Source organism: Agrobacterium sp. (genome assembly GCF_059499945.1).
In genome coordinates this window covers 843896-899864 of sequence record NZ_JCABZP010000014.1, presented here as the reverse complement: position 1 = coordinate 899864, position 55969 = coordinate 843896, and the positions used below count along the sequence as shown (strand labels likewise).

The following is a 55969-nucleotide window of genomic DNA, read 5'->3' as shown; positions in this document are numbered from 1 at the left end:
CACGCCATGGCGAGCGAGACGGCGAAGCTGAGGAAGGTGACGATGATGGCGTAGTCGAACTCGATCAATCTGCCGCCATCCATCAGGCTGTCGATGGCGTTGATGAGCGCATAGATGGCTGCGCCCATCAACAGCGTGCCGTTGAGGCCGAGCACCATCGGCTCCAGGTGCCAGAAACCCATGGTGAAACGCTCCACCAGTCGGCCGCCCGGCCTTGGCGCTGCGGAGGCGGCGATCAGCCGCGCGACCAGCAGCGCCAGCACCGTCATGAAAGCGTCGGTCAGCGCATAGACACCATCGAAAACCACCGCGAAGGAGCCGGAGAACAGGCCCGCGCCGATACCGAAGAGCGCCAGGAGAACCGTGACGGCAATGGAGAATTTCAGCAGGGATTGTTCTGTCATGACGTGTATTTTTCCTTCAAAACCGGGCGCCACCTTCATAGAGGATTTTCGCCATTCTTCGAATCGCGAAAACGCTCTAACTCTTTGTTTTGTCGCATTTCCGGACGGAAAACCGGGGTCCACTTTTCCTGGAAATGCTCTATAAACAGCACATAGCGCACTCACAAGACAGGATAAAACCCATGGATTTCGGCATTTCCGGCAAACGCGCCCTCGTTCTCGCCTCCTCTCGTGGCCTTGGGCTGGGCATTGCGACGGCGCTGGCGAAAGAAGGCGCGCATGTCCTTCTCGTCGGCAGAAGCGGCGATAAGCTGGAGGCAAACTGCAAGGCGATCAATGCGCTCGGCAAGGGCAAGGCCGACTGGGTCTGGGGCGATCTTGCCGATGACAATTTCGTCGCCGCCATGGTTCAGGCGGTCAAGGACAAGCTCGGCGGCATCGATATTCTCGTCAACAATACCGGCGGTCCGACCCCGGGCCTTGCGCAGGAGATGACGGTCGAAAAGCTCGATACCTTCTTCCAGTCCATGGTGCTGCGCGTCATCACGCTCACCAATGCGCTTCTGCCTGAGATGAAAGAGCAGGGTTTCGGCCGCATCCTCACCGTCGCCTCGTCAGGCGTGTTTGAGCCGATCGCCAATCTTGCGCTTTCCAACACGCTGCGCGGCGCGCTGGTCGGCTGGAGCAAGACGCTGTCCAGCGAAGTAGCCTCCTTCGGCATCACCTCCAACCTGCTCCTGCCCGGCCGTATCCATACCGACCGCATCGATGAGCTTGACGGCGCCAACGCCAAGCGTCTCGGCAAGAGCGTCGAGGAAATCCGAGAGGCCTCCGTCAAGAGCATCCCGGCCGGCCGCCTCGGCACGGTGGAGGAATTCGCCGCCGCCGGCGCTTTCCTCTGCTCGGTTCCGGCAAGCTACATCACCGGCACGATGCTGAGAGTGGATGGCGGCGCGGCGAAGTCGAACTAAGGCCGAATAGATACGAATCCCGTCAGGAGGCCGCTCCGTAAATCACGTAACGGTTCCGGCCGGTATTCTTGGCCTCGTAGAGGGCGGTGTCGGCGCGGCGCAGGACATCGCTCGCGCTCTCGCCTGGATTTGCAAAGGCAATGCCCGCCGAGCAGCTATAGCGGAAATCCGGCACGTCGCTCAGCGGCGATGCCGCGGTCAAAGACAACAGCAGTTTCTGCATGATGATCTCCGCGCTCAACATGCGCGAACCGCCGAAAACGAGCAGGAACTCCTCGCCGCCGATCCGCCCGACCAGATCGTCGCGGGCGACCGCAGCGGAAAGCCGGGCGGCGAAGTCTTTCAGAACCAGATCGCCGCAGGCATGGCCAAAGCGGTCGTTCACCGACTTGAAGTGGTCTATATCAATGATGATGACGGCAAGCGCCTCGGCCTTGTTGGGGCCGAGCCGGTGATTGAGAATATCCATGACGTAGCGGCGGTTGCCGAGACCGGTCAGCTCGTCGCTCAGGGCGGATTTCAACGCCCTGTCCCGCTCCTGGCGAAGATCGCGCAGTTCAACGCCGAGTTCGGAAATATCGGTGACGACGCACAACATCCAGCCACCCGGCAGCGTCGTCTCGGTCGTCAGCATCCAGCGCCCGTCATTGAGGCCGGTCTCGATGGTGCGGAAGGGCAGCTTGCCGCGCCTCGTTCTCGCGGAGCGTAGCCACAGTTCGAAATCGGAGGTCTCGATGGCCGTGCCGGCGGAGTTGCGGTAACCGCTGCGCATGAGATCAACCCATGTCGGAAACTCGTCCGGGCCGAGGCCGAGCGCGGTGCGGAATGCCGTGTTGGCGAAACGCAGTTCATCGCCGCCGTCGAAAAGCGCATAACCCTGCTGCGACGCCTCCATCAGGTCCATGAGATGGCGGTTGAAGCTGTCCGCATCGCCGCGAACGCGGGCGTTTCGCGCCGGCGACACGTCTTCGAGGGTGGAACGGGCCGGCTTTCGGGACATCGGGGCTCCGTCTGCAAACACAACAAATACAAAAATAAATCTGCTCTTTAACGCTATATTTCAGCCTTATACTCGCTTTATGCGAAAAAATATTTAATGCGGGCGGCAGGGCGGCCTTCCACCCATGGCGATTACTTCATGCAAATTTCACAATAAACCCGGGTGCGGGTGCTTGCCATTCCGTCGGCCCTGTGCAATCAACCGCCCTCCTCTGACATCGGGGTGCCAAAGGCATCCCTTATTTTCGCGCTGGGCCGCCTTTCAGGCCGGGCGGGTTTTTCTATCGGCAACAAGGATATGGCGATGACGCAAAAGCGGGCTCTCGGCCTCGATTTCGGCACGACCAACACGGTCATGGCTCTTTCCGACGGCGGCGGCGAAAGCCGTTCCATGCGCTTCACCAGCAGCGCAGGCACGGATGACAGCATGCGCACCGCGCTCTCCTTCATGAAGGATGCCGGCCTGGGTGCGGCCGCCCTGCATGTGGAAGCGGGCCATGCCGCCATCCGCCAGTTCATCGACAATGCCGGCGACTGCCGTTTCCTGCAGTCGATCAAGACATTTGCGGCCTCGCCGCTGTTTCAGGGCACGCTGATCTTCGCCAAGCGCCAGAGCTTCGAGGATCTGATGGACGTGTTCCTGCGCAAGCTGAAGACCTATGCGGGTGAGGAATGGCCAGGTGACGTTTCCACCGTCATCGCCGGCCGGCCGGTGCGTTTCGCCGGCAGCAATCCGGATGAGACGCTGGCGCTTGCCCGTTACAACGAGGCGCTCACCCGGGCAGGTTTCCCTGATATCCATTATGTCTATGAGCCGGTGGCGGCGGCCTATTATTTCGCCCAGAGCCTGAAGAAGGACGCCAATGTGCTGGTGGCGGATTTCGGCGGCGGCACCACGGACTATTCGCTGATCCGTTTCGAAACCCATGCCGGCAAGCTTTCCGCCACCCCCATCGGCCATTCCGGCGTCGGCGTGGCAGGCGACCATTTCGATTTCCGCATGATCGACAATCTGGTCTCGCCCGAGATCGGCAAGGGCAGCAAGTTCAAAAGCTTCGACAAGGTGCTGGATGTACCCTCGGGTTATTACGTGAATTTCGGCCGCTGGAACCAGCTGTCGATCTTCAAGACCTCGAAGGAATTCACCGCGCTGAAATCGCTGGTGCGCTCGGCGCTGGAGCCGGAAAAACTCGAACTCTTCATCGATCTGGTCGACCACGACGAGGGCTACCCGCTCTATCAGGCGATTTCCGCCACCAAGATGGCGCTGTCTTCTGCGGAAGAAGCGGAGTTCAACTTCTCACCGCTCGGCAAGGCCGGCCGCAAGATGGTGAAGCGCAGCGATTTCAACAACTGGATCGCTGACGACCTTGCCAAGATAGAAGAAGCGCTCGACGAGGTTCTGGAAAAGACGAAGGTTGCGCCCGAGGCGATCGACAAGGTGTTCCTGACCGGCGGCACCTCCTTCGTGCCGGCGGTGCGCGAGCTTTTCACCCGCCGTTTCGACGCCGACCGCATCGAAAGCGGCGGCGAGCTGCTCTCGATTGCCCATGGTCTCGCCATGATCGGCGAAAGCGGCGATATTCAGCGCTGGACAGCGTGATTTACGGGTTCCCCGGGCGGGGAACATGGGGTAATTTCCGCCCATGATCGCCGCTCACGACCTCTCCCCGGCCGAACTCGCCGCCCTCCTGCATTTCCATGCGGATGCGGGCGTGGACTGGATGCTGGAAGAGACCCCGGTCGACCGTTTCGCTGAATTCGCCGCCGCCCGCCCTGCCCGATCCGCGCCGGCACAGGATGCGGTGACATCGGCACGCCAGACTGAAAGGCCGGCGGATCGCCGTGCCGACGCACCTCAGCGGCAGGCGGCAACGCGCAGCGCCCCGGCGCGTGGCGCGCCAGCCGCGCCCGCTCTTCAGCAGAATGTCGCCATGCCCGACGAGCAGGCCGTGGCGGCGGCGCGTTTTGCGGCGGAAAGCGCGAGATCGCTTGCCGAGCTGAAAACCGCACTTGAGGGTTTCAGCGGCTGCAACCTCAAGAACAGCGCGCGCAATACGATTTTCACCGCAGGTGATGCCGCCTCCGCCATCATGGTCATCGGCCCGATGCCTGACGCGGATGACGACCGCGAGGGCCTTCCCTTCGCCGGCAAGACCGGGCTTTTGCTCGACCGCATGCTGGCGGCCATCGGGCTTGAGCGCAGCACCATCATGCTCGGCAATGTCGTGCCCTGGCGGCCGCCGGGCAACCGCCCGCCGACGCAGGCCGAGATGGATATCTGCCGCCCCTTCATCGAGCGACAGATCGCGCTTGCCGAGCCGAAACACCTGTTGCTTCTTGGCAACTTCACCGCACGTTTCTTCTTTGGCGGCACCGGCACCATCCATACGCTGCGTGGACAGTGGCGTGATGTCGCAGCCGGACACCTGGTTTTGCCGGCTCTCGCAAGCCTGCACCCACAGGAACTGTTGAACGCGCCAGCGAGTAAGTCATTGGCATGGCAGGATTTATTGGCTTTTCAGGCAAAGATCACCCAAGGCTGACTGCCTCATTCCTACTCAATGTAAATGAATTATGAAAAAAGCCATGCGCATTACGCATAACAGCGGCGCATTTGGCCGGCTTGCCGAATCCATGCTGCGCTGCGATATAGCGATCATGTCTTGGGAGGAATTCGGTTTAAGGAACCAAGGCAATGACCACTCGCTTCCGTCCGGTACATTCCGGCTTTGAAACGCTCCGCCTGGCGGGCCTCGGCCCTCGCTCCAGTCAGGGCTACCATCGTTTCGGCGCAGCCGCAAACGAACAGATGACCGCACGCGCTGCCATGCAGCAGGTCCGCGTGACGCGTCCCTCGGCAGTCTTCGCGGATTTCCGCGAGCGCTGAGAAGCACTCAGGCCAGTCTAGCACTGGCCCATAGATATGATTGCGCGCTGGCGTCTTTCTTCGGGAAGGCGCCTTTTGCTTTTGCGTGTTTTCACGATTATAGACCTCCGTCATGCCGGACCCGATCCGGCATCCAGCCAGCCCAAGTCCTTGGGCTGAAAGGAGTCTTTCCAACACGCAGACGCGTGTCGACTGGATTCCGGCTCATGGCCGGAATGACGGACACACAAAACGGCCAGCGTATAGCGGCCGAGGAAACATCCCTCACCCCTGCGGCGTCGAAGCCTTGCGCGCCGCCCGTCTCGCCAATCCCAGCTGATGTTCGCGGAAAATGATGAAGATACCGGCGAGGATCACGATCGCCGTACCGATCAGCATTGTCACCGTCGGAATATCTCCAAACAGAATGTAGGACACCGCGATGCCGAAGACGATGGAGCTGTATTCGAAGGGCGCGATAACGGAGACTTCCGCATGGCGGTAACTCTCCGTCAGGAAGATTTGCGCGACGCCGCCGCAGATGCCGCTGGTGATCAAGAGCATCGCCTGCGTCACGCTCAGCGAATTCCAGCCGAAGGGCACGCTGATGAGCGATAACAAAGTGGCGGTGAGCGAAAAATAGAGCACGATGGTCGGCGTCTTTTCCGTTTCCACCAATTGCCGCACCTGGATCATGGCCAGACCGCCCAGCGCCGCGCCGCATAGCACGGCAATGGCCCCCAGCCCCTCACCCGCGGCAAAGCCGCCCTCACTCAGAAGCGTCATCTTCGGCCACAGAATCACCAGCACGCCCATCATGCCGACAAACACCGCACTCCAGCGATAGATGCGCACCTTTTCATGCAGGATGAAGGCGGCGAAAACGACGGCGAGAAGCGGCGAGGCATAACCGATGGCGATGAATTCCGGCAGCGGCAGCATGGTCAGCCCATAAAAACCGCAGGCCATCGAGAGGATGCCCAGAAAACCGCGCTTGAAATGGCCGAGGAGATTGTTGGTGTGCAGCGCGCTCGCCAGCGCATGCAGCCAGGCGAGATAAACGACGATCGGGATGATGGCGAAGGCGGAACGGAAGAAGGTGATCTGGCCGGCCGGCACGTCACCTGCGGCCTTGATGCAGGTCTGCATGACAAGAAAAAAGCCGACCGAAATCAGCTTCATGCTAATCCCGCGAAAGGGATTCATCGGTTCGGCGTTCATTGGCAGTTACTCATATCGGCTGCGCAAACACGCCATCGGGAGATTTTCATGCGGGAGAGGACGACGCAGGGGAAGTGGATGTCCCAAGGCTAGAGCATTCTTCCGGGGCTTTACAACAAAAAATGTTATTCACTCATGAATTCCGTTGATCTGGCTGGGGTTCGTTATCATGGGCTCAGGGAACGATCGCAGACGAAAAGCGACGCGTGCTAAAATTTGAAGAAAATAAAATATAATTTCAGCAATCGTTCAACATTTGCTGCCATGGTCCACGGGTCCGGCGGCGGGAGGATTGTCTGCATGGCCGGCAAAGCTTTCCATCGCGGGACAGAACGTCCTCCGACGCGCACATGAACGTGACGAATACTCTACCCATTTTACATCCGGGACTTATGGCGACATGATGCCGGGAAGACCACGCCAAGTTATTCAGGGACAGTCATGCGAACAGACACGGGCCAGATCGTTCACCTGGCAGATTACCGCCCCACCGATTTCGTTCTGGAGCGGGTGGATCTCACCTTCGAACTCGACCCCAAGAATACCAAGGTCGAAGCCCGTTTGATCTTTCACCGGCGCGAAGGCGCTGAGCGGCAGGCGCCGCTCGTCCTTGATGGCGACGAGCTGAAGCTCTCCGGCCTGCTGCTCGACCAGGTGGAGCTTCCCGCCGGCCAATATGAGGCGACGCCCGACAGCCTGACCATCCGCGATTTGCCGGCCGAATCTCCCTTCGAGATCTGCGTCACCAATTACATCAATCCGCAGATCAATACGCAGCTGATGGGGCTTTACCGCACCAATGGCGTTTATTGCACGCAATGCGAGGCGGAAGGTTTCCGCCGTATCACCTATTTCCCCGACCGGCCGGATGTTCTGGCGCCCTATACGGTGACGATCATCGCGGCGAAGGAAGGCAATCCGCTGCTGCTCTCGAACGGCAATTTCCTCGGCGGCGGCAATTACGATGAAGGCCGTCACTTCGCAGCCTGGTTCGATCCACATCCGAAACCCAGCTATCTCTTCGCGCTTGTCGCCGGCGATCTCGGCGTGGTGGAAGATACCTTCACCACCATGTCCGGCCGCGAAGTGGCGCTGAAGATTTATGTCGAGCACGGCAAAGAGCCGCGCGCGGCCTACGCCATGGATGCGCTGAAACGTTCGATGAAATGGGACGAAGAGCGTTTCGGCCGCGAATACGATCTCGATATCTTCATGATCGTCGCCGTGTCCGATTTCAACATGGGCGCGATGGAGAACAAGGGTCTCAACGTCTTCAACGACAAATTCGTACTGGCCGACCCGGAAACCGCCTCCGATGCTGACTACGCCAATATCGAGCGTATCATCGCCCATGAATATTTCCACAACTGGACGGGCAACCGCATTACCTGCCGCGACTGGTTCCAGCTCTGCCTGAAAGAAGGCCTGACGGTCTATCGCGATCAGGAATTTTCCGCCGACATGCGCTCGCGGCCGGTCAAGCGCATCGCCGATGTGCGCCACCTGAAATCGGAGCAGTTTCCCGAGGATTCCGGCCCGCTGGCGCACCCACCGCGCCCGGATACCTATCGCGAAATCAACAATTTCTACACAACGACCGTTTATGAAAAAGGTGCCGAAGTCACGAGGATGATCGCCACGATCCTCGGCGCTGATGATTTCAAGAAGGGCATGGACCTCTATTTCGAGCGCCATGACGGCGAAGCCGCAACCGTCGAGGATTTCGTCAAGAGCTTCGCCGATGCGAGCGGCCGCGACCTCTCGCAATTTTCGCTCTGGTACACGGAAGCGGGCACACCGCTCGTCTCCGTCTCATCGGCTTATGATGCGGGCAATGCCACCTTCAGACTGACGCTGGAACAGACCGTGGCGCCGACGCCCGGCCAGCCGGTGAAGCAGCCGCGCCATATTCCGCTGTCGCTGGCGCTGATCCTCGACAATGGCCAGATCGCCGAACCGCAAGCCGTCGAAGGCGGCGAGTATCGCAATGGCGTGCTGCATCTGAACGAACGCAACCAAACCTTCTCCTTCACCGGCATCTCGTCGAGGCCGGTGCTGTCTATCAACCGCAGCTTCGCGGCACCGATCAATCTGGATTTCGAGCAGAATGCGGCCGATCTGGTGCAGATCGCCCGGCACGAGACTGACATGTTCGCCCGTTTCCAGGCGCTGACCGATCTCGCCCTGCCGGCGCTGATTGCCGCCACCAAGGCGGTGCACAAGGGCGAAGAAATACAGACGGATGCGGCTCTCTCCGCCACGCTCATCGAAATCATCGGCAACGACGCGCTTGAGCCGGCATTCCGGGCGCAGGCGCTCGCCTTGCCGAGCGAAACGGATATCGCCCGCGAACTCGGCGGCAACACCGATCCCGATGCCATCCACAAGGCGCGCAATGCCACGATCAAGGCGATTGCCACGTCCGGCCTAGAAACGCTGCGGCAGCTTGCCGATAGTGCTGCCGATGGCGAGGCTTACAGCCCCGACGCCGACAGCGCCGGACGCCGTTCGCTGCGCAATGGCGCCCTGAGCTTCCTCGCCTTTGCCGAGGGAACACCGGAGCGGGCGGCGAAGGCCTTTGCCGACGCCACCAACATGACCGATCTCGCCCATGCGCTCAGCGTCCTGACCCAGCGTTTCCCGGAAAGCACGGAAACAAAGGAAGCGCTTGCCGCCTTCGAAAAACGCTTTGCCGACAATGCACTCGTTCTCGACAAATGGTTCTCGTTGCAGGCAGCCATTCCGGGCGAAGGCGCGCTGGAGCGTATCAAGGGGCTGATGAAATCGAAACATTTCATCGCCACCAATCCGAACCGGGTGCGCTCGCTGGTCGGCACGCTTGCCTTCTCCAACCCCACCGGCTTCCACCGAGCCGATGGCGCGGCCTATCGTTTCCTTGCGGAACAGATCATCGCCATCGACAAGCGCAATCCGCAGCTGGCCGCCCGCATTTTGACCTCCATGCGCTCCTGGCGATCGCTGGAGGCAAGCCGTGCCGAACATGCGAAAGCCGCGCTTTCAACCATTGCCGAGGCGAAGGACCTGTCGACGGATGTAAGCGACATCGTCGGGCGTATCCTCAAGGGCTGATCGTCCGCCGAAGCTCCACCATTCTGATCCATGCCGCGACGCCGTCTTGATTTCCATCAAGGCGGCGTCGCGCATTGCGCAGCATCTTTGTGTGCGAAGGGCCGACGTTGGCTCGGGATCAGATGGGAACTTCAGATGACGGACATGTCCAGAACCAGCGCCTCGTTTCAACGCTTCATGACCGACGCCCCGGCTCACAAGGCGGCATGGCTTCAGGCCGTGCAGGGCCTGGGCGCGGCCTCCACACTCGATGTGAAGACGCAGAGCCTGATCTATATCGGTATTCTGGCCGCCCTGCGTCTGGAAAGCGGCATCGCTTTTCATGTGACGGAAGCCAAGGCGCACGGCGCAAGCCGGGAGGATATCATCAGCGCGGTGCTGACCGGTCTTCCCGCCGCCGGCAATGGCGTGATCAGCGCGCTTGGCCCTGCTCTCGATGCCTTCGATGGAGGCTGAAACCCGTTCCACGCGGCATCTCGAAACCGCCGGAATTGAAGTGCCGCTCACTGTTTTTCTTCATGAATCCCGCTTTTCCCGAAGCGGGAGCAGATTGTCCCGAAAAAATACGGAGTCGGTTCAAGGGGTTAAAATTCTTTTAACTTTTGCCTCTGGACACGGCGAATCGCATTTGATTCATTAGAGATATTCGAGCGGCGGCGCTTCGAATCACTGGGGACATCTAAAAGGCGGGACAATGACGAACGTGCGGCGGGCGACTGCGGGCGATGAGCGGCCGTATGCCAAATTTTCTGATCTTGCGGCCTGGGGCGAAAGGCTTTCCAGCGACCTGATGGGTTTGATGAATGGCTCCGACCGCCCGGCGCCGCAGGTCGAAACCCTGCTGAAACGTCTGATCCCCATTCTCATTCTCGCCTTCCTCGTTGTTGTCGCTGCCTCGCGCATGCTTGGCATCGTTGCCGAATACAGCCGCATGGAAGAGGCCGCCCGCCACTCCACGGCGCTGACGGCGCTGACGGCGAAAGCGGCCCTTATTAACAACGGTATCGTTTTCACCGCGCAGGACCGGACCCGCGCCGAGGCGAGCCTCGTCGCCGCATTGCCGTCGGGCAGCCTTGCCGATGGCACGATGGTGCTGCTGTCAGGCAGCAATGGCCGCATCTTCGCGGGCGCCGGCAAGGAGGCGATGCTTTATATCGGCACCTCACTGCCCGCCCTGCTTCCAGAAATCGCCATCGTGCAGCGTTTCCCCGGCTCGCCCGGCACCATCGAGACCAACATCGATGGCCAGCAGCATTATGCGACGATGATCCCCTTCGGTGATGACGGCGCCATGGTGATCGCGGCGCGTTCGCTGCAGCCGATCCGCTCCTTCTGGCGCAGCGAAATCGCCATGAACGTCACGCTGTTTGCCGGCATCTCCTCCATCCTGCTCGTTGTGCTCTACGCCTATTACATGCAGGTGAAGCGCGCCCGCGACGCCGACGACATCTTCGCCGAATCCAACCTGCGGGTGGAGACGGCGCTGTCGCGCGGGCGCTGTGGCCTCTGGGATTTCGATCTTTCCAGCCGGCGCATGTTCTGGTCCGGTTCGCTTTACGAAATTCTTGGGCTTCCGCCGAAGGCAGCACCGCTCTCCTTTTCCGATGCGGCCCGCATGATGCATTCCGAAGACGGCAATCTCTACGAGCTTGCCCGCGCCGTCGGCTGCGGCAACCTGCGCCAGATCGACCAGATTTTCCGCATGCGCCATTCCAAGGGTCATTATGTCTGGCTGCGCGCCCGCGCCCAGGTCATCCGCACCAATAACGGCCCGCGCGTCATCGGCATCGCCATGGACGTCACCGAACAGCACCGCCTCGCCCAGCGTTATGCCGAGGCGGACCAGCGCCTTGCCGACGCCATCGAATCCACCTCGGAAGCCTTCGTGCTGTGGGACAAGAACGATCGCCTCGTGATGTGCAACACCCACTACCAGAAGGCCTATGGCCTGCCTGACAGCGTGCTGGTGGCCGGCACGGAAAAAAGTACGGTCCATGCCGCAGCAGCCCGCCCCGTGGTTGAACGCCGCGTTGCCGATCCGGACCAATCCGGCCTGTCGCGCACCATGGAAGTGCAGCTTGCCGATGACCGCTGGCTGCAGATCAACGAGCGCCGCACCCGTGACGGCGGCCTCGTCTCCGTCGGCACCGATATCACCCTTCTGAAGCGCCATCAGGAACGGCTGCGCGATTCCGAACGCCGGCTGATGGCAACGATCGGCGACCTCTCCGCCTCGCAGCACAAGCTGGAACGGCAGAAGACGGAACTTTCCGACGCCAACGCCAATTATCTCGCCGAAAAAGAGCGTGCGCAGGCCGCCAACCGGGCGAAATCCGAATTCCTCGCCAATATGAGCCACGAGCTGCGCACGCCGCTCAACGCCATCCTCGGCTTTTCCGAAATCTTGCAAAACGAGATGTTCGGGCCGGTCGGCTCGCCGAAATATTCCGAATATGCCCGCGATATCCATGACAGCGGCAAACACCTGCTCAACGTCATCAACGATATTCTCGACATGTCGAAGATTGAAGCGGGCCATATGCGCATCAACCGCGAGACGATCGATCTTGCGCCGCTGATCGAGGAGACGCTGCGGCTGACCGCCATTCAGGCCCAGCAGAAGAACATCACCGTGCAGCAGAAGGTCTGCGCCGGGCTGACCATGCAGGGCGACCGCCGCGCCATGAAGCAGATCATGCTCAACCTGCTCTCCAACGCGGTCAAATTCACCGGCGACGGCGGCCGTATCGCGCTGCGCACCCATGTGCATGAGGCCGCGATGATCCTCACCATCGCCGATACCGGCATCGGCATCCCCGCGCAGGCGCTCAACAAGATCGGCCAGCCTTTCGAGCAGGTGCAGAGCCAATATGCCAAGAGCCAGGGCGGTTCCGGGCTTGGGCTGGCGATTTCCCGCTCACTGGTGAAGCTGCATGGCGGGACGATGAAGATACGCTCATGTGAGGGTCGCGGCACGGTGGTGACGATCATTATTCCGCATACGGCGGGCGTGTGTGGGACGGTGCATTGAAGCTTGGTGTGTTTCGCGCGCGCCCATTTGCGCTGGAGGGTGCGGTTTACCCCCCTCTACCCTGCCGGGCATCTCCCCCTCAAGGGGGGGAGATCGATGCGCGTCGCTCTTCAGCCCATCTTTAACGTTGCGAATGAGCGAGCGTTAGCTCCCAGCTGATCTCCCTCCTTGAGGGGGAGATGCCCGGCAGGGCAGAGGGGCGTATCGCCCCACCCACCGAGATCAGCCGCCATTCTTCACCACCGCCACAAACGCCTTGCGCACTGCTTTCGCCAGCCGCTTCACCTCTCCCTCAAGCGTTGAGATATCCGGGCAATCCCCCGCCCGGCACACGAGGTCGATCAGGCCCGCCGGCGCCTCTTTCGGATTGAACGTCCCATCAATGCACAGCCGCACGATCTGCGAGATTTCGGTATAAAGCCCCATTGCCGCCATGCAGTCATCGAAAGCCTGCGGCTCCATGACAGGCGCGGCGAGCGCCTGAAACGCCTCGGCCGTATTGCGACCCGGTTCGTGCGCAGCAAGCCCTTTCACCGGCCCAACCAGCGCCAGATATTGGGCGATGAATTCGAGGTCGATCAGGCCACCGTTGATGAGCTTGAAGTCCCAGTTGTTTTCCGGCGGTTTTTCCTGCTCGATGAGGTTGCGCATGTCCAGCACGTCGACGGAAACCTTGGCCGCATCGCGCTTTTGCGAAAGGATGGAAGCGATGATGCGGCGCGCATCTTCCATCAGCGAGGCATCGCCGCAAATCAGGCGGGCGCGGGAGAGCGCCATGTGTTCCCAGGTCCAGGCTTCCTCGCGCTGGTATTTCTCGAAAGCGGAGATGCGCGTCGCCACCGGCCCCTTGTTGCCGGAAGGGCGAAGCCGCATGTCGACCTCGTAAAGCACGCCTTCCGCCGTCGGGGCCGACAAGGCAGCAATCAGCCGTTGGGTAACGCGAGTGAAATAGCGCACCACATCGAGCGGCTTTGCACCGGTGGATTCATGGGCGGCATCGTCATAATCGTAAAGCAGGATGAGATCGACATCCGAACCAGCCGTCAGCTCGAAGGAGCCGAGCTTGCCCATGCCCATGACGGCGACACGGCCGCCAGGATAGAGCCCATGCGCCGCTTCCATCTCCGCCAGAACCGCATTCAGCGCCGCCTCGATCACCAGATCGGCCAGGTGGGTGAAAGCGCGGGCGGCGACTTCGCCGCGGATTGCGCCGGTCAGAAGCCTGACACCGATCAGGAAGCGCTGTTCGGCGGCAAAGATACGCAGCCGGTCGAGAATATCCTCGTAATGGCGGGCGTTGGAGAGGAAATTGCCCATGCGGTGGGCGAGATAATCGCGTGTCGGGATGTCGCTCATCAGCGCCGGGTCCAGCATGCCGTCAAAGACATGCGGGCGGGCGGCGATGATTTCGGCAAGGCGCGGTGCTGATGACATGATGGTCACCAGCAGGTCGAGCAGCGCCGGATTGTTGCCGAGCAGCGAAAACAGCTGGATGCCGGCCGGCAGGCCGGAAAGGAAATTATCGAAACGCAGGAGCGCCTCATCCGCCCGCTTGCTTTCACCGAAGGCGCGCAGCAGGTCCGGCGTCAGCTCCGTCAACCGCTCGCGCGCCTCGACCGATTGGGTGGCCCGGTAACGGCCATTGTGCCAGGTGCGGATGACGCGGGAGATATCCTCCGGCCGCTCGAAGCCGAGGGCGGAGAGTGTTTTCAGCGTATCGGGATCGTCCTTCTGGCCGGTGAAGACCAGATTGCCAGCCTCGCCGGAGAGTTTCGTTTCCTGCTCAAACAGCGCGGAATAACGCCGCTCCACCAGCCGCAGCACTTCTTCCAGCTTTTCCGAAAAAGCCTTGGTGTCGTCAAAGCCGAGCATGAAGGCAATGCGCTTCAATTCGGCTTCGGTATCGGGCAACACATGGGTCTGTTCATCGCGCACCATCTGGATGCGATGCTCCACCTCACGCAGGAACCAGTAGGCGTCGGTCAGGCTGTCGCGCGTTTCGGCATCGATCCATTTCGCCTCGGTCAGTGCAGCAAGCGCCTCCTGCGTTGCCCGCACCCGGAGCGCCGGCATGCGACCGCCGGCGATGAGCTGCTGCGTCTGGGCGAAGAACTCGATCTCGCGGATGCCGCCGCGCCCGAGCTTGACATTATGACCCTTCACCGCAATCGCGCCATGGCCCTTATGGGCGTGGATCTGCCGCTTGATGGAGTGGATATCGGCAATCGCCGCGTAATCGAGATATTTGCGGAAGATGAAAGGCGTCAGCTCGCGCAGGAAGTTCTCGCCCGCCTTCATGTCGCCGGCCACCGGCCGCGCCTTGATATAGGCGGCGCGTTCCCAGTTCTGCCCCCTGCCCTCGTAATAAAGCAGCGCCGCTTCCACGGGAATGGCGAGCGGCGTCGAGCCGGGGTCGGGCCGCAGCCGGAGATCGGTGCGGAAGACATAACCATCGGCCGTGCGCTCCTGCATGATGCGCACCAGACGGCGCATCATGCGTCCGAAATTCTCCGTCGCATCATAGGGATCGTCCATGATGCCGGCGGAGGGTTCGAAGAACACCACGGCGTCGATGTCGGAGGAATAGTTGAGTTCGCGCGCACCGAGCTTGCCCATGCCGAGCACGATGAGGCCCGATCCTTCGCTGGGGGCTGCGACATCCTTCAGTTTCAGCTTGCCGCTCTCATGGGCCGACAGCAGCAGGTGATCGATGGCGGCAGAGAGCGCTGCATCCGCCATGTCGCTCAGCCAGCGGGTCGTATCACGCGCGGTGAAGATGCGGGCGAGATCGGCAAGTGCGGCGATAAAGGAAAGCCGCCGCTTGGCTACTCTCAGCCGCGACATCACCTCGTTTTCGCTCGGTATACCGCCCTCGTTCCCGGACTTCCAGCAATCGCGCGCCTCGCGGACGAGACCGGTCAGCAGCGGCTCAAGCGGTTTCGAAATCGCCAGCGACAAAAGCCCTTCATCCGCCGACGCCATGTCGCGCAGATAGGGAGACAGCGTGAAAGCCGCAGCGATAAAGTCTTTGAGCGCGCTTTCACCGGCAAGCAGCGCGGCCACCGCCGGCTCACCCTTGCCGATATCCTTCAGCGTCGAAAGAACGGATTTCAGTTCCGTCTGCGTATAGGGGCGGATCATCCCCGGCAGAACCTCGCTCAGCCGCCTTTCAGCGGTTTCCCGTTTCGTCACTGTCTCTCTCCCTCTTCCGCCTATTCTCTCGCCGCTCTTCGACCGTGCCCGGCTTTCAGGACCGGATGCACCGCATCCGAAACGTTCCTGCCGCCGCACCTTTGCCGAAGCCTCCCGGCGCATGCATGTGGCGTTGTAACAAATGCGGGCCGCTTTGCGATCAGAAAACCGCCGGTGGCGATGTTTTCCAAAGCGCCGCACCGCGTAATGTCTCCGCAATTGTGCCCGCGTAGCGTCATCCTCAACGAAACCCGACTCCCCGGTTTTCCAACGCTCGATGCTGCAACGGATATGATCATGAAACAGATTTTTACAGTAAAATGGCAAAAGAACCTGCGCGCGATGGCCCTTTGCCTGACAGCGTTGCCTGTTGCGCAGGCGATCTGCACACCGGTCTTCGCCGCCGATATCGGTAAATCGGACAGGGTGGCCGATCCGCAGGGCAATTTCGACAATGCCCGCTACAGCAGTTCCAGCGAGTGGAAGATCACGCTCGGCGCAGGTGCGGCCTATGCCCCGAAATATGAAGGTTCGGACAAGCTGGAAGTGGGCGCCGTCCCGCTGGTTTCCGTCCAGTATGGAGAAACCCTGAGCATCGATTTCAGCGGCGTTACCGTCAATCTTCTGAACCAGAACGGCTTCCGGCTGGGCGTCAAGGGTGGCTGGGAAGCGGGCCGCAAGGAAAAGGATGACAAGAAGAACCTGCGCGGGCTGGGCGACATCAAGGCCGGCGGCGTGGTCGGCGGCGTCATCGCCTATGGCGTCGACCCCTTTGAAATCTACGCCAAGGTGGACAAGACCATCGGCGGCAGCGAAGGCCTCACCGCCACTGTCGGCGCAAGCGTCTCGCACAAAGTCGACCAGTTCATCTTCGGTGCGGATCTCTCCGCCACCTGGGCGGATGACAACCACATGAAATCCTATTTCGGTGTCACCTCGGCCCAATCCGCCCGCTCCGGCCTGCGCCGTTATGACGCCAAGGCAGGCTTCAAGCGCATCGACGCCAGCGCCTCGGTTTCCTATCTCATGACGGAGAACTGGATGATCACCGGCACCGGCGGCGTCGGCTTCCTGCTGGGCGACGCCAAGGACAGCCCGGTGGTGAAAAAGGATATCCAGCCCTTCGCCATGATCGGCGTGGCCTACACGTTCTAAGCCGCGCGGGAGAAATACACGTCCATCCCCCGCCCGTCCCCATGAGGAAAGGCGTCCCTGCCCTCACGCCTCCTCATCCAGTGAAACGCCGCAAGGCGTTTCACTGGGCCGCCATGTTCAAAGAATCCTGTCGCTGTATTCCGGCGGCGCCACCCAGCACTCTTCATGCTTTCCGAACCAGCGGTAGCGATTGCGGGCGACAAAGCGATAAACGGGATCGCGCAGAAATGCGGGAATGATGCGCAATACGGTAACCAGTCGCCAGGGCATGCCCAGCGCCTCATATATGCTCAGAACAGCATCGCTGTCCTGCCGCACCCTGCCGTCATCCACGACCAGCATGCTGACGGGATCTTTCGGGTCCATATCGTAACGACGGTAAATTTCAGCGCCGATCTCGCTCTGCATGGAGGCCAGGCGGAAATATCCGGCCCTGTCATGCCGCAGTACGAATTGCGCATTCACGGAACACAAGACACATTCCGCATCGAACAGAATGATCGGGCCATGCCCGTCGTCGATCAGAGGAACCGTATCTGCCACCCGTCACACATCCTTTCGTCCATCGCGCGCGATTTCCGAACAGAGCCATTGCAGTCGATCAACCGAACCATTCTCCAGATCATCTTTCAATATAATCTTGAAAAACAGTCATTTCCCGGCAAGCCTTGCTCATCCGCAGAACTCACCGGTGTGAAGACCCACTGGCTTCATCAGCCAGCGATGCTTACGCCCTGGGAATGGGAAACACCATCGAAACCGTCAGCCCCGGGCAGGCCGTATTCGAGGCATCCGTGTCGGATAGCACCAGCGATCCGCCATGCAGTTCCATGACGGCCTCCACCAGCGACAGGCCGAGCCCGGTTCCCGGCTTGGAGCGGCTTTCATCCAGCCTGACGAAACGTTTCAGCACCTCGCCGCGCTTGTCGGCGGGAATGCCGGGACCGTTATCGGCGACGGAGAGCACGATGGCCTCCGGCTCTCTTGCCAGACGGACGACGAGTTTCTTGTCACCTTCGCCCTCGCAGGCATATTTCATGGCGTTGTCGATGAGGTTGGAGAGCGCCTGGCCGATCAGTTCGCGGTTGCCCTTTACCGAAAGGTCAGCCTCTATTTCGGCTTCCAGAGCAAGCCCGGCATCCTCGGCTACAGGCTCGTAAAGTTCGGCGCTGTCGGCGGCAATCGCCGAGACGTCGACATCGGTCATTTCCGCGGCAATCGAACCGGCCTCGACGCGGGAAATCATCAACAGCGCGTTGAAGGTGCGGATAAGCTGGTCTGACTCGGCGATGATGCCTTCAAGGGCCGCGCGCCGTTTCGTCTCGTCATTGTCGTCAAGGGCGGCGGCCGCCTTGTTGCGCAGCCGCGTCAGCGGCGTCTTCAGGTCGTGGGCGATATTGTCGGAGACCTGCCGCAGGCCTTCATTCAGCTTCTCGATGCGGCCGAGCATGGCGTTCAGCGAGCCGGACAGGCGGTCGAATTCATCGCCGGATCGGCCCTGCGGCAGACGCTGGGAAAGGTCGCCGGCCATGATCTTCTTGGTCGCCGCAGACATGCGGTCGATGCGTTTCAACGCATTGCGGCCGATACCGAACCAGATGAGCAGCGCGCCGCCGCCCATGATGGCGAGCGCCACCATCAGCGCATTGCGCACCAGCGCCCGGAACTTGGTCGGCTCGCCGAGATCGCGGCCGATCAGGATGCGCAGGCCGTTGTCCAGCATGAAGATATTGGCGGTGGCGAGATGCTGCACGCTGTCGCCGCTTTCGGAATAACGCTCGTAGCGGAACGGGAAGCCCGTCCAGCCCTCCTTGTCGAAGACACCGGGCTGAACGGAGGCAACGTTGCCGGCAAGGATTTCACCATTCGGCCCGGCGATGACATAAAGGCTCGCACCCGGCTGGCGGGCGCGGCGCTCCATCATCCTGAGAAGCGGGTTGATGCCGCCGCGATTATATATCCGCTGCACATCCGAGACTTCCTGCAGCACCGCATCACGCGTCTGCTGGTTCAGCAGCCTTTCGGAAAGGGCGGTGACATAAAAGACGAGGAAGGCGGCGCAGAGCGCGAACAGCAGGATATAGAGCGCCGAAAGGCGCACCGCTGTCGACCGGAACACTATTCTGAGGCGGGCCATTTTCGCCAATCAGCCCTCGTCCTTCATCATGTAACCGGCGCCGCGGATGGTCTTCAGAAGCGGCTTCTCGAAGTCCTTCTCGATCTTCGAGCGCAGACGGGAAACATGCACGTCGATGACATTGGTCTGCGGATCGAAGTGATAGTCCCAGACATTTTCGAGAAGCATGGTGCGGGTCACCACCTGGCCGGCATTCTTCATCAGATATTCCAGCAGGCGGAATTCGCGCGGCTGCAGCAGGATTTCCTTGCCGTTGCGGCGCACATCGTGCGACAGCCGGTCGAGTTCGAGATCGCCGACCCGGTAGATCATGTCCTGCTCGGGCTTGCCCTTGCGGCGGCCCAGCACCTCGATGCGGGCGAGCAATTCGGAAAAGGCGTAAGGCTTCGGCAGATAATCATCGCCGCCGGCGCGCAGGCCGGTCACGCGGTCATCCACCTGCCCCAGCGCGGAAAGGATCAGAACCGGCGTCTCGATACCGCGGCGGCGCAGCTCGCTGATGACGGAAAGCCCGTCGCGGCGCGGCAGCATGCGGTCGATCACCATCACGTCATAGGCATTCTCGCAGCCCATGAACAGGCCGCTCTCACCGTCGCTCGCGTGATCGGCGACGATCCCGACTTCGCGGAACGCCTTGGTCATATAGGCCGCAGCCTCTAGGTCGTCTTCAATGACTAGAATCTTCATGTGCGGGACAATAGCGCCCTCGCCCTTTTCCGCACAACCGGAAACAGATGCGGGAGAGACTTCCTGAACCTTGTTTTCCATGGAATTTCCTCCGAAGATCGGGCCTTAAGCACCATCGCGCTTCCAGGCTGAACAATCGCCTATGGATCAGGCGGGTGCCGCTTGTTTCTTCTCCCCGGCGGGGAGAAGAAAAGGGCCATAGCGCCCTGCCATACTCAACCGCCCCGTCTCAAGAGCGAGATGCGATGCCGGGTCCCAAAAGAAGCCGGCATCGCGTTTCAGCGTATCAACCCTGGTCGATATCCAGAGCGATGAAGCGGCTGCCATCATCCGTCTGGATCTGGAACAGCGCCTTGGAGCGTCCGTCCTTCTTGGCCTGCTCGAGAATCTTCTCGATATCGGCGGCGGAAGCGACCTGCTGGTTGTTCACCGAGGTGATCTTCTCACCCGTCTTCAGGCCACGGGCAGCGGCATCGCTGTCGGGGTCGACATCGGTGATGGCAAGGCCATTGCCGTCATCGGCGGGAGAAACCGTCAGGCCGAGACTGGACAGCACCTTCTCGCTGGAAGACTGGTCGCCCTTGTCGTCGTTCTGGGTCGGCGTCGCCTTGGAGGCGTCGTCGCTTGTAAGATCACCCAGCGTCACTGTGACCGACTGCGACTTGCCACCGCGCCACAGCGAGATTTCAACCTTGGCGTTGGGCGCCATGCCACCGATGCGGCGCGACAGGTCGCGGGCATCCTTGACGGGCTCGCCATTGACGGCGGTGATGATGTCACCCTGCTTGATGCCGGCCTTGTCGCCCGGCGAGCCGGACTGCGGCGAAACGACGAGCGCGCCGCTTGCTTCAGCGAGGCCAAGCGATTCGGCGATATCCTTGCTGACCGGCTGGATCTGCACGCCGAGCCAGCCGCGTTCGACCTTGCCGTCCTTCTGCAGATCGGCAATCACGTCCTTGGCGACGGATGCCGGAATGGCGAAGGCGATGCCGACATTGCCGCCCGACGGCGAGAAGATGGCGGTATTGATGCCGACCACTTCGCCATTGAGGTTGAAGGCCGGGCCACCCGAGTTGCCACGGTTCACGGCGGCGTCGATCTGCAGGTAATCATCATAGGGGCCGGAGCCGATATCGCGGCCGCGGGCCGAAATAATGCCTGATGTCACCGTGCCGCCGAGGCCGAAGGGGTTACCGACGGCGACGACCCAGTCACCGACGCGGATCTTGCTGTCATCGGCAAACTTCACATAGGTGAACTTGCGGTTCACATCGACCTTCAGGAGCGCAAGATCGGTGCGCGGATCACGGCCGACGAGCTTGGCTTCGAGTTCGGTACCGTCGTTCATGACGATCGTATAGGCGGAGCCATCATCGACGACATGGTTGTTGGTGACGATGTAACCATCTTCGGAGATGAAGAAGCCGGAGCCCTGAGCGACGGGACGAAGCGGACCCTTGCCGTCACGGTGGCGATTCGGACCACGTTCGGAGCGATCCTGGTTCGGACCACCGAATTCCTTGAAGAAGCGCTTCAGCGGATGGTCATCAGGCAGCTGGTCAAGGCCACGGCCGCCAAAATTGAAGGAGAAATTGCTGGAGTCATCGGAAGCGGGCTGCACGTTCGACTGTACGCGAACGGAGACGACGGCGGGCGATACCGCATCGACCACATTGGCGAAGCTTGGAACCTGCGGCGCATTCACCTCGACGGGAGCGGCGAACGAGTGGAGGATCGGGGCGGCGATGCCGGTGGAAAGCATCAGCGCCGCAAGGCCGCCAACGGTCGTGGCCTTCAGAGCCGTCTTCAGCGAGGCCGTCTTCAGCGAGGAATGGCCGTTTTGCGAATGAGACATGGTGTACCTTCTTTCTTCATTCAGACTGGGCCCCGTTTGACCGGGGGAGAAGCGGTGGATGATGAAGATATAGGAGGCGACACCTTACGGCGAAGTGTCTGACGAATGAAAAATCCGTAATGTTGAAAAAGTACCGGGGAATGAAATGGAAACCGGTTATTTTTCAATGAGATTGCGGATTCGCTCTTCTTCGTCCGCGCTCAGCTTCTGTGGCTGTTCCTGGCTTGCGCGGCGGCGGGAAAACACGAAGACGGCGAAAATCCCCGCAAGGGTGAGACCAATGGGCGCGCCCCACAGAAGCACGGTGCGAAGGCTGAGGCGCGGTTTCAGGAGCACGAACTCGCCGTAGCGCGACACGACGTAGTCAATGACAGCCTTGTCGCTGTCGCCTTGAACCAGCCGCTCGCGCACCAGGACCCGCAGATCGCGCGCCAGTTCGGCATTGCTGTCGTCGATCGACTGGTTCTGGCAGACCATGCAGCGGAGCTGAGACGTCAGGTTCCGGGCGCGCTGTTCCAGCACCGGGTCTTTGAGGACTTCGTCGGGGTTGAACGCGAAGGCCGGAGAGGCTGCCGCGAAGATGAGGGTGAGAAGAAGCCCGAGCGCTACCACAAACTCCCTCATTCCGCCGCCTCCGGCATCGCCGTTCGCACCGGCTTCGCCTTGCGATTCGGCGCACCGACCCGCAAACGCCGGTCCGAGAGCGAGATGAACCCGCCCGCCATCATGAACAGCGTGCCGCCCCAGATGCACAGGATGAAGGGTTTCCACCAGATGCGCACCACCATGCCGCCATCGGTCATGGGATCGCCAAGCGAGACATAAAGCTGGCTGAGGCCGAAGGTCAGGATACCCGCTTCCGTCGTCGGCATGCGCCGCGCGGTATAGAGCCGCTTGGAGGACCACACATCGGCCACTTCGACACCCGCCTTGCGGATGGTGAAATGGCCGCGATCCTCGGTGAAATTCGGACCGACGGCGTGGCGGATACCGTCGAAGGTGAGGCTGTAGCCGCCCGCTTCCGCCACCATGCCCTCCTTCATCTCAAGCACCGTTTCCGTCTCGAAAGTGGTGACAATGACGATGCCGAGCACGGTGATGCCGAGCCCCATATGCGCCAGCGCCGTGCCGAAGGCCGAACGCGGCAGGCCTTTGAGGCGGCGAAATGCGATGCCGAAGGCCAGCTTGCCGAAATTGGCGCGATACCAGAGATCGGCAAGCGCCCCGAAGATCAGCCAGAAGCCCGCAGCGATGCCGAGTGCGGCCAGCACCGGACCGCCATTTTCGATGTACCAGAGCGTCAGACCCGCGAGAGCCGCAAGCGCCGCGGCCACATAAAGCCGCTGGAATGCGCCGAGCAGATCGCCGCGCTTCCAGGCGAGCATCGGGCCAAAGGGCGTGACGATCAGGATCGGGATCATCAGGAGGCCGAAGGTGAGGTTGAAGAAAGGCGCGCCGACCGAGATTTTTTCGCCCGTCAGGGTTTCGAGAATGAGCGGGTAAAGCGTGCCGATCAGCACGGTTGCCGTGGACACCGTGAGGATGAGGTTGTTGAGAACCAGCGATCCCTCACGCGAAATCGGCGCAAACAGCCCCCCGGCCTTCAGCGAGGGCGCGCGCCATGCAAAGAGCGCGAAGGCGCCGCCGATGAAGACGGTCAGAATGCCAAGAATGAAGATGCCGCGGCTCGGATCGGTGGCGAAAGCATGCACGGAGGTCAAAACGCCGGAGCGGACAAGGAAGGTGCCGAGCAGCGACAGCGAAAAGGTCATGATCGCCAGAAGCACGGTCCAGATTTTCAGCGCCTCGCGCTTTTCCATGACAAGCGCCGAATGAAGCAGCGCGGTTCCGGCAAGCCAGGGCATGAAGGAGGCGTTTTCCACCGGATCCCAGAACCACCAGCCGCCCCAGCCGAGTTCATAATAGGCCCAGTAGGAACCCATGGAAATGCCGGCGGTCAGGAAGGTCCATGCGGCGAGTGTCCACGGCCTCACCCATCGCGCCCAGGCGGCATCGATGCGCCCTTCCAGCAGCGCTGCGACGGCGAAGGAAAAGCAGACGGAAAAGCCGACATAACCGAGATAAAGCAGCGGCGGATGGATGGCGAGGCCGAAATCCTGAAGGATCGGATTGAGGTCCTGCCCCTCGGCCGGCACCGGCTCCAGCCGCAGGAAGGGATTGGAGGTGAGCAGGATGAACAGCAGGAAGGCGACCGAAATCCATGCCTGCACCGCAAGAACATTGGCTTTCAGCGTTTCCGGCAGGTTGCGGCCGAAGGCGGCGACGAGCGCGCTGAAAAACACCAGAATGAGCAGCCACAGCAGCATGGAGCCTTCATGGTTGCCCCACACGCCGGTCAGCTTGTAGATCATCGGCATCAGCGAATGGGAGTTTTCCCAGACGTTGCGCACGGAAAAATCCGAGACGGCATAGGCCCGCGTCAGCGCCGCGAAGGAAAAACCAACGAGCAGGAACATCATGACGGAGCCGAGCGAGGCGACATCCATCAGCGCCCGGTCGTTGCGGCGCGCGCCGATAACCGGCAGCGTCGAGACGATCAGCCCCACCCCAAGCGCCAGCACCAGAACGTAATGGCCGATCTCGTTGATCATTTGGTTGCTCCGGTCTTGTCGGGCGACGTCGCACTGGCCGACGGCGTCGCGGCGGCGGGTTCCTCACCCTCTCCGCCATGCTGCCACAGGCCCTTGTCCTTCAGCCGGTCTGCCACTTCCTTCGGCATGTAATTCTCGTCGTGCTTGGCCAGCACGCTGTCGGCCACGAAGCCGTGGGTCGCGGCGTCGAACATGCCTTCGGTCACCACGCCCTGCCCTTCGCGAAAGAGATCGGGCAGAATGCCGGTATAGCTGACCGGCACATTGGCCTCGCCATCCGTCACCGTAAAGCTCACCGTGCGGCCCTCGCCGCGCTTGATCGAGCCTTCCGCCACCAGCCCGCCAAGGCGGATGCGGGTGCCGGGGTTGACGGGCGTCTTCTCCAGATCGGCGGGCATGTAGAAATAGGCAATCGACTGGCCAAAGGCGAACATGACGAGCAGCACGGCTGCAACGATGAAGCTCATGCCGCCGCCGATGATCGCGAGACGTTTCTGTTTGCGGGTCATTGCGTCACTCCCTGCGGCGCAGCATCCTGTTGCCCGTTCGTACGGATCGGCCCGGCGGAAACGCCAAGTTCCTTCGCCAGCGCCAGAAGCTGCCTGCCCTGTTCACCCTCCGGCGGGAAAGCCTTCAGCCCCGCCCGCAGGGCCTCTCCGGCCTTGGCTTCGTTCTTCAGCACCGAATAGGCGCGTACAAGCCGCACCCAGCCTTCAAAATCGGCGGGGTTTTCCTTGAGCTTGGCATCAAGGCTCGACACCATGCCTTCGATCATCGCCTGCCTGTCGGAAGCCGTCATATCGTTGGCCGCCGCCATATCCTCAGCGTTCGGGCCGGGCGCGGCAGGGTTCGCCGCGCCGCCGGTGCGGGCGATATGCTCTTGAACCAGCGGCAGCCACGGCGCGCCGGCCGGCGCATCGGCCGCCAGCGCTGCAAAGGCCGCGCGTGCTTCCTCCGCCTTGCCAGCCTGCTCCAGCGAAAGCGCCAGATAGAAGCGGGCGCGCGGATTGCCGGGTTTCAACTGTTCGGCCTGCGCAAACGCATCGCGCGCGGCCTCGATGACGATGCCGTCATTGCCGGCAACCAGCGTTTCGCCAAGGCCCGTCAATCGTTCGGCGCTCGGGCCCAGAATACGAAGCGCATTGCGATAGGCAAGCTCGGCGTCGCCAAGCCGCAATGTCTTGAAATAGATCGGCGCGAGAATGTCCCAGCCCGCGCCGTCATCCGGGTTCTGCGCCAGATGCCTTTCGGCCCGTGCGACCAGCAGGTTCATGTCGTTACCGGGCTTTTCAAGACGTGCCTCGAGCGGCATGTCCGGCACCTCCGGACTGCCGTTCCAGATGTAAAGACAGAGGCCGAGTGCGGGCAAGAGAATGGTGATGAGGCTGGCGGCGAGATTGTGCCGCAGCGGACGCGCCTCTCTGCCGGGCTGCTCTTCCGTCTCGGCGGCAGCGAGAAGCCGGCGGCCGATTTCGGCGCGGGCATAATCCGCTTCGGTTTGCCCGATCAGGCCGGCGGCGCGTTCGCGGTCCAGCTCGGCCAGCTGGTCGCGATAAACGGCAACCTCACCGTCGCGGCGCGTCTCGGGCGCCTCGGTCTTCCGCATCAGCGGGTACATCAGGACGATGGCAACAGCCGCCGTCAATATCGCAACGACAATCCAGAACATAAGGCTCAATTACTCGAATGCGCGGCACATGGAAACATGAAGCGCGGGGATGACGCGAATTTGAGACATCACGCCGCACCGCAGGCCATCTCCCGGCTGCACCGCTATGCCTCTTCTTGTCATCGCAAAAGGCCCGTGACCTTGATTTACGTCAAACTGGTTACGTCAGCGGCGACCAGCTTCCATCGGCATTGCGGCAGGCTGCACCGCGCGCCCTGGTTTCCCGTCCGTCGACCGTCAAGGTATGCGAATATTGCCGGCAATTCTGATTGCCGACCTGATAGGGCGCATTGGCGACCACCTGGCCCTTGGCGTCATCGCCCGTCCAGGTGACAGGCGTGCCGACCGGGGCTGTTTCCAGCGCCTTATATTCGGCTTCCAGCGCCTTGGTCTGGTCACCCCTGTCAAGCTCAACGCCGCTTCGCCCGACAATGCCGCCTTCCAGATTGGCAAGAAAGGGCGTCGAGGGCTGCGCAGAGCGGCCAAACAGGCCGCCGCCCGCCGGGCGGGTGCCCGTAGTGGTGCAGGCGCTCAGCATCGATACGCACAGGATCGAGAGAAGTGCCGGGCGTGACACCAGCGAACGCATTGTCACGGAGCGGCAGCCATCATACACGTCAACCAAACCCTGTCCTCTTTCCTACCGCATTGCACCTAATATACCGGCATTGAATTTCTTGCCTTTTTTCTTGCCTCACGCAAGCTCTTTCGAAAGGCCCGGCAAAATCAGATCGGCTTTAAGGCCGCCGATGGCGCTGCGCGACAGCGAAAAGCGGCCATGGTACTCTGACACCACCTCGGAAACGATCGACAATCCGAGACCCGTGCCCGGCCGGCTCTCGTCCAGCCGCCTGCCGCGCTTCATCGCTTCGCTGATCTGTCCCGGCTCCAGCCCCGGCCCGTCATCCTCGACAGTCAGCTCCACCCAGGAGCGACGGGCGATTTCGGCGTCGGACGATGGGTGCGTGCCGGTCGCAAGCGTGATGACCACGCGCGTCTGCGCAAAACGCGCGGCATTTTCCAGAAGATTGCCGACAACCTCCTCCAGATCCTGCTGCTCCATGCCAAGCACGGCGCCGGCCTGCTCGAAATTCAGGACAAACTGCTTGTCGGGGTTCAGGCGACGCATGACGCGCACCAGCCGTTCCAGTGCCGGTTCCGCTTCCACGCGGGCAAGGATAGAACCGCGCTGGGCGGCGATGCGGGCGCGGGAGAGATAGGATTGCACCTGCGCCTGCATGGCATCGGCCTGCGCCCGCACCAGATCGCCATGCTGCGGGTCCAGCGTGCGCGCTTCGTTGAGAAGAACGGCGATCGGCGTCTTCAGCGAATGCGCGAGGTTGCCCACCTGCATGCGGGCGCGCTCCACGAGGCGGCGATTGCTGTCGATGAGCGCGTTGACCTCATTGGCCAACGGCTGGATTTCGCGCGGGAATTCACCTTCTAGGCTTTCCGCCTCCCCGCCCCTGATCTTGCCAAGCGCGACGCGAGCCTGATCGAGCGGCCGCAGACTGTAGAGAATGGCGAGGCCATTGACGACCAGACTGCCCACACCGAAAACGGCGAGCGCCAGATAGAGGCTGTTGGAGAAATCCCGTACATCGTCTTCCACGACATTCAGATTGCCGGAAACGCGGAAACGCGCGGCACGCCCCTCGCCATCCAGCACGACTTCGGTTTCCGCCACACGCACCTGATTGCCGGCCTCGTCGGTCACGGCATAAAAGCGCTCATAGCGGTTGTCGAAGGGCGCATCGAGAATGCTCGGCACCGGCAAGGTGGAGACGCCCAGCGACGAGGAAACCAGCGGCGCGGTCTGGAAATTGCCAAGCGGCTCGACAACCCAGTACCAGCCGGTATCGGGCTGCGAAAAACGCAGGTCGCCAAGCTGCGGGCTGCCGGCCAGCGTATTCTCGTTGGAAATCGTCACGGAATTGATGACGTTGTAAAGCTGCGCCCTGAGAAGATCGGTGAAGCTGCGCTCCACCCCCTGCCGGTAAAGCGTCGAGATGACGACGGCGATCACCACCAGCGCCAGCGCCGACCATAGCGAGGCGAGCAGCAGAACGCGGGCGGTGAGAGAATTACTTCGCATCTGCCGGCGCTTGCATCCGGTAACCGAGACCACGGATCGTCTCGATCAGATCAACCCCGAGCTTCTTGCGCAAACGTCCGACAAACACCTCGATCGTATTGGAATCGCGGTCGAAATCCTGATCGTACATATGTTCGACCAGCTCCGTGCGCGACACGACCTCGCCCATGTGATGCATGAGATAGGACAACAGCCGGAACTCATGCGAGGTGAGCTTCAGCGTCGTACCGTTGACGGTCGCCTTGGAGGATTTGGTGTCGAGCCGGACCGGGCCGCAGACGAGTTCGGAGGAGGCATGGCCGGCGGCGCGGCGGATGAGCGCGCGCACACGGGCGAGAACCTCTTCGACATGGAAAGGCTTGGTGACGTAGTCATCGGCTCCGGCGTCAATGCCGGCGACCTTGTCGCTCCAGCGGTCGCGGGCGGTGAGGATGAGAACAGGCATGGCCTTGCCGGCCGCACGCCATTTTTCGACGACGGTAATGCCATCCAGCTGCGGCAGGCCGATATCGAGAACGATCGCGTCATAGGGCTCGGTATCGCCGAGATAATGCCCTTCCTCGCCGTCAAATGCCTGATCGACAACATAACCGGCTTCTTTCAGCGCGTCGGTCAGCTGCCGATTGAGATTGGCATCGTCCTCAACAACGAGAATACGCATTATCAGCCCTTTCCTTCCGTCCCGGCCCGCGCGCGGGGTCGGTCATGCTAAATGTTTCGGATTGTTTTCCGATATTTCGGCGATGCGGGCAAGCTACATCGGCACGCGCATCGTCACCTTGCGCGGGCGCTCGCCATTACCCTGGACGAGAACGGTGACGACACAGGACTGACCATCGCCGGAAGGATAGACCGAAAGCAGCTGACCACCGGTTTCGCGCACGACGCGGGCAACGGCTGCGCCGCAGTCGCTCGCCGCCAGTATGTAATGGCCCTGCAGATCAGCCTCGGGCGCCGTGAAACCGGAAAGCCCGGCTGCAAGCGTCGCGATGATGAGAGGTGATGCCATTGCACAAACTTCCAAAAAACCGGGTGCGTCTCGAACCGTATTGTGACCGAATATGTAGCGCAAAGCGTCTGAATGGCAAATGAATGCCGCCCCCGCCGCAAGGGCGTAACGCGGGAGCGGCGTCTTTGCATGTGCTGTCAGCGAATGGCGCTGGTCGCCGAAAGGCGGCCGTAAAGTGCGATCAGGCCGCCAATTCCGCCCGCAACCGTCACCAGCCCGTCCGCAAGTTCGCCTTGCAGACCGGCGGGCAGCTCAAGGCCGGCAATGCTGAAAAGCGGCGCGAAAACCGCGACCAGAGCACCCCAGATCGTGCGCGATTGATACCACGCTTTGGTACTGTCCATAATCTCATCCTTTGCGTTGTTTTTCAGACACATGTCAGATCGGCAGAACGGCCTTGGCCGCCACGCCCGAGGGCACCGCGCGGCCGAGCTGGCGGACACGCACGGAAATGTGATCCCGCAAGGCCGGGAAATCTGTGAGTTCGTCTGCGGCGGGGTAAAACCACACGGGTTCTGAAACCTCCGCCACGCGCCGCACCGTCTCGCCGTCCAGCACCTCGACGCGATAAAGCTCGAAGGGCTCGTCCAGCGGGATCTCGCTCGCATCCCAGCCGTCGGCCTCCACCCGGCCCCGACGTTTCCACCTGAACAGCACGCCATCCCCGCGCCGTTCGGCGGAAAGATGGACCGGCGCGAGCGGCGTCAGCGCCCGCAAGCCTCCCTCGAAGGCAAAAGGCCCGCTCATTGCGCCCGCCATTCCCGCAGCTTCCGCGATCCAGCTCAGGCGTCGTCCGCGCTCGCTCGCGGCAAGACCCAGCGGCTGCACCGCCTGATCCAGAACCACCACCGGCGCACCCTTTGGCGCGCCTGCGGCCAGTGCGTCTTCCGTGCCAGCCAGTCCCCGCAGGAGAGAGGAAAGCCGCCAACGTGAGGGTGCGATTTCTTCGGCCTTTGCGAAAGCGACGATTTCCCACACGCCGTTTGCGGCCTTGATGGCGAGACGGTTCTCGCCGTTCAGCACCGAAAGCTCCGCGGCCGACGACACTTCACCGAAGGGCAGATCGACGAGGATGGCGTTTTTCCGGTCGAAACGGCCGGGAGGGCCTGATATCAGCGGCATTGCCAGCGCGCCGATCATCGCCGGCCGGTCAAGCAGAACGCGCTGCCGGTAACCTTCCCTGCCCGGCGACGCGGAAATGATGATGGGCCGCCAGGGCTTTGCGAGGGCGGCAATCCGCGCCGAATCCTCCGGCGCGGTGCCGTCATGGCAGGGAAGATCAAGAAACAGTACCTCGGGCGCGAACCCTTCCGCACCGCTTGCGGCGTTGCTGCGCCGTTCCTCCGCACCACCAGCGAAAACCGAAAAGGCGGCGGAAAAGGCCCGCGCCTCCACCTGCCGCACCGCGCCGTCCTCAATGCGGCTCACCAGAAACCGCCCGGAAGGCGCTTGCGGAAAGGCGTCTTCCGGCAGGCGGATGCAATCGCCGGGTTCGAGGGTGATTTCGGAGGGCGGCAGGGCAAAGCGCAGGCTGCGCTGCGCCTGCCGGTTGTCGCGCAACAGCGCCTCGACCGCCGCCTCCGCAGTTTCCGCAGGCAGGGCGGCGTTGAGATCAAGCCGCATGACCCGGCTACCGGCATTGTCGATGCGGCGGGACCTTGCACTCCCCTGCTCGTAATCCAGCGCCGGGTTGAAAGACGTCAGCACGGCCTCTGCCGCAAAATCGCTGTCATGGCCGCGACTTTCCGACCAGAGCGGCTCGTCCTCCAGATCGGCCAGCACGGCAATATCGCGGACCGGCAAAACCGCAGTGTTGCGGGAGCGGAAGCGCAGGGTTCCGCCATCTTCCGCCACATCCACCTGGAAAGCCGCCATCAGCGGCTCCAGGAGATTGCGGGCCGAGGTCACGTCGCCCTGCACATAACCGGTCAGATCACCGCTGACGGCGGACACGTCGAAGGCGGAAAAGCCGTGATCGGTGAGGATGGCGGCGATGGTATCGGCGAGTATGGCCGTTCCCAGCCGGCCATTCAGCCAGTGGCCAGTGCGCCAGTTCGCCCCATCGCTCCATGCCGCGCCATTCTGCGGAAAGGCGGGAAAAGGCCGTGCATCCCAGGTCCACAGATAGACCCTGTCTGCATCGACCATCGCTGCGGCCTCACGCCAATGGTCGAGATGCGCCTCGAGAAACCGCCGCTGCTGGCTGTCGGCGCGGCTTCGGCGGGAGAAATAAGGAAAGGCGTTTTCCGCCGATTTCGGATCGGGAAAGACATTGGGGCGTGTCGCGCTCTTGTCCACCGCCGGGCAGCCGAGTTCGGTGAACCAGATCGGCTTCGAGCCCGGCACCCATGCGGTCGGCGTGGATTTCTCCACTCCCCGCACCCGGTCGTGATGGAGGTTGCCCCACCAGTTCCTGATATCCTTGTAGCGGAACACCCAAGGCTTGCCCTTCAGCCCGTCCGTAATCGGCGTGCGCCGCCGTGCTGCGCGGTCTGCGTCACTGAAATAATACCAGTCGAAGCCCTCACCTGCCGTGATGGCATAACGGAATGCGGCGGCATCATCCGGGCCGGTCATGCCATCGGGACTGCCGTTCGCGGCATCCTCGTCACGCCAGTCGGAGAGCGGCATGTAACTGTCGATACCAACAGCATCGATCTCAGGGCTCGCCCAGAGCGGGTCGAGGTGGAAGAACACGTCGCCCGAACCGTCTGCCGGCTGGTGGCCGAAATATTCGCTCCAGTCCGCCGCATAGGTCAGCTTCACCGCCGGCCCCATCACGGCCCGTACGTCGCCCGCCAACCGCACCAGTTCCTCGACAAAGGGAAAGGCATCATTCTCGTCTCTCAGCGCCGTCAGCCCGCGCAGTTCCGAGCCGATCAGGAAGGCATCCACCCCGCCCGCCCGAGCCGCCAGCGCCGCATAATGCAGCACCATGCGCCGGTAACCTTCATGGCGATTGCAGAAGGCGGAAACCTGCGTCCGTGCGCCAGCGCTGCGATCCGCAGAACCGGCCCTGCCGGGTGCGGGAAAGCAGGTGATGCGCCCGCGCCAGGCATAGGCGTCCTGCTCGCTTTTGCCATAGGGGTCTGCAAGACCGTTACCGACGGGAACATCCATCATCACGAAGGGATAAAGGCACACTCGCAAACCCCGCGCCTTGAGATCGGCGATGGCCTGCAACACGCTTTCGTCGTTGGGTGTACCGCCATAGGCGGGACCGCCGCCGTGATGGCTGACGAGATGCGCCTCGCCGCGCGAAAGACCGGCGACGGACCATGGCATCGTTTCCCCATCCCGGCCGTCCACCTCCACGCCGGGCAGAATGCGGCATTCACCCACCCGCATATCCGTGCCGAACCAGCTCACCACCAGCGCCACGCTCTCAAGATTGGGGCAGAGCGCCTGCAATTCGTCGATTGCCGCCTGCCAATCCGTCGCGGCGGTCAAACCATTGCGGTTCATGATGCGGCTTTGGCCGATGCCCGTTCGTTCGGAAACCTGCACGGTGGCGTAACCATGTTCCGTTGCGCCGGGGATGACGGTGATGGCGCGGATGGCTTTTTCCAGCCGTCCGACCGGCCGCACCACTTCGAACTGCATCAGCGGGATACGGTTGCCATAACTATCGAGCGGCAGGCGTTCGAACACCACATAGGCCAGTCCGCGAAAGGCCGGCGCATTGCCCGCCCCCTGCTTCGCCTCGATCAACGGATCGGGCAATTGCGTCTCGCTGCCGGGATAAAAACGCATCTCGATGGCGCTCAGGTCCAACTCCCGCCCATCGGCCCAGACACGCCGCACCATGGCCGCCTCACCTTCGCACAGGCCGATGGCGACATTGGCAAAATAGCGAAAGGTTTCGACCTTCGGGCCACGGTTGCCCTTGCCGCCGCGGCGCTCCACCTCGATGCTTTCTTCAAAACGCGTCGCCCAGATCAGCGTGCCGCCGATCCTTGCGGTGCCATAAAGCCGGCTGATCGCCGCCCCCTCATCCGCCCCGGGAATGCGCGCCGTCGAAAGCCGCGCGCCCGTTACCGTCCGCCCGTTCGAAAGCAGTGTGCGGTCGATGGCATTACCCGCCAGCGCCCCCGCCGCCCGGCCGATCATTGCGCCCAAAGGACCGAAAATGCCGCCGAGCGCCGCACCCGCCGCCTGAAAAACGATTGTCGCCATGCTCGCCTCGAAAAACTCAGGGATCGGGAAAACGAAAGATACCGGCGATGCGCCGCCTCCAGCCCGGCACCAGCGCCGAACGCACCACCGCCGCCTGTTCATAGGCATGGATGAAATGCTGTGACCCGGCCAGAATGCCGAGATGTTTGGCCGCCGCATCGGCCCGCCAGCGAAACAGCAGCAGGTCTCCCGACCTTGCCTCTTCCATGCGCGGAACCGCCAGAAAATGGCGTTCCGCCGCCGCCATCAACCGGTCCTCGCCGCCGCGTTCAGCCCAATCAGGCGCATAGGGCGGCGGCAATTCCGGTTCGTGGCCGTAAATTCCGCGCCAGATGCCGCGAACGAGGCCGAGGCAGTCGCAGCCGACCCCCTTCAACGAGGCCTGATGCCGATAGGGCGTGCCGATCCAGCCTCCGGCGAGCGCCAGCACTCTTTCGCCGGTGTCGCTCATGGAAACAGCGCCCCACCGTCATGGCTCTCACCGCCGCTCGCATAGGAATAGGCGAAATCCGCCCCCGGCAGATGCGGGAAGCCCCGGAAATTCAGATGATTGGTGAATTTCGCCCGGCAAGTGGTGAAACTCTTGTCGCAGCCGGCGGTGACAGAAAACGTGTCCCCCGGCGAAGGCAGCTGTTCCGGCGGCAGCCAGAAGGACAGATGCACGCCGCCGTCACGCCGCTCGTGGCCATCGAGGTCGAAACTCTTGGCCGCCAGCAGGCCGGCCAGAAAGCGGAGCTTTCCCCGGCTGAAAAAACCATCGGCAAAGGCATCGAGCCCTGACACGAGCAGGCCGCCCGAGGCATCCACCGCCACAACGTTGCCATGGCCGGTAAACGGCTCGAGATCGACACCGCAACGCCTGTCCCCGAGTGCGGCATCGCAGCGACGCCCATAGACCCTGCCCTGCGGCTGGCCGAGGCGATGGGCAAGGCTGCGCAGCTCGGCGCGAAACGCCCCGCCAGCCCGTGTCACCTCGCCAATCTCGCGCATGTTCAGCAGCATATGCTGGTCAGGCGCCTGCCAGTTGACGAGGAAAAGCTCCACCCTCGCACCATCGAAACGCCCGGCGGCCAGATCGTCTTCCGCAATCGCCTCGCTCGAAAAACCGCCCGCCACCTCCCCGGCACTCGCGCCCAGCCCCGTTTCGCTGTCGCTGTCGCTGGCCGCAAAGCCGCTGGCGGCAAGGTAGGAGGTGCCGCCGAACACGATCATCTCATCATGATCGGTAAAACCAATCGTGACGCCATCCTTCAGTGTCACCTTCCAGCAATGGCATGTGGTCGTCGCATCTCCCTTGAGATGCTCGGCAAGGGCGGCGGGAATGGTTTTCATGGCAGGATTTCCATCAGTGGAATGGAGGGAATGCGGCCCGCCTCGAAAGCGGTCAGGTTTACGTCGATACGGTCGATCGCGAAACGAACCGGCACGTCGAATTCAAAACCGGCACGGATTGCAGCGCCGGCGGGCGGCACGCGCCCCGCCCGGAAGAGCACCATGCCGGTGGCGTGATCGACCGAAATATCGGCCGCTTCCGCCTTCACCCCCTCGACCGAAACAATGACCGAACCCTCCGCGGGTTTATCGATCCGCCGCGTGAAGGAGCCGCCGGCATCGGCATAGGTCTTCAGCAACTGAAAACCCGCCGTCACCCCATCGCCGGTACCAATCCTCTGATCGGTCGAGGCAGGCGTCTCTCCGGGCGGGCAGGATTTGAAATCCACGGGATCGCGAAAACGAAAGCCGTAAAGCTCACCGCGCCGCGCCTCAAAAAAGGCGAGCACCTCATAGAGATCGGCGACGGAGCGGATGCCGGATCCGGCGTCATAGCTGCGTCTGGCGTTCCTCCAGCGCTGGTTGCGACTCTCCCGGCCATTGGACAGGTTGACGATATCCGTCCGCCTCACCGGCCCGCCGCTGACGCCGAGCGCGAGCCGCAGCGGAAAGCGCACTTCATGAAATGCCGCCATGTCGTTGTTCCTGGATTCTTTTCAATGGTCTGGGAAAGTGAGCGCGCGTCACAATCCGCGCTGGCCGCGCCCGACGCTGCGCGCCAGCATGGCGGCGATCTGGCCTTCACTTTTGCGGAAGCTCGCAGCATCCGTCGCCGTCACGTTAAAAACGATCTGCGCCCCGCCGCCGCCCGCAGGTGCGGCAACACCGAGGGCGCCATCCGAACCGCGCTTCAGCGGCAAAATCGCTTCCGCCCCCGCCTCGCCCATCAGGCCAAGCCCGCCGCCCATCGGAAAAAAGGCGGGGCTGGAGACCACGCCGCCATCGGCAAAAGGCGTGATGCTGCGCCCCGGCACCCCGCCATCGGCAAAGGCGAACAGCGAACCGCCGCCGTTCAACAACCCGCCGACGGCATCGCCAATCATGCTCTCCAGCGGTTTCAGCCCGGCCGAAAGCGCGATGCCGGACAGCCGTTGGCCAAGCCCGCGCAACACATCGTCCAGCCCCTTGCCGCCGGTCGCCGCCGCCTGCAGGGCCGAGGTCAGGGCCGCACCGAACCGCTCGGAACGCCGCTCGAGATCACCCATCACCTCCGAGAGCGCCTCCGCCTCTTCCCGGTTCTCCGCAATCGATCTTTCGCCCGTCATCGCGCTTGCCTTTCTGATTCAAACCGGAGCCGCAAAATTTTGAAATGCCATTCGTTTTTGAGATCAACTCACCCATCCGGAAACTGCCGCATCATCCCCTCCATGGCCTGACGGTCAGGGCCGCGCGAAACGGCGTTGCCGCCCGTCATCGCGAAAAATTCGCTCGGGGTCATCAGCCAGAAGGTTTCCGGGGAAAGCCGCAGCAGGAACAGGCCGGTATGGATCACCGCGTCCCAGGGGAATGGGCGCGACGTCGCTTCGCCTGCTGCGGCATTCAAGGGTCCGGCGGCGTCCCGCCTTTCAAACCGCCGAAAGTCGCGGTCAAAAGATCGGCGACGATCGCGGCATGGCCGGCAATGCCGCCTTCCACCGTGGCGGCGGCCACATCCTCGTCGGAAAAGACGTTGCCCGCGCCGCGCAGTCCCGCGCCGATCACCCGGATCATGTCCGCCGCCTTCATGCGCCCGCTCGCGAAACGTTGGGCGAGCGCGGTGAGGTCATCGGCTTCAAAGGCGGTTTCGAGTTCGGCAAGAGCCCCGAGCGTCAGGCACAGGATGCGCCTTTCACCGTCTATCAGCGCTTCTATCTCGCCGCGATGGCGGTTCGCCCGCCCGTAACGCAAACGCTCAGGCATCATAGCACTCCGAATGTGAGAAGACCGGCCGATTCCAGCGCGATCTCGAATTGCACTTCGCCATCGTGGCGGCCGGAATATTCGAGCGCGACGATCTGGAACGGTCCGGCAATGGCGCCGAAATCGGGAATGACGATCTGCCAGCCGGGAATGCCGCCTGCAAAAAATGCGCCGCGCACCAGCGCATCGCTCGCCTGGTCCTTGAAGATGCCGGAGGCCGTGAGCGATGCCCGCTGCACGCCAGCGCCGGCGAGAAGCTCGCGCCAGCGCCCGGCGCTTTCGGCATCCGTCACGTCGACGGCCTGCGCATTGAAGGCCAGCCGTTTTGTTCTCAGCCCCGCCACGGTCGCAAAGACGCCGGCATTGTCGATCTTCAGCAGCAGGTCCTTGCCTTTCTGCGCCACCATGTTGTTTCCTTTCGTTTCAATTGCGGTTGCGGGGGTGCGGCGGGCCTGCTACCAAATGGTTTCCCGCACCTCGCACCCCGCGATCTCACCATGTCCGACGCCGCCTCCATGACGTCCCGCGTGCGCCTTATCGGCGTGCTGGCGCTTGGGCAGATCATCAGCTGGGGCAGCGGTTTCGACATGCTGGCCATTCTGGCGCCACGGATCGGCGGCGAACTGGCGATCGGCAACGAGATCGTTTTTGCCGGCCTCACCATCATGATGCTAATCAGCGCGCTTTGCGGCCCGCTGCTGGGAAGAATGCTCGTCCGTCGCGGCGCGGCGCCCGTGCTGGTGGCCGGCTCAGTCCTCTTTGCCGCCGGTTTTGCCGTGCTCGCCTTTTCGGGCGGTGTCACGAGCTATTTTTTCGGCTGGGGCGTGATGGGTCTGGCCGCAACCTGCGGCTTGACGACGGCTGCCCATACCGCCGTGGTGGAGCGTGTGGGCGCGGAAAGCGGCCGGCTGCTGACGCTTCTGATGCTGTTCACCGGGCTTTCGGGCGCGGTTTTCCTGCCCGTCACCGCGCTGGCGGAACAACATCTCGGCTGGCGCGGCACACTTCTGCTCTATGCCTGTCTGCAGCTCTTCGTGCTTCTGCCGCTCTATCTCTTTGTCCTTCCCGACCGTCCGCCCCGCAAGGAAGCGAAGCGGCAGAAAGCCGACGCGCTTTCATCCACGCCAGTCGATACACGCCGGGCTTTTCTGCTTCTGGCGGCCACGACGACGATCAGCGCCTTTACGACCTTCGGCCTGTCGCCGCTCCTGCCGCTGCTGCTCGTTCAGGCGGGCGCAACGCAATCGCTTGCCGTCCAGCTGGCATCGGCGCGCAGCCTGCTGGCAATTACGGCGCGCGGGCTGGATTTCCTGCTTGGGAAACGCGGCAGCCCCTTCCTCACCGCCATGATCGGCTTCTGTCTTCTGCTGCTGTCGCTGCTGCTGTTGCTTGGCTTTGCCCCGGCCATGCCGGCTTTCATCGGTTTCATCATTTTTTTCGGTTTCGGCGCCGGTGTGCTCACCGTCAGCCGGGCCGTGCTGCCGCTGGCGGTATTTTCCCCGGAGGAATATGGGCTGCAGGCCGCGCGTATCTCCCTGCCGCAGAACCTCGCAATTGCCGTTGCACCTGTTATTTTCACGCTGGCGCTCGACCGCGGCGGGGTGGCGGCCATGCTTGGCGTCGCCGCCGTGCTGATCGCCATTTCGTTTGTGCTCCTGATCGTCCTGTGGAAAACCGTGCGCAGGCAGAACGCCTGAAACGGCACTACTCCGTCACCGCCCTGAAGCGCATCTCGACGATGAAATTCCGGGTCTTCGCCTCGCGGCGCGAGCGGCTGGAGAGAAGATGCAGATTGACGAGAGAGACCCCGGCAATCGGCAGCGCCGCATCGTCGAGCAGGCTCGTCACACGAGCGGTGATCTCTCCCGCACCCTTGCGGCCATTGGCATCGCTCCAGATCTGCAGCGACAGGAAATGCTCCTCGGCCTTTTCCGTGGCGGTCGAATAATCCCTGCTTTCAAGATCGCCGATAACGATGCATGGCAGAACCGCGCGCGGCAGAAGCCGGTCGACAATGCCGCCGGGGATGAGCGCCGTCAGCACCGCATCGCCCGTCAGCCGTGCGAAAATCGCCTGAAGAAGCGGGTTTGCGGCGCTCATCGGCTTTCCTCCTCGCAGCGGCAGACGATAAAGCGACATGTCTCATCCGGGTCCATCACGGCCCGGATCGCCAGAATGCGACGGCCCTTGCGAAAGCGCATGCCAACGGTGATGTCATCGCGGTAAGCCAGCCAGACGCGGTGGGTGATCGTCACGCCCTCGGCCGAGGCCCGTTCATGGGATGCCTCCGAAACGGGTTCGATCGCAGCCCAGAGCGACCGCAGGAAATTCCAGCTTTCCGCAGCACCACCCTGCCCGTCCGGCGTTTCGGTCCGCACGTCCAGTTCCAGCCGCGCCGTCAGCTTGCCGGGATCGAGAAAAACAAGGTTCATGTCTCAAAGCCCCACACGGCAGAAGGGCGCAACCAGCCGCTCGTAGCCGGCGGGAACGGCGGCGGGCTGGTTTTCCGGGGCGACAGCACCGCGAAAGGCGAACATCTGCGCCACATGCATCAGTATGGCGCGTTTCAGCGTGTCGGGCACATCCGTTCCCGCTTCGCCGTAACCGGTAATGAAATCGATCTCGATGCCGTTCATCGCCCGGCCGGGAGCCGGCGGAGCGCGCAGCCACAGCCTTGCCGGCCGCGCCGCACCGTCCAGCAATTTTTCCCCGACGGTGATATCCGCCGAATGCCCCTCACCGTCAAAAACCAGAATCGTTTCGATGGCTTGCACCGGTGTCCTGCCAATCAGAATCACGCCCGTCTGCGGCCACCGGTCGAGATAAAGCCGCCAGGTCTGGCGGAGGAGGCAAAGCCCGCTCGTGCGTTCCAGATGCTCGCGGGCGGTGCGGATGAGCGCGGCAAGAAGCACGTCCTCGTCGTCGCTGTCGAGGCGCAGATGCGCCTTGACCTCGGCAAGCGTCAGCGGCTCCGTCTGCGGCGGATGAATGAGGGCATAGGTCATGGGGTCTCCGGAAGGACGGCAATCAAAGAGTGAGCGAGCGGTGGCGGCTTGTTGCCTTCTCCCCAAGGGGGAGAAGGTCGCGGCAGCGGGATGAGGGGGTGACGGTAGAGATATTCCGCAATGTTGCCCCCTCATCTGCCCTTCGGGCATCTTCTCCCCGGCGGGGAGAAGAAAGGGCCCCAAGGTCCGCGGTCAATTCACCCCGAATTTGACCAGCTTGATCGCCTCGAAGTTCTGCACGCCGCCGCCCACGCGTTTAGTGGTGTAGAACAGCACATAGGGTTTGGCCGAATAGGGATCGCGCAGGATGCGCACGCCCGTGCGATCAACGACGAGATAGCCGGCGCGGAAATCGCCAAAGGCGATGGCAAAGCTATTGGCCGCCACATTCGGCATGTCCTCCGCTTCCGTCACCGGGAAGCCCATCAGCGAGGCCGGCTGGCCCGCGGCGGCGGGCGGGTGCCACAGATAGGCGCCGCTGGTATCCTTGAAGCGGCGCAGCGCCCCTTGCGTCTTGCGGTTCATCAGGAAGGTGCCGTTCTGGCGATGGCCGGCCTTCAGCGCATAGACGGCGTCGAGCAGCACATCCATCGGCCCGGCGGAAGCAAAGCCGGACGAAACGCCGGTCGCGACATAACCGATGTTACCCCAGCTCCAGCTATCATTGGCGACGGTGGTATAGGAGAGGAAACCCTTGGGCTTGCTGGCGCCATCGCCGGCGATGAAAGCGGCGGCCTCCTGTTCGGCGAAAGCGATGTCCACCTCGGAAGCAATCCAGGCCTCGATATCGACTGCGGCGTCATCCAGCAGGCCCTGCGTGGCCGCCGGCATGGCGTAAAGCTCCATCGTTGGAAAGGAAAGCTCGGCAAGCTGCGGCGTTGCCGTCTGCGGTCGTGCCGCCGTTTCGGAGACCCAGCCGGTCGTCATGCCGCCGGGCGAGAAGGGTTTCTTCAGCACGGCGGCGGAAACCTGCCGCACGGTTGCCAGTGCGCGGATCGGCGAAATCGCCGTCATGCGCCGGCCGATCTCGCCATCCGTCTCGCTCGGCAGCAGGAAGCCGCCATCGGCTCCGGTCGAGCCGGCAAAGGCCTTGGCCTCGAGATCGCGCAGCGCGCCTTCCTCACCGCGGCGGATATAGGCCTCGAAAGCGGCCTTGTGCTCCTCGGCATCGTGGGAAAGCGCGTCCTTGCGGCCAAGTGCGGGGCGCGCTTTCCTGAGCGCCAGATCGTCCATGATCCTGCGGTTGTCGTCGAGCGTCTTGTCGATGCGGTCGAGCTTGTCGCGGGTCACGACATCAGCCCCCATCTTGCGCTCGATATCGGCAAGCCGCTGGTCGTTGGTTTCGCGGAAGGCCTCGAAGGCCTCCATGAACTCATCGAAGGCGGCCGTCACCGTATCGGGCACGGCCTTCACCTGCGGTGCAACAGTCATCGGGGCCGGTTTCGTCATCTGTTCTGTCATGTCGTTTCCTTGTGGGTGATTGTCCGGAAGTCAGCGTTTGAATGCCGTGTCGAACAGCGAGCGGGCAGCGCGACGCATGTTGCGCACCAGCTCGGTCTCGCGGTCGCGGAAGAAGCGGGCGTGCTTGACGTCGGAAACTCGCGCGGACGGCAGCATCGGGAAGGTCACGACCGAAATTTCCCAGAGATCGGCCTCCAGAATGCGCCGGACGCCTGAGCCCGCCGCCTTGCCGGAGCGCCCATCCTTACTGGAACGCCCCTCTTTACTCGAACGTACGGTGCGAAAGCCGATCGACAGCCCGTCCAGCGCGCCGGTCTTCATCAGCGAATGCACCTCGCGGGAGCGGGCGACGCCGGGCGCGAGGACGCCCTCCACATAAAGGCCGCGCTCATCCTCGCGGATGGTGCGCCAGGCGCCGATAGGCTCGGCAGGGTCGTGCTGATAGAGCATGCGGATGCCGGCCGCGCCACGCTCCTCGATGGAGCGGCGGAAAGCCCCGCGCTCGATGACATCCTGACCGAGATCGATCTCGCCGAAGACGCTGGCATAGCCGGAAAAGGTGCCGTCGCTGGTAATGCCGCGCAGCTCCAGATTGGCGAATTTGCGCGTGGCGGGACGCGGCCCGCGATAAACGTGCATGGAAAACTCCTGCGATGTGAAGGAAGTGTCAGGCGCGCGGGCGGGCGCTGTAACGGTCGGCGATGCGCACCAGCACGCCCAGCCCCCACCACGCCCCCATGCTGGCGGCGGCGGACCCCGCCACCATGATTTCCCGCCCCGAAAGCGCGCCGGCAATATCGAGCTGCTGCACGATCCACAGGCCGATCGGCCCGCCGAAGATCATGCCGCAGGACACGCCGGTGATGAAACGGCTTGCGGCCTCGCGTTTGCTTTTCGGCAGGAGGTAAACGAGCGATACACCCGCGCCCGCCACGGCGCCGGTGATGCGGGCGGCCCAGATGCCGGCCTCATTGGCGAATTCAGACATGGGTAATCATTCCGTTCTAGGATGTTGTTATCGGGCGGACGCGCCGCGTCGCACGCAGGCGCTTTTTGCGCGCCTGCGCCGGGTGATTTTGTGAGTCTTCGGAATCGCTTGGGCAGAAGACCTCACAGGGAGATTCCGCTTCTTCAGAAAATGATTGAACACGAGGCCGGGGCTTCGATCCCGCCGGGTCGGTGATCAATAACCGACGGCTTCGCGCTTTTCTTCGTCACTCAGGAACGAGGCCGCGCCGATGCGTGCCCAGAGCGCATCCCGCTCGCCGGCAAGCCCGGCAATCCGGTCGAGATCAGGTTCGAGCCTCAACCCCGAGCCGAAGACCGGAGAAAGCCAGCCGCAGAGCCTCGCCGCCGTGCGATAAACGAGCGGCAGGACGGTCAGACGATAAAAGGCGCGGTTCGCCTCCTGGTAATTGGCATAGGTATTGTCGCCGGGAATGCCGATCAGCATCGGCGGCACGCCGAGCGAGAGCGCGATATCGCGCGCCGCGCCGTTGCGGGCCTCCAGAAAATCCATGTCGCGCGGCGAAAGACCCATGGCCTTCCAGTCCAGCCCGCCTTCCAGCAACAGCGGACGGCCGGCATTCATCGCCCCCTGATAACCTTCCTCCAGCTCACGCTTCAGCCGCTCATATTGCTCGGTGGAGAGATTGCCGCCTTCCTTCGGCTGGTAGACCAGCGCCCCGGAAGGCCGGGCGGAATTGTCGAGCAGGCGCTTGTTCCACTGGCTTGCGGCATTGTGCAGATCAAGCGCGGCCCCTGCGGAAGCGAGCGGTGCAAAACCCGCCCGATCATCCAGCGGATGAAAGAGTTTCAGGTGCAACAGCCCTAGCCCGTCGCGCTCGGCGGCGATGCGCCGGGATGCCCGGCCCTCGGCACGGTAATCAAAGGCCACCGGCCAGCCGTCCGATCCTTCGACGATGCTCACCCGGTCGGGCCGCAGGAGATGCAGTTCACGCAACTGCCCACCCACCGTTAACGGCTCGATATAGGCATTTCCGGCCAGCATGAGGTGGCCATAAAGCGCCTCGAAAAAATCCGGCCCACCCATATGGGCGCTCGGTTTTAAAAGCAGCGCCAGCAGCGGATGATCGGCCAGTTCCTCTTCGCCATCATAGAGCAGCCAGCTGACCGAGGCGGATGTTTCCGCCACCATGCGGGCGGCGCGGTGCGCCACCGGGTTTTTCATGAAACCTTCGCGGGCAAGTGCGGCATAGGACCGGCCGGACCAGAAGGCCTGCCCGCCCTGCACCGCCACCGCCATGAAGCCATCAGCCATTTTCCGGCTTTCAGGCACGGCTCTGCCATCCGCCGGGCGCTTGCGCGGCAGGGAAAAGGGAAATCGCATGGAGTTGTCCTTGTTTTGATGGCCGCTCAAGTCCCGATGCCCCTCATCCCTGTGCTTTCACAGGGATCCAGCCAGCCCAAGTCTTTGGGCTGGGAAGAGTCCTTTCGCCGCGCAGACGCGCGTCGGCTGGATTCCTGTGACAAGCACAGGAATGAGGGAGATGGGGCCTCAGCCCTACGACAAAGGAAAGATTTGCGCCCGTTATCAGTAGACTACGTGCGGATGCGAGCCACCTTCGCAGGCGGAAGCGGACGTTACCGGATCGGCGCTTTCACCGCCGTATCGCTGTCGAAATCTGCGGCAACGCGGGTCTCGCGCAGCGGCTTTACCGTGCGGGTCGAAAGATCATAGGCGGGATCGGCCTTGTAAGCCGCCAGCGCCGCCTCGTTTTCGAACTCGCCATAGACGATGAAATCGACCGAGTTGCCCCATTGGTCCTTCTTCACGTTCTCGCCGATTTCCAGTTTCAGCGAATGCGGTATCGCGGTGAGGCCGGAAAGCCCCTTGCGCACGGCGTCGCGGTTTTCCTCGGGAACGGTGAAAAAGACGATATGGCGGATCACGGTGTCACCTGTCATGCAAACTTAAAAAGGCGGCCTTTTCGGTACCGGGTAACGGGTTATCATCTGGCCCGCCCGGGTTCAATCCGGGCAGCGACAAGCGCGTGATGAAATGCGCGCCCGTAACCGCCTACAAGCCGCGCCCTGTCGCTGCCATTGATGATGGCCCGGGCACCATCCCAATCCTCGCACCTGTCGCTGAAGAAATCTGAGAGCCTGCGGCCGGTGAAGCCGCCGCCCGACATGCCGTGAATCAGGATCGTGGTGGCCACCTCCGCCTCCATGGCCCGCTCCGGCCGCTCCAGAAGGTCAACGCCAGTCAGCGCCGACATGGCCTCGTAATTGCGCCGATGCGTCAGCTGCACGAAGCCGCGCCCCAGCCAGCTCTTACCCTCGGTGTCCGGCCGCCAATAGGGCTTGCGCACCATGGGCAACCTGCCCGCCGCAAAGGCGCGGTCGAGCCTTGTCATCGCTTCCGCGTCGCTTGCCGCCAGGGTTTCGCGCACGGGCTGCATGGTCGCTGCCGTCTCGTGAAAGGCCGTCGCCAGCATATAGGCGAGCCAGCGCGGATCGCCGCCCGGCATCGCCTTTTCGAACCCTGCCAGCATCGTTTTCGTGCCGGCAAGCTGGGCGGTGCGCAGGCGACCGCGAAAAATAGAAATCCGCGCCGACGCGAAGAATCGCGCCTCGTCATAAGCCATGACTGCTCCTGAAAATGATGGGCGATATGACGCCGGGTTTTTCCACATGACAGTCGCCGGAACTAAATCGATTTGAAAAAACCTTAATCGATTTTAATCCGCGCCCCGTGGTTTTGGGGTAAAAAATTCCTTGAATTCCGGAACCTTAGCGCGCTAACTCCATTCACCGCGCAATCCTGCAGCGTTAACCATTCAAGGAGGAATGCCATGACAGCGACAATCCCCCAGACCGTTTATGACCGGCTCGAAAACGAGTGGCGCCAGATGCGCGAAACCGGCTCCCAGCCGAAACCGGCACAATCCCCGAAGAAGTAATATCCGCCAGACGCCCGAATTCGGGCGTTGACGGTACCCCGCTTTTCTTCTCCCCGCCGGGGAGAGGAAACAGGCGGCATCCGCTCGACCGGTAATTGCTCTCATTCACGGGAGCCAATCGTCGCTGACCTCACATCCCCCGCACCTTCGGTTCACTCACCACCATGGTCGTCAACGCCGTGATCGCCCAGACGAGCGCATCCAGCCGGTCCGGCGAGCGTCCTGAAGAAAGACCATCCGGCCCGAAATCCGTCATCTGGTCTTCGAGCTTTTCAAACCGTGCGGCGTGGCACACCCTGCCCTGCTCGTAGAGTGCCGCAACCGGTTCGGCGCGGGTGAACTTGCCGCGGCTTGCCCGCACCAGTGTCAGCGGCAGGTTGGCGTCCACGCTCTGCAGCATGGCCCGAACCATCTCTCCGCCCTGATTGACTTCTGCAACGACCCGGTCCGCCTCGTGGCCGCGAAAGGCGGCGACCACGGCGCGGGCCCAGCCGGCCGGCGTTTCACCCTCCACCGAACAATCTGCCAGCACCGTAAGACGCCCGGATATGCCGAGCCCCGCCACGACAATGCCGCAGCAGGAATGTTCACCGGCACCTGCGGGCGGATCTACCGCCACGACGATGCGCGCAAGCGGTTCATGTCCCGCATCGATGATCGCTTCCAGATCGGCGCGTTTCCACAGCGCGCCCTCGCGCTCATCGATCAATTCGCCGCCGATTTCCTGACGCCCCAGCCGCGTGCCGCCGTAACGGTCCTGCATGGCTTTCAGAAAACCGGGCGAGAGATTCCGCGCATTCATCGCCGTCGGCATTCGCGCCACCCGTGTCGAGGGATCGGCGAGAAGCGCCTTCAGCAGCGGAATGGGCCGCGGCGTGGTGGTCACCAATTGCCGGGGGACCTCACCCAGACGCAGGCCGAATTGCAGCATGTCCCAGGTTTCCTGCGGATATTTCCATTTGCCGAACTCATCCGCCCAGGCCATGTGGAATTGCGGGCCACGCAGGCTTTCCGGGTCTTCCGAGGAAAACACCTGCGCCATCGCGCCATTCGGCCAGAGCAGCCGCCGGCGCGACACCTCGAAGGCGGGGCGATGGCGGCGGGCGATGCGGCAGATGCCGGAAATGCCGTCGATCATCACCTCGCGGGCGTCGCCCAGCGTCTCGGCGACGAGCGCGATGCGCAAATCCGACTGCTTGCCGGCGGAGGCGACATGATGCACCCATTCCGCCCCGGCTCGGGTCTTGCCGGAACCACGCCCGCCGATCAGCAGCCATGTCCGCCAGTCGCCTTCCGGCGGCTGCTGCGGCAGGTTGCCGATGAAGCGCCAGTCGCGCAGGAGGTTGAAGACCTGTGCCTGAAGGCTCACTTCGGTCAAAACGTCCGCCATGCCTCAATCAGACCCCGCCGGAGTGCCGGACGCTGCCATCACCTCCAGCCTCTCGCGGCATTTCTGCTCGGCCAGCTCGTCGATGCGTTTGAGGAAATGCGCCACCGCCGCCTCATAATCCTGCGTATCGTTTTCATCCTCGCCCATCAGCGCTTGCCGCTCTTCCGCCAGCACCCGTTGCAGCGCGTCGATCCGCTCCAGAGTGCGGACGATGAGCGACAGCTGATCCGTTGCAACTTTCACATCGGCACGGGCCTGCTTGCCTTCCGTGTCGTCGGCATCAGGCAAAAGCCCCGCCTCGCCCGACTGCCGAAGATTGCGATACATGCAGACTTGATCGCGCATCTCCTCCGTCAGCTCGTTCAGCAACTGCCGCAGACTGCCGTTGCGCGCCGCATCTTCGGCGGCCAGCCTGTCTGCCCGCGATTTGATCTCAGGCGCGGCCTCATCCGCATAAGCAGGCCTGTCCGGCCAGGCTCCGTAGAGCGCCGGGTCGCAATTATGAGCATTAGTCATCGGATTGGCCTGGGAGGGAAATGGAGATGAACATGGGCATGCGACGCGGTTCATTTGCGGGTGGCGCCTCCCCACAGCCCTCATTCCTGTGCTTGTCACAGGAATCCAGTCGACGCGCGTCCGCGCGGCGGAGGGAGGCTTTTCAGCCCAAGGACTTGGGCTAGCTGGATTCCTGTGACAAGCACAGGAATGAGGGAAGAGAGCAAAGCCTTGTTATTCGTAAAATCCAGCGCTCTGATATTTCTGAACCAACCGCGACCCAGCCGCAAATCTCCGACTGTAGCCAAACACTATCAAACCACCGTCACGCTGTAAAGGATTATTTTCCTATCATCGTGATTTTTGTCCTCACCACAGGATTTGCACCCTCGTCCGCCACATATTACACTCGACGCCGGATGGTGAGCAGAAGGGGCGAGTCAAGTTGGTGAAACAATGGGTTGGGCGGTTGTTTGCGGGCCTTTCGGCAACCGGCATCGTCTTTGGCGCTATTCTGTTCTGCGCCTCACTTACCCCGTCGCTCCTGCCGCGAACCTGGCTGATGCAGGGTGTGCTGTGCGGCTTTTCCTTTGCCATCGGTTATTTGATCGGTGTCGCCCTGCATGCCGTCTGGGCCTATCTCGAACTGCCCGAGCCCTCGCGCCACAATATGCGCGGCATTCGCTTTCTCATCGCGCTCGCCGCCGCCATCACCGCAATCGCGTTTTTATGGCAGGCGAAGGACTGGCAGAATTCCATCCGCGTTCTGATGGAGCTCGATCCGCTGCCCAGCGCCCACCCCACCAAGACCGGCGGCCTTGCCGTGCTGGTCGCCGCCGTACTTATCGGCGCAGGCCGGCTTTTCCAGCTTATCCGCCGGTTCTTTGCGGCGCGCAGCGGTCATTTCCTGCCGCGCAGACTTGCCAATGTGCTCGGCATCGCGGCAGCAATCGTCCTCTCATGGATGCTGCTGAACGGGCTGATCTTCGATATCGGTCTCAGATTTGCGGATTCTTCGCTGAAACAGGTGGATGCGCTGATCGAGCCTGACGTGCCGCGCCCTTCCGATCCGCTCAAGACCGGCAGCAGCGCCTCGCTGATGGCGTGGGAATCGCTCGGCCGACGCGGCCGCGAATTCGTCGCCGAAGGCCCTGATGGCGCAGACATATCCGCCTTTACCCATCGCCCGGCAAAGGAGCCGCTCAGGGTCTATGCGGGCCTCAACTCGGCTTCGACGCCGGAAGAAAGAGCGGCCTTGGCGCTGGCGGAATTGAAACGGGTCGGCGGTTTCGAACGCAAGGTGCTTGTGGTGGTCATTCCCACCGGCACCGGCTGGATCGATCCGGAAGCACTCGATACGGTCGAATATCTGCATGACGGCGATATCGCCAGCGTCGCCGTGCAATATTCCTATCTTTCCAGCTGGATCGCCTTGCTGACGGAGCCGGATTACGGTGTCGAGACGGCACGCGCTTTGTTCGAGGCCGTCTACGGCTACTGGACCACGCTGCCGAAGGAAACGCGGCCGAAGCTTTACCTGCATGGCCTCAGCCTCGGTTCGCTCAATTCGCAGAAATCTTCCGATCTCTACGATGTGCTGGCAGACCCCTTCCAGGGCGCGTTGTGGAGCGGTCCGCCCTTTTCCAGCCCGACATGGCGCATGGCCACCAATGGCCGGGTGAAGGGCACGCCGGAATGGCTGCCGCGTTTCCGCGATTCCTCCGTCATCCGCTTCGCCAACCAATATACGACAGCCCATATGCCCGATGCGGAATGGGGGCCGATGCGGATCGTCTATCTGCAATATGCCAGCGACCCCATAACCTTCTTCGAGGCCGCCTCACTTTACCGGCGGCCGCAATGGATGGTGCATCACGGGCCTGACGTTTCCACATCCTTCCGCTGGTTCCCGGTCGTCACCCTGCTGCAGCTCGGTCTCGATGTCGCCGCCGCCACCACGGCACCGATCGGTTACGGCCATGTCTATGCGCCGGAACATTATATCGATGCATGGACGGAAGTAACCGCGCCGGGTGGCTGGAGCCCTGAGGAAATCCAGCGGCTGAAGATGCTCTTCAAAGCCCGCCGCGGTTCCACCGATCCGGCGTGAGCGCGGCGGGCTCGCCTGGAGCCTCAGCCCTTCAGCCGGTCCAGATTGTCGGCGATATAGGTCTCCAGTGAACGCGGCGCATGGCCGGTCAACGTTTCGACATCGCCAGTCACCACGGCCGTCCAGCCTTCGCGCACGGGATAAAAGATCGAGGCGAGAAACGAGGCGTAGTCCTGCGGCACGCCCGCGCCGGTGAGAATGCCGATGAAGACCTCATCCGAAACGGCAGCGTAAGAAACCGGCTTGCCGATCGCCTGCGAAATCAGCGCGGCCGCTTCGCCGTAACCTAGGGCTTTAGGACCCGTCAGGTTGAAAGCCTTGCCATTGAAGGCGTCAGAGGTCAGCGCGGCGGCGGCGCTGTCGGCGATATCGCGAACATCGATAAAGCTCGACTTACCCTCGCCCGCCGGAACGGCGACCTGGCCATGGTCGATGCCCGCCTTCCAGTAGCTGTGGAAATTATCGGCGAACCAGTTGGGGCGCAGGATGACGTGAGGCGTGCCCGAAGCGATGATCTTCAGCTCGATCTGGCGATAGGGAATGGAATCATCGGCATCAACGCCGAGGACGCTGAGGAACACGATCTTCACCTTGCGGCGCGCGGCCTCCTCGACAACAGGCGTCAGCGCGTCGATGGCATCCAGACGACCGCCAGCCAGAATGAGGAACAGACGGTCAACGCCGTCGAAGGCATCCGCATAAGTCGATGCGTCGGTATAATCGAAACGCACGCCTTCCGCGCCGCCCGTGGCGTTGCCGCTACGCGAGGCCGCCTTCACGCTTTCGCCTTTGGAAAGCAGCGCTTTCACCAGCGGCGTGCCGATGGTGCCTGTCGAACCGATTACGAGTATCTTGCCTGCCATCTCAAATCTCCGTAGTATCTAATGGAAACCATGTTTCGAAAACACAGGTACTGCGTTTACGAAATCATGAAAAGAGAGCACTTTTCGGTTATCTGGTATCCTCGCGGAAACCGGCATGGCCCTGAAACGACGGAACAAACCCATGGAACGTATCTATGACGTCTATGAAGACCGCTGCCCCACCCGCATGGTGCTGGACAGGATCGCCGACAAATGGGCGCTGCTGATCCTCGACCGGCTGCGGGTGGAAGCGGTGCGCTTCAACCTGCTACGGCGGGAGATCAAGGGCATTTCGCAAAAGGTCCTGTCGCAGACGCTCAAGAAACTCGAGCGCGACGGGCTGATTTCGAGGCAGGTCTTTCCGACTGTGCCGGTGACGGTCGAATATTCGCTGACGCCGCTGGGGCGGACGCTGACCGACACGGTGGCGGCGCTTGCCCATTGGGCGGAGGGCAATATCGACGCGGTGATGGCGGCGCAGAGGGCTTATGATGAGCGGGCGGTGGTTTAGGGTAAGGTCACCGTCCTTAACCTCCCTCATTCCTGTGCTTGTCACAGGAATCCAGCCAGCCCAAGTCCTTGGGCTGAAAGGACCCTTCCCGCCGCGCAGACGCGCGTTGGTGGATCCCTGTGACAAGCACAGGGATGAGGAAGGAGAGAGCGTCCGGAATACCATCAGCGCTGCGCCTGTCGCACTCCCCAAATCCCTACCGTGAAATCCGCGTCGAAAGAATGATCGACGACAACGTCCGCTCCACGCCGTCAAGCGCGCCGATCCTGTCGATCAACCGGTCGAGGTCAAGGATCGAAGGAGCGGCCAGAATGGCGATGAGATCGAAGGTCCCGCTCACCGAATGCAGCGTCGTCACCTCCTTGATGGCGGCAAGTGCCGCCGTCACGCCAGGCAGCGCCTTGGGTGCAATGGTGATCAGCACATGGGCGCGCACCAGCCCGGAAAGATAGCTTTCCGAAAGCCTCAGACCATAACCGGCAATCACCCCGTCCGCCTCCAGCCGCTCAATGCGGGCCTGCACCGTGGTGCGCGAAAGGCCGAGTTTGCGCGCCAGTTCTGCCACCGGCATGCGGGCATTTTCGGAAAGCAGGGCGAGCAGCGCCCGGTCCTTGTCGGCAATCGTCATAGTGACCAATCCTGTCGTCTAATTGCTCAATATTAATCCTCTATTCGCACATAGTGAAGCTGCGAATCGTCAAAAAAAGCTGGCATTCTGTCTTTTAAGCGCATCCGGTGCGCAGACATGCGAATTTACTGCGGGGAACAAAAACATGAAAAACATTGTGGTTATCGGCGCGGGCAATATCGGTTCGGCAATCGCCTGGATGCTGGCCGCATCAGGCGATTATCGCATCACCGTCGCCGATCGTTCAGCCGATCAGCTGGCCAATGTGCCGGCGCATGAACGGGTCGACACCGAAATCGTCGACATTACCGACCGTCCCGCTCTGGAAGCACTGCTAAAAGGCAAATTCGCCGTGCTCTCCGCCGCCCCCTTCCACCTGACGGCGGGTATTGCCGAAGCGGCCGTTGCTGTCGGCACGCATTATCTCGATCTCACCGAAGACGTGGAATCCACCCGCAAGGTCAAGGCTCTGGCGGAAACGGCCGAAACCGCGCTCATTCCGCAATGCGGCCTCGCCCCCGGCTTCATCTCCATCGTCGCTGCCGATCTCGCCGCCAAGTTCGACAAGCTGGACAGCGTGCGCATGCGCGTCGGCGCTCTGCCGCAATATCCGTCCAATGCGCTCAACTACAACCTCACCTGGAGCACCGACGGGCTGATCAACGAGTATATCGAGCCCTGCGAAGCGATCGTCGAAGGCCGCCTCACCGCCGTTCCGGCCCTTGAGGAGCGCGAGGAGTTCTCGCTCGATGGCATCACCTACGAGGCGTTCAACACCTCGGGCGGTCTCGGTACGCTTTGCGCGACGCTGGAAGGCAAGGTGCGGACCATGAACTACCGCACCATCCGTTACCCCGGCCATGTGGCGATCATGAAGGCGCTTTTGAACGACCTCAACCTGCGCAACCGCCGCGATGTGCTGAAGGACCTGTTCGAAAACGCCCTGCCCGGCACCATGCAGGATGTGGTCATCGTCTTCGTCACCGTCTGCGGCACCCGCAACGGCCGCTTCCTGCAGGAAACCTATGCCAACAAGGTCTATGCCGGCCCGGTTTCCGGCCGAATGATGAGCGCCATCCAGATCACTACCGCCGCCGGCATCTGCACGGTTCTCGACCTGCTCGCGGAAGGCGCGCTGCCGCAGAAGGGCTTCGTTCGACAGGAGGAAGTGGCGCTGCCGAAGTTCCTCGAAAACCGGTTTGGCCGGTATTATGGCTCGCATGAGCCGCTGGCGCGGGTTGGGTGAGAAATATAAACCGGGCGAGAAAATATCTCCTCCCATTCCTCCGTCATACCGGCCTCGAGCCGGTATCCAGCCAGCCCAAGTCCCTGGGCTGAAAAACCCTTCTCGCCGCGCAGACGCGCGGCGGCTGGATGCCGGATCAAGTCCGGCATGACGGCGAAGGTGACGAATCCATTACGTCCCGCAAAATGTCCTGAACACCCGCTCATGGCTCATCGGCGGCTGCATATAGACGAAATTATCCGGCCGCTCTTCGAAAGGCGTCGCTATCGCCTTCAGCATGGCGTGGAAGGGCTCGAAATCATCCTCTTCCACCGCCGCTTCGATCAGTTCCTCGATACGGTGGTTGCGCGGGATGATGGCGGGATTGGCAGAGAGCATCGCGCCTGACCTTTCGGAATCGGAAATACCCTCACGACCGGCTCTTTCCCGCCAACGGGTGAGAAATTCGTCCGCCCCCGCGATATCGATGAACATGCCGCGGAATGGCTCGGCGTCGCCATTGGCCGCATGGGAAAGACGCCGGAAGGTCAGCGTATAATCCGCTTCAGATGCCTGCATCAGCGCCAGCAGCGCCTGCACCAGATCCATGTCGCCCTCTTCCTCGGTCGTCAGGCCAAGCTTTTCGCGCATGCCGGTAAGCCAGCGTTGGGGAAAGGCGGCGGCGAAATTGGCGAGAACGGCATTGGCGAGTTCGGCGGCTTTTTCTACCTGCGGATCGAGCAGCGGCAGCAGGCATTCCGCCAGTCTTGCGATATTCCATTGCGCGATGCCCGGCTGATTGTTGAAGGCGTAACGGCCCTGCGCATCGATGGAGGAAAAGACCTTGTTGGGGTGATATTCATCGAGGAAAGCGCAGGGGCCGAAATCGATGGTTTCGCCGGAGACCGCCATATTGTCGGTATTCATCACGCCATGGATGAAACCCACCATCATCCAGCGAGCGATGAGTTCGCATTGCCTCCCGGCGATGCCACTCAGCAGGGCGAGGTAAGGATTGTCTGCCTCTTTCGCCTCGGGATAATGACGGTCGATCACGTAGTCCGCGAGGTTTTTGATCGCCTCGTCATCCTCGCGCCCGGCAAAGAACTGGAACGTGCCGACACGGATATGGCTTGCCGCCACGCGGGTGAAGACACCGCCCGGCAGGCCGACTTCGCGCTGCACCCTTTCGCCGGAGAGGACAGCCGCCAGCGCCCGCGTGGCGGGAATGCCAAGCGCAAACATCGCTTCCGACACGATATATTCGCGCAGCACCGGGCCAAGGGCCGCACGGCCGTCTCCCCTGCGTGAAAACGGCGTCGGGCCGGAGCCCTTGAGCTGGATATCGCGGCGGTTGCCGTTACTGTCGATCACTTCACCAAGCAGAATGGCGCGGCCATCGCCCAGCTGCGGCACGAAGCCGCCGAACTGGTGGCCGGCATAGGCCATGGCCAGCGGCTCGGCCCCCTGCGGCAAGACATTACCGGAAAAGATCGCCGCCAGCCTTTCATCATCAAGGCCGGCCACATCGAGAAGGAGTTCGTCGGCCAGCCCGCGATTGAAAGCAATGAGGCGCGGCGCCTTCACCGGCGTCGGCAGCACGGCGGCGCTGAAGCGTTCCGGCAGTCGGGCATAGGAATTGTCGAATTTCATCACGGATAAACTCCCTGCTTTGCCCCTATATGGGGCCGGAAGGCGGCGGATGCGAGCGATAAATGCCGCGCCTCCTCCATCGCCTCATTCAATTTTGCGCAATGAACTTTCCCGCGCCATCATCGTTCCTATGCTTGACCAGCAGAATGCCGAACGGAAAGGAAAAGCAATGACCGTTGTTGAAGCCGCAGCCGAACCGGAAAGCGCCATCCGCACCCTCCACACCGAACTGCCTGTCAACGCCACCTTCCATGTCTGGCTGAAGGCGAAAAAAGATGCCGAGCCCGGCGCCGTCTCCTTTTCCAACCAGAATGGAAAATTCGCTGAAGTTTCAAGCGTCAACACGGAAGAGTTCGGCTTTCGAATCTACCAGGTGTTTGGCGGCGGCCATGTGGAACTGAGTTACGACACCGTCACGACAGCCGTTTCCGTCATCTACTGGTTCACCGCGTCGGATGTGCTCGAGACCGGCATCACCGTTGTCCATACCAAGCCTGATAATGCCGCACCCGAACTTCCCGGCAGCTATCACTTCCGTCCGCCCTTTGGCTGGATGAACGACCCGAACGGCTTTGGCCGCTTCGAGGGCCGCCCGCATCTGTTTTATCAGCATTATTCTCACGGCCTGCGCTGGAACACCATGCATTGGGGCCATGCCGTCTCCTCCGATTACCTGCGCTGGCGGCACCTGCCGATCTTCCTCTTCCCTTCAGAGGATCTGACGACGCGGCCGGACAAGCGCGGCGGCGCCTATTCCGGCTCGACGATTCCGCTGGTGGAAGGCACCGGCATCCGCGTCTTCTTCACCGAGCAGGTGCAGGACCGCATTCCCGAGCAGCAGATACAGCTGACCGCCACCTCGTCCGATCTCATCATGGCTGGGCAGGCCGAGGTCATTCTCGGCACCCGGCCGGACGGACAGGGGCTGACACCGGATTTCCGCGACCCTTACGTCTTTCGTGGCCCGGATGGCCTGTGGAAAATGGTGCTTGGCAGCCAGAGCGATGGCGGCGGCGTCATTCTGCTCTACGAAACGCTCGACCCCACGGCGGCATCGGGCTGGACCTATGTCGGCAAACTCTGGGTGGAAACACGCTACAAGACAACGGCCATCGAATGCCCCTGCCTGCTGCCGCTCGATGGCCCGGTCAATGCCCGGTCCACCCGCTGGGTGTTGATCTACGGGCTGATGCATTCGGAGGACCCGGAGACCGGCCGCAAGAACCTGACTATGGCCGATGTCGGCTGGTTTGACGGCAAGGCCTTCACCAAGGAATCCGGGCAGGAGCTGGATTTCGGCACCGATAATTACGCCTTCCAGGCCTTTCTCGATGGCGACAGCATCATCGGCATGGGCTGGCTGGCAAACTGGGCGGATGCCAATCCGGAGATCGATTTCCCGACCTCGATGACGCTGCCGCGCCGGATTCATTATGTGAATGGCGAGCTTCTGACCCCGCCCATCGGCGCGGCGGAAAGCCTGCGCAGCCATATTCTCGACCGCACGCGGCTTGCCGCCGGCGAACGCGTCACCTTCATCAACGGGGCGGTGGAAATATTGTTCGAGCTTGCCTCACCCGGCGCGCCCTTCGAACTGATGCTCGATCATCCGACGGTTAAGCTTGGCGTCGTTTCCGATGAAACGGGGCTGTGGATCTGCCATGAGGACGGGCGCGACGGCCCCTCACCGCATTATATCGCCAGGGGAGCCAAGGCATCCCGCATCCGCATCTTTCTCGATTATGGCTCGATTGAGGTCTTCGCCAATCGCGGGCGATATGTGGGCACCAAGCGCATCGAAGGTTTCGAACCCGTGCGCTCGGCGCTGCTGAAGGCCGCCCCCGGCGCGGTGGTGCATGCCACCAGCTGGGCGCTGAAACCGTGAGGAACCTTTTGACGGATTGGGCGGTTGATAGACCGAAACCGCCCAATCCGCCGAAAGGAGAAACGGCATGACCAAAATCCGCGACACCAGCGATCCGATCCTGTTTCCAACCGAAGCCAATGAAAACAAGGCAGAGAAGAAACGCGCCGGCAAGGGCATCATCATCATTATCGGCGCAATCGCCATCATGTCCTTCGTCGTTTATCTGGCGGCGATCACCATCGCCGCCACCCAGTCCTGATCAAGGCCGCGAAGGGCCGTTCACTTTGTTGGGTCGCATTTCCGGACGGAAAACCCGGTTCCACTTTTTTTGGAAATGCTCTAGCGCCTTTCACCCCGCAACCCGCTGGCGGTCATGATCGCCAGCAGCGATACGACCACACCCAGCCCATAAAGATAAACCATCGGCATCGT

General features: G+C 62.2%; 54 protein-coding genes (2 of these 54 cut by a window edge). 14 read left to right on the top strand and 40 right to left on the bottom strand.

Annotated elements, in window-relative coordinates; all coding sequences use genetic code 11:
• On the bottom strand, positions 1–404 hold the start of the coding sequence (locus tag AC5I5B_RS16160; protein WP_111834256.1) for a cation diffusion facilitator family transporter. The gene continues 517 nt to the left of window position 1, outside the view; only the first 404 of its 921 coding nucleotides appear in the window; the start codon lies at positions 402–404; the stop codon falls past the left edge of the window.
• A gap of 182 nt (positions 405–586) precedes the next feature.
• Between AC5I5B_RS16160 and AC5I5B_RS16155 the strand changes: the two genes are divergently transcribed.
• Positions 587–1375, top strand: coding sequence for an SDR family oxidoreductase (locus AC5I5B_RS16155; protein WP_111834255.1), 789 nt, complete (start codon positions 587–589; stop codon positions 1373–1375).
• Positions 1376–1397: 22 nt separating this feature from the next.
• On the opposite strand, the gene AC5I5B_RS16150 is transcribed toward AC5I5B_RS16155, so the two are convergent.
• Positions 1398–2375 (bottom strand): GGDEF domain-containing protein, encoded by a 978-nt coding sequence (locus tag AC5I5B_RS16150; protein WP_162695512.1) that lies wholly within the window; start codon positions 2373–2375, stop codon positions 1398–1400.
• Between the two features lie 303 nt (positions 2376–2678).
• On the opposite strand from AC5I5B_RS16150, the gene AC5I5B_RS16145 reads away from it, so the two are divergent.
• The 3 genes from AC5I5B_RS16145 (at position 2679) to AC5I5B_RS16135 (ending at position 5264) form a co-directional block, all read left to right on the top strand.
• Positions 2679–3977 carry an Hsp70 family protein gene (locus AC5I5B_RS16145; RefSeq protein ID WP_035213543.1) on the top strand — a complete coding sequence of 433 codons (1299 nt, stop codon included), beginning with the start codon at positions 2679–2681 and terminating at the stop codon, positions 3975–3977.
• 43 nt (positions 3978–4020) lie between these two features.
• Complete coding sequence (locus tag AC5I5B_RS16140) at positions 4021–4920, top strand: uracil-DNA glycosylase (protein ID WP_065694918.1); 900 nt, start codon at positions 4021–4023, stop codon at positions 4918–4920.
• Between the two features lie 152 nt (positions 4921–5072).
• Positions 5073–5264 carry a hypothetical protein gene (locus AC5I5B_RS16135; RefSeq protein WP_003509784.1) on the top strand — a complete coding sequence of 64 codons (192 nt, stop codon included), beginning with the start codon at positions 5073–5075 and terminating at the stop codon, positions 5262–5264.
• A gap of 264 nt (positions 5265–5528) precedes the next feature.
• Here the strand turns inward: AC5I5B_RS16135 and AC5I5B_RS16130 are convergent, their stop codons facing one another.
• On the bottom strand, positions 5529–6464 hold the full coding sequence (locus AC5I5B_RS16130; RefSeq protein WP_020809591.1) for a DMT family transporter: 936 nt from the start codon (positions 6462–6464) through the stop codon (positions 5529–5531).
• Positions 6465–6905: 441 nt separating this feature from the next.
• On the opposite strand from AC5I5B_RS16130, the gene pepN reads away from it, so the two are divergent.
• From pepN to AC5I5B_RS16115, 3 genes are all read left to right on the top strand, one after another.
• On the top strand, positions 6906–9554 hold the full coding sequence (pepN, locus tag AC5I5B_RS16125; RefSeq protein ID WP_111834254.1) for an aminopeptidase N: 2649 nt from the start codon (positions 6906–6908) through the stop codon (positions 9552–9554).
• Positions 9555–9689: 135 nt separating this feature from the next.
• Complete coding sequence (locus tag AC5I5B_RS16120) at positions 9690–10010, top strand: carboxymuconolactone decarboxylase family protein (protein WP_003509790.1); 321 nt, start codon at positions 9690–9692, stop codon at positions 10008–10010.
• 238 nt (positions 10011–10248) lie between these two features.
• Positions 10249–12585 (top strand): PAS domain-containing sensor histidine kinase, encoded by a 2337-nt coding sequence (locus tag AC5I5B_RS16115; RefSeq protein WP_112277709.1) that lies wholly within the window; start codon positions 10249–10251, stop codon positions 12583–12585.
• A 222-nt stretch (positions 12586–12807) separates the two neighbouring features.
• Here AC5I5B_RS16115 and AC5I5B_RS16110 read toward each other — a convergent pair whose 3' ends face one another.
• A complete protein-coding gene (locus AC5I5B_RS16110) occupies positions 12808–15777 on the bottom strand; it encodes a bifunctional [glutamine synthetase] adenylyltransferase/[glutamine synthetase]-adenylyl-L-tyrosine phosphorylase (RefSeq protein WP_111834253.1) in 2970 nt (989 codons plus the stop codon).
• A gap of 291 nt (positions 15778–16068) precedes the next feature.
• On the opposite strand from AC5I5B_RS16110, the gene AC5I5B_RS16105 reads away from it, so the two are divergent.
• Positions 16069–16932 (top strand): MipA/OmpV family protein, encoded by an 864-nt coding sequence (locus AC5I5B_RS16105; RefSeq protein WP_162695511.1) that lies wholly within the window; start codon positions 16069–16071, stop codon positions 16930–16932.
• 117 nt (positions 16933–17049) lie between these two features.
• Here the strand turns inward: AC5I5B_RS16105 and AC5I5B_RS16100 are convergent, their stop codons facing one another.
• The 21 genes from AC5I5B_RS16100 to AC5I5B_RS16000 all read right to left on the bottom strand — a co-directional run bounded on the left by AC5I5B_RS16100 (position 17050) and on the right by AC5I5B_RS16000 (position 36810).
• Positions 17050–17475 carry a thiol-disulfide oxidoreductase DCC family protein gene (locus tag AC5I5B_RS16100; RefSeq protein WP_111792460.1) on the bottom strand — a complete coding sequence of 142 codons (426 nt, stop codon included), beginning with the start codon at positions 17473–17475 and terminating at the stop codon, positions 17050–17052.
• Between the two features lie 184 nt (positions 17476–17659).
• Positions 17660–19069: a sensor histidine kinase gene (locus AC5I5B_RS16095; RefSeq protein WP_111792467.1), complete on the bottom strand. Its 1410-nt coding sequence runs from the start codon at positions 19067–19069 to the stop codon at positions 17660–17662.
• 9 nt (positions 19070–19078) lie between these two features.
• Complete coding sequence (locus AC5I5B_RS16090) at positions 19079–19837, bottom strand: response regulator transcription factor (protein WP_020009721.1); 759 nt, start codon at positions 19835–19837, stop codon at positions 19079–19081.
• Between the two features lie 205 nt (positions 19838–20042).
• Positions 20043–21611 carry a Do family serine endopeptidase gene (locus AC5I5B_RS16085; RefSeq protein ID WP_020809582.1) on the bottom strand — a complete coding sequence of 523 codons (1569 nt, stop codon included), beginning with the start codon at positions 21609–21611 and terminating at the stop codon, positions 20043–20045.
• A 156-nt stretch (positions 21612–21767) separates the two neighbouring features.
• Positions 21768–22235, bottom strand: a complete 468-nt coding sequence (locus AC5I5B_RS16080) for a cytochrome c-type biogenesis protein (RefSeq protein ID WP_003509801.1) — start codon at positions 22233–22235, stop codon at positions 21768–21770.
• Entirely contained in the window at positions 22232–24223 is a 1992-nt protein-coding gene (locus AC5I5B_RS16075; protein ID WP_111834252.1) for a heme lyase CcmF/NrfE family subunit, read from the bottom strand. Before AC5I5B_RS16075 ends, AC5I5B_RS16080 begins: the two co-directional genes overlap by 4 nt.
• Entirely contained in the window at positions 24220–24732 is a 513-nt protein-coding gene (gene ccmE, locus AC5I5B_RS16070; protein ID WP_020809581.1) for a cytochrome c maturation protein CcmE, read from the bottom strand. Before ccmE ends, AC5I5B_RS16075 begins: the two co-directional genes overlap by 4 nt.
• Entirely contained in the window at positions 24729–25892 is a 1164-nt protein-coding gene (ccmI, locus tag AC5I5B_RS16065) for a c-type cytochrome biogenesis protein CcmI (protein WP_003509809.1), read from the bottom strand. The genes ccmE and ccmI overlap by 4 nt, the downstream gene beginning before the upstream one ends.
• A 160-nt stretch (positions 25893–26052) precedes the next feature.
• Positions 26053–26481 carry an RT0821/Lpp0805 family surface protein gene (locus AC5I5B_RS16060; RefSeq protein ID WP_031233662.1) on the bottom strand — a complete coding sequence of 143 codons (429 nt, stop codon included), beginning with the start codon at positions 26479–26481 and terminating at the stop codon, positions 26053–26055.
• Between the two features lie 105 nt (positions 26482–26586).
• On the bottom strand, positions 26587–27987 hold the full coding sequence (locus AC5I5B_RS16055; protein ID WP_003509813.1) for an ATP-binding protein: 1401 nt from the start codon (positions 27985–27987) through the stop codon (positions 26587–26589).
• Positions 27977–28648, bottom strand: a complete 672-nt coding sequence (locus AC5I5B_RS16050; protein ID WP_003509815.1) for a response regulator transcription factor — start codon at positions 28646–28648, stop codon at positions 27977–27979. Before AC5I5B_RS16050 ends, AC5I5B_RS16055 begins: the two co-directional genes overlap by 11 nt.
• Positions 28649–28741: 93 nt before the next feature.
• Entirely contained in the window at positions 28742–28996 is a 255-nt protein-coding gene (locus AC5I5B_RS16045) for a hypothetical protein (RefSeq protein WP_003497070.1), read from the bottom strand.
• A 137-nt stretch (positions 28997–29133) separates the two neighbouring features.
• Positions 29134–29340: a hypothetical protein gene (locus tag AC5I5B_RS16040; protein WP_161974039.1), complete on the bottom strand. Its 207-nt coding sequence runs from the start codon at positions 29338–29340 to the stop codon at positions 29134–29136.
• Positions 29341–29374: 34 nt separating this feature from the next.
• On the bottom strand, positions 29375–33172 hold the full coding sequence (locus AC5I5B_RS16035) for a baseplate multidomain protein megatron (RefSeq protein ID WP_174054531.1): 3798 nt from the start codon (positions 33170–33172) through the stop codon (positions 29375–29377).
• Positions 33173–33188: 16 nt separating this feature from the next.
• A complete protein-coding gene (locus tag AC5I5B_RS16030) occupies positions 33189–33623 on the bottom strand; it encodes a C40 family peptidase (RefSeq protein WP_107675291.1) in 435 nt (144 codons plus the stop codon).
• Complete coding sequence (locus tag AC5I5B_RS16025; RefSeq protein ID WP_111834250.1) at positions 33620–34504, bottom strand: phage/gene transfer agent baseplate hub protein; 885 nt, start codon at positions 34502–34504, stop codon at positions 33620–33622. Before AC5I5B_RS16025 ends, AC5I5B_RS16030 begins: the two co-directional genes overlap by 4 nt.
• Positions 34501–35139 carry a TIGR02217 family protein gene (locus AC5I5B_RS16020; protein ID WP_111817284.1) on the bottom strand — a complete coding sequence of 213 codons (639 nt, stop codon included), beginning with the start codon at positions 35137–35139 and terminating at the stop codon, positions 34501–34503. The genes AC5I5B_RS16025 and AC5I5B_RS16020 overlap by 4 nt, the downstream gene beginning before the upstream one ends.
• A gap of 48 nt (positions 35140–35187) precedes the next feature.
• Positions 35188–35769 carry a phage tail tape measure protein gene (locus AC5I5B_RS16015; RefSeq protein ID WP_020809574.1) on the bottom strand — a complete coding sequence of 194 codons (582 nt, stop codon included), beginning with the start codon at positions 35767–35769 and terminating at the stop codon, positions 35188–35190.
• A gap of 68 nt (positions 35770–35837) precedes the next feature.
• The gene (locus tag AC5I5B_RS16010) at positions 35838–36047 is read right to left on the bottom strand and encodes a rcc01693 family protein (protein ID WP_087743628.1); all 210 of its coding nucleotides are present in this window, start codon (positions 36045–36047) and stop codon (positions 35838–35840) included.
• Positions 36044–36403: a gene transfer agent family protein gene (locus AC5I5B_RS16005; RefSeq protein WP_087743626.1), complete on the bottom strand. Its 360-nt coding sequence runs from the start codon at positions 36401–36403 to the stop codon at positions 36044–36046. Before AC5I5B_RS16005 ends, AC5I5B_RS16010 begins: the two co-directional genes overlap by 4 nt.
• The gene (locus tag AC5I5B_RS16000; RefSeq protein WP_112958571.1) at positions 36403–36810 is read right to left on the bottom strand and encodes a phage major tail protein, TP901-1 family; all 408 of its coding nucleotides are present in this window, start codon (positions 36808–36810) and stop codon (positions 36403–36405) included. The genes AC5I5B_RS16005 and AC5I5B_RS16000 overlap by 1 nt, the downstream gene beginning before the upstream one ends.
• 90 nt (positions 36811–36900) lie before the next feature.
• Here AC5I5B_RS16000 and AC5I5B_RS15995 point away from each other — a divergent pair, with 90 nt between their 5' ends.
• A complete protein-coding gene (locus tag AC5I5B_RS15995) occupies positions 36901–38100 on the top strand; it encodes an MFS transporter (RefSeq protein WP_162695604.1) in 1200 nt (399 codons plus the stop codon).
• 7 nt (positions 38101–38107) lie between these two features.
• On the opposite strand, the gene AC5I5B_RS15990 is transcribed toward AC5I5B_RS15995, so the two are convergent.
• The 11 genes from AC5I5B_RS15990 to AC5I5B_RS15940 all read right to left on the bottom strand — a co-directional run bounded on the left by AC5I5B_RS15990 (position 38108) and on the right by AC5I5B_RS15940 (position 46701).
• Positions 38108–38503, bottom strand: a complete 396-nt coding sequence (locus tag AC5I5B_RS15990) for a DUF3168 domain-containing protein (protein WP_111835064.1) — start codon at positions 38501–38503, stop codon at positions 38108–38110.
• Positions 38500–38835 carry a phage head closure protein gene (locus AC5I5B_RS15985; RefSeq protein ID WP_111835065.1) on the bottom strand — a complete coding sequence of 112 codons (336 nt, stop codon included), beginning with the start codon at positions 38833–38835 and terminating at the stop codon, positions 38500–38502. The genes AC5I5B_RS15990 and AC5I5B_RS15985 overlap by 4 nt, the downstream gene beginning before the upstream one ends.
• A 3-nt stretch (positions 38836–38838) precedes the next feature.
• Entirely contained in the window at positions 38839–39408 is a 570-nt protein-coding gene (locus AC5I5B_RS15980; RefSeq protein WP_111835066.1) for a head-tail connector protein, read from the bottom strand.
• Positions 39409–39600: 192 nt separating this feature from the next.
• The gene (locus AC5I5B_RS15975) at positions 39601–40869 is read right to left on the bottom strand and encodes a phage major capsid protein (protein ID WP_111835067.1); all 1269 of its coding nucleotides are present in this window, start codon (positions 40867–40869) and stop codon (positions 39601–39603) included.
• Between the two features lie 30 nt (positions 40870–40899).
• Positions 40900–41508, bottom strand: a complete 609-nt coding sequence (locus AC5I5B_RS15970) for an HK97 family phage prohead protease (protein WP_003509185.1) — start codon at positions 41506–41508, stop codon at positions 40900–40902.
• Positions 41509–41536: 28 nt separating this feature from the next.
• Complete coding sequence (locus AC5I5B_RS15965; protein WP_003509186.1) at positions 41537–41857, bottom strand: DUF6107 family protein; 321 nt, start codon at positions 41855–41857, stop codon at positions 41537–41539.
• A 195-nt stretch (positions 41858–42052) separates the two neighbouring features.
• Entirely contained in the window at positions 42053–43219 is a 1167-nt protein-coding gene (locus AC5I5B_RS15960) for a phage portal protein (protein WP_003509188.1), read from the bottom strand.
• Between the two features lie 254 nt (positions 43220–43473).
• Entirely contained in the window at positions 43474–43782 is a 309-nt protein-coding gene (locus AC5I5B_RS15955) for a Dabb family protein (RefSeq protein ID WP_031233658.1), read from the bottom strand.
• A 59-nt stretch (positions 43783–43841) separates the two neighbouring features.
• The gene (locus AC5I5B_RS15950) at positions 43842–44480 is read right to left on the bottom strand and encodes a hypothetical protein (protein ID WP_111835068.1); all 639 of its coding nucleotides are present in this window, start codon (positions 44478–44480) and stop codon (positions 43842–43844) included.
• Positions 44481–44925: 445 nt separating this feature from the next.
• Entirely contained in the window at positions 44926–46185 is a 1260-nt protein-coding gene (locus AC5I5B_RS15945) for a DNA-packaging protein (RefSeq protein WP_162695605.1), read from the bottom strand.
• 3 nt (positions 46186–46188) lie between these two features.
• Positions 46189–46701: a hypothetical protein gene (locus AC5I5B_RS15940; RefSeq protein WP_080866012.1), complete on the bottom strand. Its 513-nt coding sequence runs from the start codon at positions 46699–46701 to the stop codon at positions 46189–46191.
• A gap of 448 nt (positions 46702–47149) precedes the next feature.
• Here AC5I5B_RS15940 and AC5I5B_RS15935 point away from each other — a divergent pair, with 448 nt between their 5' ends.
• Positions 47150–48790 carry an alpha/beta hydrolase gene (locus AC5I5B_RS15935; protein WP_162695607.1) on the top strand — a complete coding sequence of 547 codons (1641 nt, stop codon included), beginning with the start codon at positions 47150–47152 and terminating at the stop codon, positions 48788–48790.
• A gap of 23 nt (positions 48791–48813) precedes the next feature.
• Here AC5I5B_RS15935 and AC5I5B_RS15930 read toward each other — a convergent pair whose 3' ends face one another.
• Positions 48814–49653 carry an SDR family oxidoreductase gene (locus AC5I5B_RS15930; RefSeq protein WP_495752750.1) on the bottom strand — a complete coding sequence of 280 codons (840 nt, stop codon included), beginning with the start codon at positions 49651–49653 and terminating at the stop codon, positions 48814–48816.
• Between the two features lie 142 nt (positions 49654–49795).
• Between AC5I5B_RS15930 and AC5I5B_RS15925 the strand changes: the two genes are divergently transcribed.
• Positions 49796–50164, top strand: a complete 369-nt coding sequence (locus AC5I5B_RS15925) for a winged helix-turn-helix transcriptional regulator (RefSeq protein WP_003509204.1) — start codon at positions 49796–49798, stop codon at positions 50162–50164.
• Positions 50165–50360: 196 nt separating this feature from the next.
• Here AC5I5B_RS15925 and AC5I5B_RS15920 read toward each other — a convergent pair whose 3' ends face one another.
• Positions 50361–50792, bottom strand: coding sequence for an Lrp/AsnC family transcriptional regulator (locus AC5I5B_RS15920; protein WP_052817598.1), 432 nt, complete (start codon positions 50790–50792; stop codon positions 50361–50363).
• 145 nt (positions 50793–50937) lie between these two features.
• On the opposite strand from AC5I5B_RS15920, the gene AC5I5B_RS15915 reads away from it, so the two are divergent.
• On the top strand, positions 50938–52038 hold the full coding sequence (locus AC5I5B_RS15915) for a saccharopine dehydrogenase family protein (protein WP_080866011.1): 1101 nt from the start codon (positions 50938–50940) through the stop codon (positions 52036–52038).
• Between the two features lie 171 nt (positions 52039–52209).
• On the opposite strand, the gene AC5I5B_RS15910 is transcribed toward AC5I5B_RS15915, so the two are convergent.
• Complete coding sequence (locus AC5I5B_RS15910; RefSeq protein ID WP_495752773.1) at positions 52210–53670, bottom strand: protein adenylyltransferase SelO; 1461 nt, start codon at positions 53668–53670, stop codon at positions 52210–52212.
• A gap of 169 nt (positions 53671–53839) precedes the next feature.
• On the opposite strand from AC5I5B_RS15910, the gene AC5I5B_RS15905 reads away from it, so the two are divergent.
• Positions 53840–55555 (top strand): glycoside hydrolase family 32 protein, encoded by a 1716-nt coding sequence (locus AC5I5B_RS15905; RefSeq protein ID WP_035213467.1) that lies wholly within the window; start codon positions 53840–53842, stop codon positions 55553–55555.
• A gap of 67 nt (positions 55556–55622) precedes the next feature.
• Entirely contained in the window at positions 55623–55796 is a 174-nt protein-coding gene (locus AC5I5B_RS15900; RefSeq protein WP_020009686.1) for a hypothetical protein, read from the top strand.
• A gap of 80 nt (positions 55797–55876) precedes the next feature.
• Here the strand turns inward: AC5I5B_RS15900 and AC5I5B_RS15895 are convergent, their stop codons facing one another.
• On the bottom strand, positions 55877–55969 hold the 3' portion of the coding sequence (locus tag AC5I5B_RS15895) for an MFS transporter (RefSeq protein WP_495752772.1). Its footprint extends 1296 nt past the window's final position; 93 of the gene's 1389 nt are visible here — the last part of the coding sequence; the start codon falls outside the window, past its right edge; the stop codon is at positions 55877–55879.

What these genes read in the sequence shown, in the direction of transcription:
- AC5I5B_RS16155 (WP_111834255.1), top strand. Translation starts at nt 587, where the DNA reads ATGGATTTCGGCATTTCCGGCAAACGCGCCCTCGTTCTCGCCTCCTCT.
- AC5I5B_RS16150 (WP_162695512.1), bottom strand. Translation starts at nt 2,375, where the DNA reads ATGTCCCGAAAGCCGGCCCGTTCCACCCTCGAAGACGTGTCGCCGGCG.
- AC5I5B_RS16145 (WP_035213543.1), top strand. Translation starts at nt 2,679, where the DNA reads ATGACGCAAAAGCGGGCTCTCGGCCTCGATTTCGGCACGACCAACACG.
- AC5I5B_RS16140 (WP_065694918.1), top strand. Translation starts at nt 4,021, where the DNA reads ATGATCGCCGCTCACGACCTCTCCCCGGCCGAACTCGCCGCCCTCCTG.
- AC5I5B_RS16135 (WP_003509784.1), top strand. Translation starts at nt 5,073, where the DNA reads ATGACCACTCGCTTCCGTCCGGTACATTCCGGCTTTGAAACGCTCCGC.
- AC5I5B_RS16130 (WP_020809591.1), bottom strand. Translation starts at nt 6,464, where the DNA reads ATGAACGCCGAACCGATGAATCCCTTTCGCGGGATTAGCATGAAGCTG.
- pepN (WP_111834254.1), top strand. Translation starts at nt 6,906, where the DNA reads ATGCGAACAGACACGGGCCAGATCGTTCACCTGGCAGATTACCGCCCC.
- AC5I5B_RS16120 (WP_003509790.1), top strand. Translation starts at nt 9,690, where the DNA reads ATGACGGACATGTCCAGAACCAGCGCCTCGTTTCAACGCTTCATGACC.
- AC5I5B_RS16115 (WP_112277709.1), top strand. Translation starts at nt 10,249, where the DNA reads ATGACGAACGTGCGGCGGGCGACTGCGGGCGATGAGCGGCCGTATGCC.
- AC5I5B_RS16105 (WP_162695511.1), top strand. Translation starts at nt 16,069, where the DNA reads ATGATCATGAAACAGATTTTTACAGTAAAATGGCAAAAGAACCTGCGC.
- AC5I5B_RS16095 (WP_111792467.1), bottom strand. Translation starts at nt 19,069, where the DNA reads ATGGCCCGCCTCAGAATAGTGTTCCGGTCGACAGCGGTGCGCCTTTCG.
- AC5I5B_RS16090 (WP_020009721.1), bottom strand. Translation starts at nt 19,837, where the DNA reads ATGGAAAACAAGGTTCAGGAAGTCTCTCCCGCATCTGTTTCCGGTTGT.
- AC5I5B_RS16085 (WP_020809582.1), bottom strand. Translation starts at nt 21,611, where the DNA reads ATGTCTCATTCGCAAAACGGCCATTCCTCGCTGAAGACGGCCTCGCTG.
- AC5I5B_RS16080 (WP_003509801.1), bottom strand. Translation starts at nt 22,235, where the DNA reads ATGAGGGAGTTTGTGGTAGCGCTCGGGCTTCTTCTCACCCTCATCTTC.
- AC5I5B_RS16075 (WP_111834252.1), bottom strand. Translation starts at nt 24,223, where the DNA reads ATGATCAACGAGATCGGCCATTACGTTCTGGTGCTGGCGCTTGGGGTG.
- ccmE (WP_020809581.1), bottom strand. Translation starts at nt 24,732, where the DNA reads ATGACCCGCAAACAGAAACGTCTCGCGATCATCGGCGGCGGCATGAGC.
- ccmI (WP_003509809.1), bottom strand. Translation starts at nt 25,892, where the DNA reads ATGTTCTGGATTGTCGTTGCGATATTGACGGCGGCTGTTGCCATCGTC.
- AC5I5B_RS16060 (WP_031233662.1), bottom strand. Translation starts at nt 26,481, where the DNA reads ATGCGTTCGCTGGTGTCACGCCCGGCACTTCTCTCGATCCTGTGCGTA.
- AC5I5B_RS16055 (WP_003509813.1), bottom strand. Translation starts at nt 27,987, where the DNA reads ATGCGAAGTAATTCTCTCACCGCCCGCGTTCTGCTGCTCGCCTCGCTA.
- AC5I5B_RS16050 (WP_003509815.1), bottom strand. Translation starts at nt 28,648, where the DNA reads ATGCGTATTCTCGTTGTTGAGGACGATGCCAATCTCAATCGGCAGCTG.
- AC5I5B_RS16045 (WP_003497070.1), bottom strand. Translation starts at nt 28,996, where the DNA reads ATGGCATCACCTCTCATCATCGCGACGCTTGCAGCCGGGCTTTCCGGT.
- AC5I5B_RS16040 (WP_161974039.1), bottom strand. Translation starts at nt 29,340, where the DNA reads ATGGACAGTACCAAAGCGTGGTATCAATCGCGCACGATCTGGGGTGCT.
- AC5I5B_RS16035 (WP_174054531.1), bottom strand. Translation starts at nt 33,172, where the DNA reads ATGGCGACAATCGTTTTTCAGGCGGCGGGTGCGGCGCTCGGCGGCATT.
- AC5I5B_RS16030 (WP_107675291.1), bottom strand. Translation starts at nt 33,623, where the DNA reads ATGAGCGACACCGGCGAAAGAGTGCTGGCGCTCGCCGGAGGCTGGATC.
- AC5I5B_RS16025 (WP_111834250.1), bottom strand. Translation starts at nt 34,504, where the DNA reads ATGAAAACCATTCCCGCCGCCCTTGCCGAGCATCTCAAGGGAGATGCG.
- AC5I5B_RS16020 (WP_111817284.1), bottom strand. Translation starts at nt 35,139, where the DNA reads ATGGCGGCATTTCATGAAGTGCGCTTTCCGCTGCGGCTCGCGCTCGGC.
- AC5I5B_RS16015 (WP_020809574.1), bottom strand. Translation starts at nt 35,769, where the DNA reads ATGACGGGCGAAAGATCGATTGCGGAGAACCGGGAAGAGGCGGAGGCG.
- AC5I5B_RS16005 (WP_087743626.1), bottom strand. Translation starts at nt 36,403, where the DNA reads ATGCCTGAGCGTTTGCGTTACGGGCGGGCGAACCGCCATCGCGGCGAG.
- AC5I5B_RS16000 (WP_112958571.1), bottom strand. Translation starts at nt 36,810, where the DNA reads ATGGTGGCGCAGAAAGGCAAGGACCTGCTGCTGAAGATCGACAATGCC.
- AC5I5B_RS15995 (WP_162695604.1), top strand. Translation starts at nt 36,901, where the DNA reads ATGTCCGACGCCGCCTCCATGACGTCCCGCGTGCGCCTTATCGGCGTG.
- AC5I5B_RS15990 (WP_111835064.1), bottom strand. Translation starts at nt 38,503, where the DNA reads ATGAGCGCCGCAAACCCGCTTCTTCAGGCGATTTTCGCACGGCTGACG.
- AC5I5B_RS15985 (WP_111835065.1), bottom strand. Translation starts at nt 38,835, where the DNA reads ATGAACCTTGTTTTTCTCGATCCCGGCAAGCTGACGGCGCGGCTGGAA.
- AC5I5B_RS15980 (WP_111835066.1), bottom strand. Translation starts at nt 39,408, where the DNA reads ATGACCTATGCCCTCATTCATCCGCCGCAGACGGAGCCGCTGACGCTT.
- AC5I5B_RS15975 (WP_111835067.1), bottom strand. Translation starts at nt 40,869, where the DNA reads ATGACAGAACAGATGACGAAACCGGCCCCGATGACTGTTGCACCGCAG.
- AC5I5B_RS15970 (WP_003509185.1), bottom strand. Translation starts at nt 41,508, where the DNA reads ATGCACGTTTATCGCGGGCCGCGTCCCGCCACGCGCAAATTCGCCAAT.
- AC5I5B_RS15965 (WP_003509186.1), bottom strand. Translation starts at nt 41,857, where the DNA reads ATGTCTGAATTCGCCAATGAGGCCGGCATCTGGGCCGCCCGCATCACC.
- AC5I5B_RS15960 (WP_003509188.1), bottom strand. Translation starts at nt 43,219, where the DNA reads ATGCGATTTCCCTTTTCCCTGCCGCGCAAGCGCCCGGCGGATGGCAGA.
- AC5I5B_RS15950 (WP_111835068.1), bottom strand. Translation starts at nt 44,480, where the DNA reads ATGGCTTATGACGAGGCGCGATTCTTCGCGTCGGCGCGGATTTCTATT.
- AC5I5B_RS15945 (WP_162695605.1), bottom strand. Translation starts at nt 46,185, where the DNA reads ATGGCGGACGTTTTGACCGAAGTGAGCCTTCAGGCACAGGTCTTCAAC.
- AC5I5B_RS15940 (WP_080866012.1), bottom strand. Translation starts at nt 46,701, where the DNA reads ATGACTAATGCTCATAATTGCGACCCGGCGCTCTACGGAGCCTGGCCG.
- AC5I5B_RS15930 (WP_495752750.1), bottom strand. Translation starts at nt 49,653, where the DNA reads ATGGCAGGCAAGATACTCGTAATCGGTTCGACAGGCACCATCGGCACG.
- AC5I5B_RS15925 (WP_003509204.1), top strand. Translation starts at nt 49,796, where the DNA reads ATGGAACGTATCTATGACGTCTATGAAGACCGCTGCCCCACCCGCATG.
- AC5I5B_RS15920 (WP_052817598.1), bottom strand. Translation starts at nt 50,792, where the DNA reads ATGACGATTGCCGACAAGGACCGGGCGCTGCTCGCCCTGCTTTCCGAA.
- AC5I5B_RS15915 (WP_080866011.1), top strand. Translation starts at nt 50,938, where the DNA reads ATGAAAAACATTGTGGTTATCGGCGCGGGCAATATCGGTTCGGCAATC.
- AC5I5B_RS15910 (WP_495752773.1), bottom strand. Translation starts at nt 53,670, where the DNA reads ATGAAATTCGACAATTCCTATGCCCGACTGCCGGAACGCTTCAGCGCC.
- AC5I5B_RS15905 (WP_035213467.1), top strand. Translation starts at nt 53,840, where the DNA reads ATGACCGTTGTTGAAGCCGCAGCCGAACCGGAAAGCGCCATCCGCACC.
- AC5I5B_RS15900 (WP_020009686.1), top strand. Translation starts at nt 55,623, where the DNA reads ATGACCAAAATCCGCGACACCAGCGATCCGATCCTGTTTCCAACCGAA.